The organism is Amycolatopsis sp. WAC 04197 (assembly GCF_003947475.1).
Classification (GTDB): Bacteria; Actinomycetota; Actinomycetes; order Mycobacteriales; family Pseudonocardiaceae; genus Amycolatopsis; species Amycolatopsis japonica.
Genome location: NZ_QHJK01000015.1, coordinates 229,256 through 283,444 on the forward strand (window position 1 = coordinate 229,256; position 54,189 = coordinate 283,444).

Annotated in this window: 59 protein-coding genes (2 of these 59 only partly in view); 22 read left to right on the top strand and 37 right to left on the bottom strand. The window is 69.1% G+C overall.

The annotated features are described in order from the left end of the window. The 4 genes in view from DMC64_RS39720 to DMC64_RS39735 are tightly spaced (at most 28 nt apart) and all read right to left on the bottom strand, a layout consistent with a single transcriptional unit that may run on beyond the window. Positions 1-468, bottom strand: partial view of a nucleotidyltransferase gene (locus DMC64_RS39720; protein ID WP_125737716.1) — the 5' portion only. Its footprint begins 342 nt before the window's first position; only the first 468 of its 810 coding nucleotides appear in the window; its start codon is at positions 466-468; its stop codon lies beyond the left edge, outside the window. After that, a complete protein-coding gene (locus DMC64_RS39725; protein ID WP_037344333.1) occupies positions 465-1,514 on the bottom strand; it encodes an NAD-dependent epimerase/dehydratase family protein in 1,050 nt (349 codons plus the stop codon). The genes DMC64_RS39720 and DMC64_RS39725 overlap by 4 nt, the downstream gene beginning before the upstream one ends. Before the next feature lie 28 nt (positions 1,515-1,542). After that, on the bottom strand, positions 1,543-2,577 hold the full coding sequence (locus DMC64_RS39730; protein WP_125737717.1) for an aromatic acid exporter family protein: 1,035 nt from the start codon (positions 2,575-2,577) through the stop codon (positions 1,543-1,545). Continuing rightward, positions 2,577-3,941 carry an aldehyde dehydrogenase gene (locus DMC64_RS39735; RefSeq protein ID WP_125737718.1) on the bottom strand — a complete coding sequence of 455 codons (1,365 nt, stop codon included), beginning with the start codon at positions 3,939-3,941 and terminating at the stop codon, positions 2,577-2,579. Before DMC64_RS39735 ends, DMC64_RS39730 begins: the two co-directional genes overlap by 1 nt. A 106-nt stretch (positions 3,942-4,047) precedes the next feature. Here DMC64_RS39735 and DMC64_RS39740 point away from each other — a divergent pair, with 106 nt between their 5' ends. From DMC64_RS39740 to DMC64_RS39750, 3 genes are read left to right on the top strand one after another with little or no spacing between them, the layout of a single operon-like run. After that, positions 4,048-6,153 (top strand): catalase, encoded by a 2,106-nt coding sequence (locus DMC64_RS39740; protein WP_125737719.1) that lies wholly within the window; start codon positions 4,048-4,050, stop codon positions 6,151-6,153. Positions 6,154-6,187: 34 nt separating this feature from the next. Continuing rightward, on the top strand, positions 6,188-7,675 hold the full coding sequence (locus tag DMC64_RS39745) for an HAD-IIIA family hydrolase (RefSeq protein ID WP_125737720.1): 1,488 nt from the start codon (positions 6,188-6,190) through the stop codon (positions 7,673-7,675). Continuing rightward, on the top strand, positions 7,672-8,697 hold the full coding sequence (locus tag DMC64_RS39750; RefSeq protein ID WP_125737721.1) for a glycosyltransferase family 9 protein: 1,026 nt from the start codon (positions 7,672-7,674) through the stop codon (positions 8,695-8,697). Before DMC64_RS39745 ends, DMC64_RS39750 begins: the two co-directional genes overlap by 4 nt. Here DMC64_RS39750 and DMC64_RS39755 read toward each other — a convergent pair. The 8 genes from DMC64_RS39755 to DMC64_RS39790 form a co-directional block, all read right to left on the bottom strand. Continuing rightward, entirely contained in the window at positions 8,660-9,514 is an 855-nt protein-coding gene (locus tag DMC64_RS39755; protein ID WP_037344327.1) for an SDR family oxidoreductase, read from the bottom strand. The two genes, DMC64_RS39750 and DMC64_RS39755, sit on opposite strands and share 38 nt — an antisense overlap. Positions 9,515-9,812: 298 nt before the next feature. Further along, positions 9,813-10,823: a TauD/TfdA family dioxygenase gene (locus DMC64_RS39760; protein WP_037344326.1), complete on the bottom strand. Its 1,011-nt coding sequence runs from the start codon at positions 10,821-10,823 to the stop codon at positions 9,813-9,815. Continuing rightward, the gene (locus tag DMC64_RS39765) at positions 10,820-12,229 is read right to left on the bottom strand and encodes a cation:proton antiporter (RefSeq protein ID WP_125737722.1); all 1,410 of its coding nucleotides are present in this window, start codon (positions 12,227-12,229) and stop codon (positions 10,820-10,822) included. Before DMC64_RS39765 ends, DMC64_RS39760 begins: the two co-directional genes overlap by 4 nt. Continuing rightward, positions 12,230-13,051, bottom strand: a complete 822-nt coding sequence (gene ddaH / locus DMC64_RS39770) for a dimethylargininase (protein ID WP_125737723.1) — start codon at positions 13,049-13,051, stop codon at positions 12,230-12,232. A gap of 79 nt (positions 13,052-13,130) precedes the next feature. Continuing rightward, positions 13,131-14,384 carry an ATP-grasp domain-containing protein gene (locus DMC64_RS39775; protein WP_125737724.1) on the bottom strand — a complete coding sequence of 418 codons (1,254 nt, stop codon included), beginning with the start codon at positions 14,382-14,384 and terminating at the stop codon, positions 13,131-13,133. Beyond that, positions 14,381-15,538, bottom strand: coding sequence for an FAD-binding oxidoreductase (locus DMC64_RS39780; protein WP_037344323.1), 1,158 nt, complete (start codon positions 15,536-15,538; stop codon positions 14,381-14,383). Before DMC64_RS39780 ends, DMC64_RS39775 begins: the two co-directional genes overlap by 4 nt. A gap of 91 nt (positions 15,539-15,629) precedes the next feature. Continuing rightward, positions 15,630-17,198: a carbamoyltransferase C-terminal domain-containing protein gene (locus DMC64_RS39785; protein ID WP_125737725.1), complete on the bottom strand. Its 1,569-nt coding sequence runs from the start codon at positions 17,196-17,198 to the stop codon at positions 15,630-15,632. Between the two features lie 87 nt (positions 17,199-17,285). Next, positions 17,286-18,752, bottom strand: a complete 1,467-nt coding sequence (locus DMC64_RS39790) for an NB-ARC domain-containing protein (RefSeq protein ID WP_037344319.1) — start codon at positions 18,750-18,752, stop codon at positions 17,286-17,288. A gap of 187 nt (positions 18,753-18,939) precedes the next feature. On the opposite strand from DMC64_RS39790, the gene DMC64_RS39795 reads away from it, so the two are divergent. Next, positions 18,940-19,632, top strand: coding sequence for a hypothetical protein (locus DMC64_RS39795; RefSeq protein ID WP_125737726.1), 693 nt, complete (start codon positions 18,940-18,942; stop codon positions 19,630-19,632). Then, positions 19,616-19,966 (top strand): MmcQ/YjbR family DNA-binding protein, encoded by a 351-nt coding sequence (locus DMC64_RS39800; protein WP_037344315.1) that lies wholly within the window; start codon positions 19,616-19,618, stop codon positions 19,964-19,966. The genes DMC64_RS39795 and DMC64_RS39800 overlap by 17 nt, the downstream gene beginning before the upstream one ends. Before the next feature lie 276 nt (positions 19,967-20,242). On the opposite strand, the gene DMC64_RS39805 is transcribed toward DMC64_RS39800, so the two are convergent. From DMC64_RS39805 to DMC64_RS39865, 13 genes are all read right to left on the bottom strand, one after another. Then, entirely contained in the window at positions 20,243-20,572 is a 330-nt protein-coding gene (locus DMC64_RS39805) for a hypothetical protein (protein ID WP_016333509.1), read from the bottom strand. Then, the gene (locus tag DMC64_RS39810) at positions 20,569-21,822 is read right to left on the bottom strand and encodes a glutamate synthase-related protein (protein WP_125737727.1); all 1,254 of its coding nucleotides are present in this window, start codon (positions 21,820-21,822) and stop codon (positions 20,569-20,571) included. The genes DMC64_RS39805 and DMC64_RS39810 overlap by 4 nt, the downstream gene beginning before the upstream one ends. Next, positions 21,819-22,814 (bottom strand): asparagine synthetase A, encoded by a 996-nt coding sequence (locus DMC64_RS39815; RefSeq protein ID WP_038515220.1) that lies wholly within the window; start codon positions 22,812-22,814, stop codon positions 21,819-21,821. The genes DMC64_RS39810 and DMC64_RS39815 overlap by 4 nt, the downstream gene beginning before the upstream one ends. Continuing rightward, a complete protein-coding gene (locus DMC64_RS39820) occupies positions 22,811-24,121 on the bottom strand; it encodes a methylaspartate mutase (protein ID WP_125737728.1) in 1,311 nt (436 codons plus the stop codon). The genes DMC64_RS39815 and DMC64_RS39820 overlap by 4 nt, the downstream gene beginning before the upstream one ends. Continuing rightward, positions 24,118-24,582, bottom strand: coding sequence for a cobalamin B12-binding domain-containing protein (locus tag DMC64_RS39825; protein ID WP_073842209.1), 465 nt, complete (start codon positions 24,580-24,582; stop codon positions 24,118-24,120). The genes DMC64_RS39820 and DMC64_RS39825 overlap by 4 nt, the downstream gene beginning before the upstream one ends. Next, positions 24,579-25,859, bottom strand: coding sequence for an ATP-grasp domain-containing protein (locus DMC64_RS39830; RefSeq protein ID WP_125737729.1), 1,281 nt, complete (start codon positions 25,857-25,859; stop codon positions 24,579-24,581). The genes DMC64_RS39825 and DMC64_RS39830 overlap by 4 nt, the downstream gene beginning before the upstream one ends. Beyond that, the gene (locus DMC64_RS39835) at positions 25,856-27,607 is read right to left on the bottom strand and encodes an ABC transporter substrate-binding protein (RefSeq protein ID WP_125737730.1); all 1,752 of its coding nucleotides are present in this window, start codon (positions 27,605-27,607) and stop codon (positions 25,856-25,858) included. Before DMC64_RS39835 ends, DMC64_RS39830 begins: the two co-directional genes overlap by 4 nt. A gap of 31 nt (positions 27,608-27,638) precedes the next feature. Next, entirely contained in the window at positions 27,639-28,898 is a 1,260-nt protein-coding gene (locus DMC64_RS39840) for an MFS transporter (RefSeq protein ID WP_125737731.1), read from the bottom strand. Between the two features lie 6 nt (positions 28,899-28,904). Then, a complete protein-coding gene (locus tag DMC64_RS39845; protein WP_125737732.1) occupies positions 28,905-30,524 on the bottom strand; it encodes a class I tRNA ligase family protein in 1,620 nt (539 codons plus the stop codon). A gap of 2 nt (positions 30,525-30,526) precedes the next feature. After that, the gene (locus tag DMC64_RS39850; protein ID WP_037344297.1) at positions 30,527-30,892 is read right to left on the bottom strand and encodes a cupin domain-containing protein; all 366 of its coding nucleotides are present in this window, start codon (positions 30,890-30,892) and stop codon (positions 30,527-30,529) included. A gap of 21 nt (positions 30,893-30,913) precedes the next feature. After that, positions 30,914-32,227: a lysine N(6)-hydroxylase/L-ornithine N(5)-oxygenase family protein gene (locus DMC64_RS39855; RefSeq protein ID WP_125687311.1), complete on the bottom strand. Its 1,314-nt coding sequence runs from the start codon at positions 32,225-32,227 to the stop codon at positions 30,914-30,916. Positions 32,228-32,286: 59 nt separating this feature from the next. After that, on the bottom strand, positions 32,287-33,543 hold the full coding sequence (locus DMC64_RS39860) for an ATP-grasp domain-containing protein (protein ID WP_125737733.1): 1,257 nt from the start codon (positions 33,541-33,543) through the stop codon (positions 32,287-32,289). A gap of 117 nt (positions 33,544-33,660) precedes the next feature. Next, positions 33,661-34,164: a helix-turn-helix domain-containing protein gene (locus DMC64_RS39865; RefSeq protein ID WP_125737734.1), complete on the bottom strand. Its 504-nt coding sequence runs from the start codon at positions 34,162-34,164 to the stop codon at positions 33,661-33,663. 92 nt (positions 34,165-34,256) lie between these two features. On the opposite strand from DMC64_RS39865, the gene DMC64_RS39870 reads away from it, so the two are divergent. Continuing rightward, on the top strand, positions 34,257-34,805 hold the full coding sequence (locus DMC64_RS39870) for a dihydrofolate reductase family protein (RefSeq protein WP_125737769.1): 549 nt from the start codon (positions 34,257-34,259) through the stop codon (positions 34,803-34,805). Here DMC64_RS39870 and DMC64_RS39875 read toward each other — a convergent pair. After that, complete coding sequence (locus DMC64_RS39875) at positions 34,802-35,152, bottom strand: hypothetical protein (protein WP_233629991.1); 351 nt, start codon at positions 35,150-35,152, stop codon at positions 34,802-34,804. The genes DMC64_RS39870 and DMC64_RS39875 overlap by 4 nt on opposite strands. 144 nt (positions 35,153-35,296) lie before the next feature. Further along, entirely contained in the window at positions 35,297-35,704 is a 408-nt protein-coding gene (locus tag DMC64_RS39880; RefSeq protein ID WP_037344292.1) for a VOC family protein, read from the bottom strand. 159 nt (positions 35,705-35,863) lie between these two features. On the opposite strand from DMC64_RS39880, the gene DMC64_RS39885 reads away from it, so the two are divergent. From DMC64_RS39885 to DMC64_RS39895, 3 genes are all read left to right on the top strand, one after another. After that, entirely contained in the window at positions 35,864-36,448 is a 585-nt protein-coding gene (locus tag DMC64_RS39885) for a GNAT family N-acetyltransferase (RefSeq protein ID WP_125737735.1), read from the top strand. A 146-nt stretch (positions 36,449-36,594) separates the two neighbouring features. After that, positions 36,595-37,074: a DUF2975 domain-containing protein gene (locus tag DMC64_RS39890; RefSeq protein ID WP_125737736.1), complete on the top strand. Its 480-nt coding sequence runs from the start codon at positions 36,595-36,597 to the stop codon at positions 37,072-37,074. Beyond that, complete coding sequence (locus tag DMC64_RS39895) at positions 37,074-37,286, top strand: helix-turn-helix transcriptional regulator (RefSeq protein ID WP_016333493.1); 213 nt, start codon at positions 37,074-37,076, stop codon at positions 37,284-37,286. Before DMC64_RS39890 ends, DMC64_RS39895 begins: the two co-directional genes overlap by 1 nt. On the opposite strand, the gene DMC64_RS39900 is transcribed toward DMC64_RS39895, so the two are convergent. Next, complete coding sequence (locus DMC64_RS39900) at positions 37,283-38,596, bottom strand: cytochrome P450 (RefSeq protein ID WP_125737737.1); 1,314 nt, start codon at positions 38,594-38,596, stop codon at positions 37,283-37,285. The genes DMC64_RS39895 and DMC64_RS39900 overlap by 4 nt on opposite strands. Before the next feature lie 71 nt (positions 38,597-38,667). Between DMC64_RS39900 and DMC64_RS39905 the strand changes: the two genes are divergently transcribed. After that, positions 38,668-39,288, top strand: a complete 621-nt coding sequence (locus DMC64_RS39905) for a UdgX family uracil-DNA binding protein (protein WP_125737738.1) — start codon at positions 38,668-38,670, stop codon at positions 39,286-39,288. Between the two features lies 1 nt (position 39,289). Here DMC64_RS39905 and DMC64_RS39910 read toward each other — a convergent pair whose 3' ends face one another. Together DMC64_RS39910 and DMC64_RS39915 are read right to left on the bottom strand one after the other, a co-directional pair. Then, on the bottom strand, positions 39,290-39,481 hold the full coding sequence (locus DMC64_RS39910; RefSeq protein WP_037344288.1) for a hypothetical protein: 192 nt from the start codon (positions 39,479-39,481) through the stop codon (positions 39,290-39,292). 119 nt (positions 39,482-39,600) lie between these two features. Next, positions 39,601-40,563 (bottom strand): TIGR03557 family F420-dependent LLM class oxidoreductase, encoded by a 963-nt coding sequence (locus DMC64_RS39915; RefSeq protein WP_125737739.1) that lies wholly within the window; start codon positions 40,561-40,563, stop codon positions 39,601-39,603. A gap of 111 nt (positions 40,564-40,674) precedes the next feature. Between DMC64_RS39915 and DMC64_RS39920 the strand changes: the two genes are divergently transcribed. The 3 genes from DMC64_RS39920 to DMC64_RS39930 all read left to right on the top strand — a co-directional run bounded on the left by DMC64_RS39920 (position 40,675) and on the right by DMC64_RS39930 (position 42,309). Continuing rightward, a complete protein-coding gene (locus DMC64_RS39920) occupies positions 40,675-41,007 on the top strand; it encodes a hypothetical protein (RefSeq protein WP_037344287.1) in 333 nt (110 codons plus the stop codon). Between the two features lie 64 nt (positions 41,008-41,071). Then, the gene (locus tag DMC64_RS39925; protein ID WP_125737740.1) at positions 41,072-41,524 is read left to right on the top strand and encodes an anti-sigma factor; all 453 of its coding nucleotides are present in this window, start codon (positions 41,072-41,074) and stop codon (positions 41,522-41,524) included. Further along, a complete protein-coding gene (locus DMC64_RS39930; protein WP_125737741.1) occupies positions 41,521-42,309 on the top strand; it encodes a SigB/SigF/SigG family RNA polymerase sigma factor in 789 nt (262 codons plus the stop codon). The genes DMC64_RS39925 and DMC64_RS39930 overlap by 4 nt, the downstream gene beginning before the upstream one ends. A gap of 302 nt (positions 42,310-42,611) precedes the next feature. On the opposite strand, the gene DMC64_RS39935 is transcribed toward DMC64_RS39930, so the two are convergent. The 3 genes from DMC64_RS39935 to DMC64_RS39945 form a co-directional block, all read right to left on the bottom strand. Beyond that, positions 42,612-42,941: a DUF3140 domain-containing protein gene (locus DMC64_RS39935; protein ID WP_037344285.1), complete on the bottom strand. Its 330-nt coding sequence runs from the start codon at positions 42,939-42,941 to the stop codon at positions 42,612-42,614. Between the two features lie 28 nt (positions 42,942-42,969). After that, entirely contained in the window at positions 42,970-43,434 is a 465-nt protein-coding gene (locus DMC64_RS39940; protein WP_037344284.1) for a hypothetical protein, read from the bottom strand. Between the two features lie 97 nt (positions 43,435-43,531). Continuing rightward, on the bottom strand, positions 43,532-43,993 hold the full coding sequence (locus DMC64_RS39945) for an SRPBCC family protein (protein ID WP_037344283.1): 462 nt from the start codon (positions 43,991-43,993) through the stop codon (positions 43,532-43,534). A 136-nt stretch (positions 43,994-44,129) separates the two neighbouring features. Between DMC64_RS39945 and DMC64_RS39950 the strand changes: the two genes are divergently transcribed. The 6 genes from DMC64_RS39950 to DMC64_RS39975 are packed head-to-tail and all read left to right on the top strand — an operon-like array spanning position 44,130 to position 48,743. Next, complete coding sequence (locus DMC64_RS39950; protein ID WP_125737742.1) at positions 44,130-44,543, top strand: phage holin family protein; 414 nt, start codon at positions 44,130-44,132, stop codon at positions 44,541-44,543. Further along, complete coding sequence (locus tag DMC64_RS39955) at positions 44,540-44,845, top strand: DUF3618 domain-containing protein (protein WP_038515260.1); 306 nt, start codon at positions 44,540-44,542, stop codon at positions 44,843-44,845. The genes DMC64_RS39950 and DMC64_RS39955 overlap by 4 nt, the downstream gene beginning before the upstream one ends. Next, the gene (locus DMC64_RS39960; RefSeq protein WP_007030245.1) at positions 44,842-45,108 is read left to right on the top strand and encodes a DUF4235 domain-containing protein; all 267 of its coding nucleotides are present in this window, start codon (positions 44,842-44,844) and stop codon (positions 45,106-45,108) included. The genes DMC64_RS39955 and DMC64_RS39960 overlap by 4 nt, the downstream gene beginning before the upstream one ends. A gap of 2 nt (positions 45,109-45,110) precedes the next feature. Continuing rightward, positions 45,111-46,406: an NAD(P)/FAD-dependent oxidoreductase gene (locus DMC64_RS39965; RefSeq protein ID WP_125737743.1), complete on the top strand. Its 1,296-nt coding sequence runs from the start codon at positions 45,111-45,113 to the stop codon at positions 46,404-46,406. Between the two features lie 13 nt (positions 46,407-46,419). Further along, on the top strand, positions 46,420-46,923 hold the full coding sequence (locus DMC64_RS39970) for a hypothetical protein (RefSeq protein WP_037344279.1): 504 nt from the start codon (positions 46,420-46,422) through the stop codon (positions 46,921-46,923). Positions 46,924-46,952: 29 nt separating this feature from the next. Continuing rightward, complete coding sequence (locus tag DMC64_RS39975) at positions 46,953-48,743, top strand: thiamine pyrophosphate-requiring protein (protein ID WP_125737744.1); 1,791 nt, start codon at positions 46,953-46,955, stop codon at positions 48,741-48,743. A 3-nt stretch (positions 48,744-48,746) separates the two neighbouring features. Here DMC64_RS39975 and DMC64_RS39980 read toward each other — a convergent pair whose 3' ends face one another. From DMC64_RS39980 to DMC64_RS39990, 3 genes are all read right to left on the bottom strand, one after another. Continuing rightward, positions 48,747-49,508: a glucose 1-dehydrogenase gene (locus DMC64_RS39980; protein ID WP_073847113.1), complete on the bottom strand. Its 762-nt coding sequence runs from the start codon at positions 49,506-49,508 to the stop codon at positions 48,747-48,749. 35 nt (positions 49,509-49,543) lie between these two features. Next, complete coding sequence (locus DMC64_RS39985) at positions 49,544-50,140, bottom strand: TetR/AcrR family transcriptional regulator (RefSeq protein ID WP_125737745.1); 597 nt, start codon at positions 50,138-50,140, stop codon at positions 49,544-49,546. Between the two features lie 79 nt (positions 50,141-50,219). Continuing rightward, positions 50,220-50,588 carry a helix-turn-helix domain-containing protein gene (locus DMC64_RS39990; RefSeq protein WP_125737746.1) on the bottom strand — a complete coding sequence of 123 codons (369 nt, stop codon included), beginning with the start codon at positions 50,586-50,588 and terminating at the stop codon, positions 50,220-50,222. Between the two features lie 78 nt (positions 50,589-50,666). Between DMC64_RS39990 and DMC64_RS39995 the strand changes: the two genes are divergently transcribed. Continuing rightward, on the top strand, positions 50,667-51,191 hold the full coding sequence (locus tag DMC64_RS39995; protein WP_037344270.1) for a GNAT family N-acetyltransferase: 525 nt from the start codon (positions 50,667-50,669) through the stop codon (positions 51,189-51,191). Here the strand turns inward: DMC64_RS39995 and DMC64_RS40000 are convergent. Next, positions 51,188-52,264, bottom strand: coding sequence for a TetR/AcrR family transcriptional regulator (locus DMC64_RS40000; protein ID WP_125737771.1), 1,077 nt, complete (start codon positions 52,262-52,264; stop codon positions 51,188-51,190). The two genes, DMC64_RS39995 and DMC64_RS40000, sit on opposite strands and share 4 nt — an antisense overlap. A 107-nt stretch (positions 52,265-52,371) precedes the next feature. Here DMC64_RS40000 and DMC64_RS40005 point away from each other — a divergent pair, with 107 nt between their 5' ends. Together DMC64_RS40005 and DMC64_RS40010 are read left to right on the top strand one after the other, a co-directional pair. Beyond that, complete coding sequence (locus tag DMC64_RS40005) at positions 52,372-53,562, top strand: cytochrome P450 (RefSeq protein ID WP_125737747.1); 1,191 nt, start codon at positions 52,372-52,374, stop codon at positions 53,560-53,562. A gap of 26 nt (positions 53,563-53,588) precedes the next feature. Beyond that, a protein-coding gene (locus DMC64_RS40010) for an LLM class F420-dependent oxidoreductase (protein ID WP_125737748.1) crosses the window boundary here: on the top strand, positions 53,589-54,189 show its 5' portion. It continues 257 nt past the right edge of the window; 601 of the gene's 858 nt are visible here — the first part of the coding sequence; the start codon lies at positions 53,589-53,591; its stop codon lies beyond the right edge, outside the window.

Here is a 54,189-nt window from a genome sequence, read left to right on the forward strand (position 1 = left end):
CACCCGGTGCCAATCGACCTGCTCGCGGAGATCGCGCGCGATCCGCAGCAGCGGCGCGAAATCGCACCGGTGCGGGCTGAGCACGAGGATCTTGTCGACGAGCAGATCGGTCCCGTTGAGCACGGGGGCGGCGGTCGCCCCGACCCGCATCAGCGAGGCGCGGTCGAGCATCTCGTCGGTGACCGGCCGATGGTTGGGCCGGAAGATCAGGTCGACGAGGCAGTCGCCGTCGTAGACCTTGGTGAGCCAGTCCTCCGGCGGGTGCTCCCGTCTCAGCCCCGCCGCTTCCAGCGCCTCCGCCGCCACCTCGATGTCCTCCTCCTTGAGGAAGAGGTCGACGTCGTGATCGGACGGCGGCCCGCCCCGCGCGTAGACGGCGAGGCCGCCCGCGACGGCGAACCGCACGGCGGTCTGGTCCAAAGTGGACACCACCCTGGTCAGCGTGTGCAGGAGTTCCTTCTCGTTCACGGTCGCTCCCCCACCCCGGTGGCCAGTTCGTGAGCCCTGCCGACGTCCGGTTTCAGCGGCTCGGTCGGGAATCCTTCGCCTTCACGCAGTCCCTTGAGAAAGGCTTCGATCGCGTCCTCCGACGAGTATCGCGGCGTCCAGCCCAGCTCTTCCCTGGCACGCGTGCAGTCCATCACCGGCAGATGCAGGACGGCGTCGAAAAGCCCTGGCGTCGCCGGGATCAGATGCAAAGACCAGGCCGCGGCCAGCGCTCGCCGGACGAACGGCGCCGGGACCTTCACCGGTTTGGCGCCGAAGATCCGCGCCAGCGCGCGGGTGTCCAGCACCGGATCGGCGGCGATGTTGAAGGCCCCCTTGACGTCCTGGAGCGCACAGCGGCGATAGGCGTCGGCCACGTCCTCGGTGTGCGCGGTCTGGATCCGCAGTTGCGGGATGTCGGGGAGCACCGGGATCAGCGACGGACGCACGAGCTTGCCCGGGACGAACGGCCCACCGAAGAGCCGGCGCTGCTCGGGCGCCGCGGCCTTCTGGAAGAGGAATCCCGGCCGTACCCGGACCACCCGCAGCCGCGGATGACTCCGGTCGAAGGCTTCGAGAACCCTTTCCACGTAAGCCTTTTCGCGGGTATACGCCGCCTTCGGCGACCCGTGCGTCGGCCACTCCTCGGTCACCGGATGGTCGTCGTCCCTCGGCGAATACGCCCCGATCGACGACGCGTACACCAGCGACGGCACCCGCATCGCCTGCGCGGTTTCGAACACCCGGATCGAACCCAGCACATTGGAACGCCAGGTGATCTCGGGCCGATGGGTCGGCTGGAAGAGCCAGGCCAGGTGGATCACCACGTCGGCGCCGTCGAACACGGCACGGAGGTCGTCGCGGGCGACGTCCGCGGTGACGAACTCGGTCTTCGGGCTCTCCCATCGGCTCGGCCGCCTCGCCACGCCGACGATCGAGCCGACTTCGGGGTCCGCGCCCAGCGCGCGGACCACCGCCGTGCCGACGTTGCCGGTGGCGCCGGTGACCACGATCCGCTTACCGCTCATGGGTACGGTTACCCACCGTCGTCTCGCCTTAATCGGCGCGGAGCCGCTGGACGAGACGCCGGGCGGGCAGCGCCATCGCCCCCAGCCCGATCGAGGTGGTGACCTCGTCCGTGGGCGTCACGAGCAGGTGGTCGATCTCGCCGAGCAGGTCGCGACATCGGTCGAGTTCGGCCGGATCACCCGAACGGGCCACCTCGGCGAGGGCTTCGAGCAGGTCGCCGACCACCCCGCGCGCGTGTTCGCCGGGATGCCGGAACGGCTGCTCGCTGTGGGCGGCCTCGCTCACGGCGTCGATCAGCTGGGCGAGCGGATGCCACAGGGAGACGAGGTTCGCCAAGGGTTCCTCGCGGGTCTCACGCCGTCCACGGAGGTTCAGATACCGGCCCTCCCGGGTCCAGCCGATCGCGTCCTCCGCCTCCGCGACCAGGCTGCGGACGTCCTCCATCCGGTCGTCCAGGCCGTCGGCCGCCTCGCCGCCGCGAACCAGGTCCGCGGTCCTGTCGAGGACGTCGGCGATCGCCGACGCCAGCCGGGAGGTCGCCGCCCGCAGGCGTTCGCCGTGCAGCGGCGGCAGGATCACCGCGTTGAGCACGGCGCCGATCCCCGCCCCCAGCGCGGTTTCCAGCAACCGGTCGGCGAGCAGGACGGGTTCGGTCGCGCTGCCGTAGGAGATCAGCAGCATGCCGGTGATCCCGACCCATACCCCCGAATCGCCGAACCCCCGCCACGAGCCGATCAGCAGGCCGACGAAGATGACCAGCCCGAGCGCCACCGTCACCGACGGAATGACCTGACCGGCGCCCGCGGCGAGCAGCACCCCCACGCTGACGGCGCCGACCTGCTGTGCCCAGCCGCGCAGCGACCGGTAGACGGTGGCCTGCACCAGGAACACCGCCGCGTACGGCGCCAGGAAGGGCTGCGGCAGCCGCAGGACCGCCGTCGCGACGATCCACGCGATCACCGCCGCGGCCGTGGCCTTCGCGGTCTGGACGAGGCTCCGGCGTTCCTCCCCCGGCACCCGGAACGCCCGCGCGACCCAGGCGAACGGCGTCTTCCCGCCCATCACGGACCCGGCGGACCCAGGTGGACGACCTTGGTCTGCGTCATCTCGTCGAGCAGTTCCGGCCCGTAGCCGTAGCCGCTGCCGCTGGCGCCCCGCGGCTGGGCGGCCCCGCCGGGTGCGCCGCCGAAGACGTTGTTGATCTTCACGGTCCCGGCCGGGAGTTCGCGCCAGGCGCGCTGCGCGTGGGCCATCGAGGAGGTGAGCACGGTGGCCGCGAGACCGTACTCACCTGCGGCTGCCTGCTCGAGTGCCTGGTCGAAGTCAGCCGCCACGGTCACCGGTGCGACCGGGCCGAACGTCTCTTCGGTCAGGACCCGCATCCCCGGGGTGCATCCGGCGAGGACGGTCGCCGGGTAATGGGCACCGGGACCGTCGGGGACGAACCCTCCGGTGAGAGGGTCGGCGCCCTGCGCGATCGCTTCCGCGACCTGGGCGTGCACCCCGTCCCGGTGGCGCCGGTCGACGAGCGGGGCCACTTTCCGGTGGCCGGCCTCGGCGACCAGCGCGGTGAGGAAGGCGTCCGCGACGTCCTGGTGCACATGGATCCGTTCGACCGAGACGCAGATCTGCCCGGAGTTGGCGAACGCCCCGAGCGCCGCCTGCTCCGCCGCCCAGACCGGGTCCACGCCGGCGTCGACGACGAGCGGGTCGTTCCCGCCGTTCTCCAGCAAGACCTTGGCGCCGGTCCGCGCCGCGCTGACCGCGATCGAACGGCCCGCGGCCGTGCCACCGACGTGGGCGACGACGTTGACGTCCGGATGAGCCGCGAGTTCGGCGCCGACGCTCCCGTCGCCCTGGACGGTCTGGAGAACGTCGTCGGGAAAGGCCTCCGCCAGCACGTTCCCCAGCCAGGCGCCGGTGTGCGGGCAGCGTTCGCTCGGCTTGTGCACCACCGTGTTCCCCGTGACCAGGGCCGCGCCCAACAGCCCGCAGGCCACCGCGACGGGGTCGTTCCACGGTGTCAGCGCGACGACCACGCCCCGGGGCTCCGGCACCATCAGGTCGGTGGCCGACGGATCGCCCAACAGGGACCGGCCGCGGTGCACAGGCCCCAGTTCGGCGTACTGCTCCAAGGTCCCCGCTCCGGCCAGGACACCCTCTTCGGCCTCGTCCCGGGGTTTGCCCGTCTCGCTCTCGATGAGGACGGCGAGTTCTCCGGCTCGCGCCCGGAGGGACCTCGCCGCGTCCTTCAGCGCGATCCCGCGTTCGGCCGCCGGTGTGGCGGCCCAGCCCGGGGCTCGCCGCCTCGCCGCGGCGATCGCCGTCCGGACGCCTTCGGTCGTCGCCGCTTTGACACTGCCGACGAGACTGCCGTCGGCGGGATCGCGGATCTCCAGTACGGCAGGCCGTTCCACCGTCGTCATTCGCACCTCCTCGAAGTTTCCTGCGCGCCGGTTACCCGGTGTCGTTTTGCCGAAACGGCGCCGGGGTAGCCGCGAGGGAACCCACCACCGCGAAGGGGCGAGACCTGTGGCACAGCATCGAGAGGACGCGAAGAACGAGCAGCTGGACGGAAGCCGGGTGGATCCGGAAAAGTCCGTGCTGACCACCCAGCAGGGCGTCCGGGTCGACCACACGGACGACTCGTTGACCGCGGGCAGCCGGGGGCCGACGCTGCTCGAAGACTTCCACGCCCGCGAGAAGATCACCCATTTCGACCACGAGCGCATCCCCGAACGGGTCGTGCACGCGCGTGGCGCGGGCGCCTACGGCTTCTTCGAGGCCTACGACGACGCGCTGGCCGACTACACGGTCGCCGAATTCCTCACCAGTGGCGAGAAGATCCCCGTGTTCGTGCGGTTCTCCACCGTCGCCGGTTCCCGCGGTTCGGCCGACACCGTCCGCGACGTCCGCGGTTTCGCGACGAAGTTCTACACCCGCCAAGGCAACTACGATCTCGTGGGCAACAACATGCCGGTGTTCTTCATCCAGGACGGCATCAAGTTCCCCGATTTCGTGCACGCGGTGAAACCCGAACCGCACAACGAGATCCCGCAGGCCCAGTCGGCGCACGACACCTTCTGGGACTTCGTCTCGCTCCAGCCGGAGAGCCTGCACATGGTGCTCTGGCTGATGTCCGATCGCGCGCTGCCGCGCAGCTACCGGATGATGCAGGGGTTCGGCGTGCACACGTTCCGGCTCGTCGACGCCGAGGGCAAGGGCACCTTCGTGAAGTTCCACTGGAAGCCCGTCCTCGGCACGCATTCCCTGGTGTGGGACGAATGCCAGAAGATCGCGGGCAAGGATCCCGACTTCAACCGGCGTGACCTGTGGGACGCGATCGAGTCCGGCCAGTACCCGGAATGGGAGCTGGGCGTGCAACTGGTGGACGAGGACTCCGAGCACGACTTCGACTTCGATCTGCTGGACGCCACGAAGATCATCCCCGAGGAGCAGGTGCCCGTGCGGCCGGTCGGGCGGATGGTCCTGGACCGCAACCCCGAGGACTTCTTCGCCGAGACCGAACAGATCGCCTTCCACACCGCGAACATCGTCCCCGGTATCGACTTCACCAACGATCCGCTGCTGCAGGCCCGGAACTTCTCATACCTCGACACGCAGCTGATCCGGCTCGGCGGCCCCAACTTCTCGCAGCTCCCGGTGAACCGGCCGATCGCGCCGGTGCACACGAACCAGCGCGACGGGTACGGCCAGCAGAACGTCCACAAGGGACGGACGAGCTATTACCCGAACTCGCGCGGCGGCGGCTGCCCGGCGATCGCCGACTCCGGCGTCTTCCGGCACTACACCGAAGCCGTCGCGGGCCACAAGATCCGGGACCGCAGCGAGAGTTTCAAGGACTTCTACAGCCAGGCGACGCTGTTCTGGAACAGCATGTCGCCGATCGAACGCGAGCACATCATCGCGGCGTTCCGGTTCGAACTCGGCAAGGTCGAGGACCGGGAGGTCCGGGCGCGGACGGTCGCCGAGCTCAACAACGTCGACCACGATCTGGCCGCCGAAGTCGCCGAGGGGATCGGGGTGAGCGTGCCCGCCGCTCCCGCCACCCCGCACCACGACCGCACCTCTCCCGCACTTTCCCAGTTGAACCAGCCTTCCGGCACCGCGAGCAGCCGGAAGGTCGCGGTGCTCGCCGCCGACGGGGTGGACACGATCGGCGTCGGCCGCCTGGTCGAGGCGCTGACGGCGGAGGGCGCGATCGCCGAGGTGCTGGCTCCCACCGAGGCCGAACTCCGGCCGGGCGGGGAAGGGGATCCGCTGCGGCCGGACAGGCAGCTCAACACCATGGCTTCGGTGCTTTACGACGCCGTCGTCGTCCCGTGCGGCCCGGGCGCGATCAACGTCCTCGAACGCGACGGCTACGCGGTGCATTTCGTCGCCGAGGCCTACAAACACGGCAAGCCGGTGGCCGCCTTCGGCTCGGGTCTGGACCTGCTGCGCCGGGCCGGGGTGACCTCGAAACTGGCCGACGACACCGAAACCCTGATCGACCAGGGCGTGGTGACCACCACGGCGGCCGAGGCGACCCTCCCCGACGGCTTCTTCGCCTCCTTCACCGCGCAACTCGGCGAACATCGCTCGTGGCTGCGGAAGACCGACGCGATCCCCGCGTGAGTTTGCCGTCGTGGCTCCCGGGTACCGGAAGAGGGTGACCGACCTCGACTACACGATCGTGATCCCGACGACCGGCCGGGACAATCTCCGCACGCTCCTGGCCGGGATCGAAGCCGCCGGAGAGCCACGGCCGGCGCGGATCGTCGTCGCCGACGACCGTCCCGGCGGCGGCGACCTGCGGCTTCCCCCGTCCACCGTGGACGTCGAAGTCGTCCGGTCCGGCGGGCGCGGGCCGGCGGCGGCCCGCAACGCCGGCTGGCGGCACGCGAAGTCCGAATGGATCGCCTTCCTCGACGACGACGTGCTGATCGGCTCGGACTGGCCGCGGAAACTCGCCGAGGATCTTCTGTCCCTCGGCCCGGAGACAGCGGCGTCGCAGGCCCGCCTCGTCGTCCCGCTGCCGCCTGACCGCCGCCCGACCGACGACGAACGCGGGACGGCCGGGCTGGAGACGGCCAGGTGGATCACCGCCGACATGGCCTACCGCCGCTCCGTGCTCGCCGAGGTCGGCGGCTTCGACGAACGTTTCCCCCGTGCCTACCGGGAAGACTCGGATCTGGCGTTGAGGGTCGCCAAGGCAGGCCATCTCATCGCGCGCGGCGAACGCGTCACCGTCCATCCGCCCAAACGATCGGGTCCGCTGGCCAGCCTGCGCGCCCAGCGGGGCAACGCCGACGACGCGCTCATGCGGCACGAACACGGTGTCCTGTGGCGGCAGCAGACCGGGGCCGGGCACGGACGGCTCGAACGGCACGCGGTGGCCACCGTGAGCGCGGCCGGCGCCGTGGCGTTGTTCGCGCTGGGACGCCGCAAGGCCGCCGCCGCGGCGGCCGGACTGTGGGCGGGACTGACCGCCGAGTTCGCGGCGCGCCGGATCGCCCCGGGACCGCTCACCCCCGGCGAGGTGGGGCGCATGCTGCTGACCAGCGTGCTCATCCCGCCCGCGGCCTGCTATCACCGGCTGCGCGGGGAGCTGAAACACCGGCTGTCGCGGCGGCCGCAGGCCCTGCTGTTCGACCGGGACGACACCCTCATCGTCGACGTGCCCTACCTCGACGACCCCGACGGTGTCCGTCCCGTTCCCGGCGCCGGGGAACTCCTGCACCGTGTGCGCGCGGCGGGGATCAGGATCGGTGTGGTCAGCAATCAGTCCGGGGTGGCCAAAGGACTGATCACGCCGGACCGGCTGGCCGCGGTGAACGCCCGCGTCGAGGAGATGCTCGGTCCGTTCGGCACCTGGCAGGTCTGCGTACACGACGACGGTGACGGCTGCGCCTGCCGGAAACCCGCGCCCGGGCTGGTGCGGCAGGCCGCGGAGGCACTGGGCGTGGACGTCCGGCGCTGTGTGGTCATCGGCGACACCGGAGCCGACGTCGACGCCGCCCTCGCGGCCGGGGCGCGCGGAATCCTCATCCCGACCGCGCGCACCCGGCCGGAGGAGATCGATCGCGCCCGCCGCCGGGCGACCGTCGCGCGCGATCTCGCCGAAGCCGTCCACCTGGCCGTCGCGGGTTCCCGATGAACGTCCTGGTCGCGAGGATGGACAACCTCGGCGACGTCCTGCTGGCCGGTCCCTGTGTCCGCGCGGTCGCGGCCGGTGCCGAACGGGTGGTCCTGCTGGGCGGTCCCCGTGGTCGCGCGGCGGGCGAACTGCTGCCCGGCGTGGACGAGGTCGTCACCTGGTGCGCGCCGTGGATCGACCCCGAGCCGCCGCCGGTCACCCGGGAAGACATCGAAGCGCTGGTCCGGCGTCTGCGCGAATACTCCTTCGACGCGGCGCTCGTGCTGACGTCGTTCCATCAGTCCCCGCTCCCGCTGGCCCTGCTGCTGAGGATGGCGGGCGTGCCGTGGATCGGCGCGATCAGCGAGGACTACCCCGGCTCGCTGCTGGATCTGCGGCACCGGGTGCCCGGTGATCCACCAGAACCGGTGCGGATGCTCTCCCTGGCCGAAGCGGCGGGCTTCTCGTTGCCGCCCGGCGACGACGGCGGGCTCGCGATCCGGGGGCCGCTGCCGCCGGTGGAACGGCTGGTCGGCGACGAGGATTACGTGGTCGTCCACCCCGCCGCGTCGGTTCCGGCGAGGCAACCGTCCGCCGACCGCTCGGCCGCGATCGTGCGGGCACTGCAGGCCGCCGGACGGCGTGTCGTCGTGACCGGCTCGCCGTCGGAAAGCACTCTGACCAGGCAGGTCGCCGGGGACGCGCTCGATCTGGGCGGCCGTACGACTTTGTCCGAACTGGCGGCCGTACTGGCCGCGGCCGACGTGGTGGTGGCTCCCAACACCGGCCCCGCCCACCTCGCGGCCGCCGTCGGCACCCCGGTGGTCTCGTTGTTCGCCCCTGTCGTGCCGTCGTCGCGGTGGGCGCCGTACGGGGTGCCGTCCGAAGTGCTCGGCGACCAGCACGCGGCGTGCCGGGACAGCCGGGCCCGGGTCTGCCCCGTGCCCGGCCATCCGTGCCTGGACCGCGTCGCGCCCGAAGCCGTCGCCGACGCCGTGGCGCGCCTCAGCCGGGCGTGGTCTCGCCGCCCAGCGCGGCGATGACCTCACCGCTGTAATACGACGAAAGCCGGTTGGACGCCAGGAAGACGTACGACGGCGCGAGGTCGTCCGGATGAGCGGCGCGCTCGAACGGGACCTGGAGGCCGAACTTCTCCACCTTCTCCGGCGGGAACGTCGACGGGATCAGCGGTGTCCACACCGGACCGGGCGCGACACAGTTGATCCGGACGCCGCGATCGGCCAGTGCCTGCGCCATCGCGTACGTCCAGGCGTGCACGGCACCCTTGGTCGCCGAGTAGTCGATCAGCGATTTGTTGCCCCGCAAACCGTTCACCGAGCCGGTGTTGATGATGACCGAGCCCTCGCCCAGATGGGGCAAGGCGGCGTTCGTCACCCGGAAGAAGCTGTGGATGTTCACGTCGAAGGTGTGCGTCCACTGCTCGTCGGTGAGCTCCTCCGGGGAGTCGACCGGCCACTGCGTGGCGACGTTGTTGACCAGGATGTCCAGCCCGCCGAGCTCCTTCACGGTCCGGTCGACGATCTCGCGGCACTGCGCCGCTTCGGCGAGATCACCCGGAAGGAGGAGGCACTCGCGCCCTTCGGCGCGGACGCGTTCCTCTGTGTACTTCGCGTCCTCGTGCTCGTTGAGATACGCGATCGCCACGTCGGCGCCTTCTTTCGCGAAGGCGATGGCGACCGCGCGGCCGATCCCGGAGTCGCCGCCGGTGATCAAGGCACGCTTGCCGGCCAGCAGCTCGCGGCCCTCGTAGTCCTCCATGGAGTCACGAGGCGGCGGATCCATCTTCGACGTCACGCCCGGCGGTTCCTGCTGCTGCGGCGGCCGGAGTTTCTCTGCCATCGGGTTCCCTCCCGTCGGGTGCTTTCGGGGAGGGTTACCCGGATGGCCGCTCGGCTGAACATGCCCGCGTGCGGTGGCCGGAGGCGTCGCGTGGGGTGTCGCGAAAGCCACTTTCAGGACGTCTGATGTCCCGAAAGTGGCTTTCGCGACACGCTCCCCGGCAGGCCGTCCGTGAAGGCCTCCTTCCCTCGGCTCAGCCGAGAAAACGCGACCTTCACACCTTCCCCAAGTACGTGAAGGCCCCCTTCACCGCGTCTAACGCAACGAAGGGGGCCTTCACGTACCACGAGCCCAAGCCTCAGTGCACCCGCCGATCCCCCGCAATCCCGCGGTACCGGATCGTCCACAAGCTCCGCCGGATGTAAGTGCGCTGCAGCCATCGATCCCGCCCGTTGTGCCGCGCGAAGAACTGCGACCGCGCGTGCAGACCCTTCCGGTTGTTGATCAGCAGCGCCGTCCCCGGCTCGAGCTTGACCTGGTGCGCGACCTCGCGACAGACCCGCTGCAGCTCCTCCAGCGCCTGCTCGGCCTCAACGGTCTCTCCCACCACCCCGTTGGCCGACACCGCCACTTCGGGCGATTCCGCCGGCCCGGAGATCACCGGCACGAGGTCGGAGAGCACGTCGGCCCCCTTGGCCACGTCACGCACGTAGCTGCCGGGCGCGTTGAGCCGGAACAGCGGGCGGCGCAGGACGTCGAGCACCTCCGGCGCCAGCGCGGCCGAGATGTCCCTGCCGTCGGCGTAGTAGGTGACGGCTTCCTTGTTGCCGTCCTGGCGGACGCAGTTCAGCACCAGGAAGTCCGGATTGGACACGTCGTAGCGGCCGACCTCGTCGTGCACGATGTCGTTGTGGAAGTTCAGGAACACGTGCGAGCTCTGGTTCGTCTGGCTGCGCGCCCCCGCCGACACCGGGACGACGTCGTGCACGAGCCGCCCGCTCTTCTCGGTGGTGAACCCGACGGGCTCGCCGAGCAGCTGGCTCAGTCCCAAAAGGACGGTCTCGGCGACGAACGTCTTCTTGTCCTTGCTGGGTTCCCCGTCGATGGGCGTCTCCGGCAGTTCCGGGTCCACCGGCAGGTTGCGCACGAGCGCGACGCCGGGGGTGTCGACGTGCCTGCCGAAGTCCAGGATCGCCTGCAGCTGGTCGATCGGCAGCTTCGAGAACGTGACACGGAGCATCGCCAGCGAACGGTCGATGTCGTCGACGGGGTTCGGGAAGGACCGCAGGTCGCTCCCGATCGTGTCCCGGACCTCGTCGTCGAGGACGACCTCGGCGAAGGTGCTGACTAGGGTTTCCTTGCTGGTCATGGTGTCCTATCCACTTTCCGCCGCCGCTGGACCGGCGGTCTCGTCTTGAACTTGGAGATGAGGGTGAGCGCGGGGGCGGTCGCGATCGTCGACACCAGCGTCATGATCACGAGCATCGCGAACACCGCCGGGCTGATCACCTTCAGCTGGAGGCCGACGTTGAGCACCACCAGTTCCGTCAGCCCGCGGCAGTTCATCAGCGCCCCGAGGGAGAGCGATTCGCGCCAGCCGACGCCGGTCAGCCGCGCCGCCGTCGTGCTGCCCGCCCATTTGCCGAACACCGCCACCGCCGTGATGAGCACGGTCCAGAGCCACAGCGAGCCGGAGCCGAGCAGGCTGAACTCGGTGTGCAGCCCCGTGTAGGCGAAGAAGAGCGGCAGCAGCAACGTCAGGGTCACGCTGCCGAGCTTCCCGGCGGCGCGGGCGACGACCGGATCCTTCCTCGGCGCGATCACCCCGAACAGGAAGGCGCCGAAGATCGCGTGGATGCCGATCTCGTTGGTGGCCAGCGCCGACAGCATGATCCCGCCGAGCAGGATCGCGAGCACCGCGGACTCCGGCACCCGCGCGAGCACCCTGGCCAGCAGCGGCTTGACGACGTAGACCATCGCCAAGACGAACACCAGGGTGAGCCCGACGGTCAGGAAGACCTCCGACGGCGTCCCGCCCTGGCTGACGGCGACCACCACGGCCAGCAGGCACCAGGCGGCGACGTCGTCGACGGCGGCGCAGGTGAGCGCGAGCGCGCCCAGCGGCGTCTTCGCGATGCCCCGGTCGGTCAGGATCCTTGCCAGCACGGGGAACGCCGTCACGCTCATGGAGACCGCGATGAACAGGCCGAAGGCGAGGAAGCCGACGTCGCCGCCGAAGGCCGGGTACATGCCGAGCGCGAGCACGATGCCGCAGACCATCGGCAGCGCGATGCTGACCTGGCTGACGGTCACCGCGGTGAACCCGCGCCGCCGTACCGCGTCGAGGTCGATCTCGGAGCCGACCAGGTACATGAAGAAGATCAAACCCAGCTGCGACAGGATGTTGATCGCCGAGACCACCCCGCCGGGGAACAGCCAGCCGAACGCGGCGGGCCAGACGATCCCGAACAGCGACGGTCCCAGGAGGATGCCGGCGACGATCTCGCCGATCACCGCGGGCTGGCCGAGCCGCCGGGCCAGGACACCCGCCAGATGGCAGGCGCCCAGGATCACCGGGAGCGCGACCAGCAGGCGCGCGTACGTGTCGGGCCCGCCGCCCGCGGCCTTCGCCCCGGTGCTCGCGACAGGCGCGTAGGCCGATCCCAGGCCGAGCACCACGACGACGACCGCCGCCGGAACCGCGATCAACGCGGCCCCGACGAGGATCCGGCGCAGCGCGGTACGCCCGCTCCGCTCCTGTACAGCCGATTCCATCTATTCTCCTCGAGCGGCACGCAGTTCCAGGGTGCAGCATTTGACACTGCCGCCCGCCTTGAGCAATTCGGACAGGTCGGCGCCGATCGGTTCGAAGCCGTGCTCCCGCAGTTGCGCGGTCAGCTCGGTGGCCGCCTGCGGGAGCACGACGTGCTTGCCGTCGGAGACCGCGTTGAGCCCGAACACGGCCGCGTCGGCTTCGGACGCCAGGATCGCGTCGGGGTACAGCTCTTTCAGCAGCAGACGGCTTTCTTCGGAGAACGCCCCCGGGTAGTACATGACCGTGTCGTCGTCGAGGACGGCGAGCGCGGTGTCGAGGTGGTAGAAGCGCGGGTCGATCAGCGTCAGCTTGGTCACCGGACGGCCGAAGAACTCGCGGGATTCGTTGTGCGCCTCCGGATTCGTGCGGAACCCGGTCCCGGCGAGGATCGTCTTCCCGGCGACGAGGTAGTCGCCCTCCCCTTCGTTGACCCACTGCGCCTGCCGCACGTAGCGGTATCCGTTGTCGCGGAACCACTTGAGATACGCGTCGGACTCCCCTGCCCGCTGCACGTGGTGGAACCGCGCGACGAGCACCTGCCCGTCGACCACCGTGGCACCGTTGGCCGCGAACACCATGTCGGGCAGGCCGGGCAGCGGATCGAGCAGCTCGACCCGATGCCCCAGGTCGGCGTACAGGTCACGCAGCCACTCCCACTGCGCGATGGCCAGCTCGGTGTCCGTCGGTTTCTTCGGGTCCATCCAGGGATTGATCGAGTACTCGACGTCGAAGTACGTCGGTCTGACCATCAGGTAGTGCCGTTGGGTGGCAGTCCGTGACACGCTTCCTCCACGCGGTTTTGGGCGTCTTTCGCCACCGGGCCCTGGGTGAGGGCCCGGTTTCGTCGAACAGGATCCGTTGCTACTTCTGGGTTTCGGAGAGTTTGACCTCGATCTTCCCGGCCAGGTCGTTCGCGTTGCGCATGGCTTCGTCGAAGGACGCGCCGAGCGCGCCGATGCCGCCGAAGATGTTGTTGCCGAGCGGCGGACGCTTGATCAGGTCACCCGGCTTGGCGAAGATCTTGAGGTAGTACAGGGCTTCCGATTCGTTCACCGCGGGCGGGACGTCGATCGAGGCGATCACGCCGCCGGGGCAGATCAGGCACATCGCGGCGGTGTGCAGCCCGGTCGGGCTGAAGTGGTGGACATCCGGCCGGACACCGCGGGAGACGTCCATGAGTCCCCTGATCGGGTCGTATCCGGCGGAAAGCCTTGCCATATGGTCGAGTCCTCCGCCGCCCGGGCGCACGGCGATCTCCAGCAGGAACGGTTTGCCCTGGTGGAACCGGACTTCGGCGTGCAGCGCGCCGCGGGTGAGGCCCTGGGCCCGCACGCCGGCGGCCACCACCGCGTGCACCTCGGCCACCTGCTCGGCGGTGAGCGACGTCGGCGCGTGGTGCACGTCGTCGTCGAAGGTCTCGCCTTCCGAGGTGACTCTGTCCACAATGGAACCGAGGTAGACCTCGTCGTCCCAGGCGACGGCTTCGATGAGATGCTCGTGACCGTCCAGAAAGGACTCGACGAGCAGGCCGTGCGGGCCGAGGTCCAGCCCTTCGGCCTCCATGTTGTACCAGGTCATCCCGTCGATGCCTTCGCGTGCCTGCGCGTAGCGTTCCCGCATCTTCTCTTCGTCGTCGACCCGGAAGACGAAGTTGCTGGCCGCGCCGAGGGTCGGCTTGAGGATCACCGGATAGCCGAAGTCCTCGGCCGCCTGCAAGGCCGCGTCGAGGTCTTCGACGAACCGGAAGTCCGGATGCGCGGCCCCGCCCTTTTCGTGCGCCTGCCGCATGATCAGCTTGTTCCGGCTGGTGCGCGCCGCGTCCACGCCGATCCCGGGCAGGCCGAGCGCCTCGGCGACCGCGGCGACCAGGACGACGCCGGACTCGGAGAAGGTGAGCACACCGTCGAAGGATTCTTCCGCGTGCCAGGCCTTCGCGTGCCGGATCAGGTCGTCGATGTGGTTGCTGCCGGCGACGCGGTAGCGCTCGGACGGCCAGAGATCCTCGGTGCCGACGCCGTTGAGCACGTACAGCACCCCGCCGAAGTCCTCGATCTGCTGGTACCGGGGCAGGTAGTAGTAGGAGTTCTGGCTGGCTTCCAGCGCGAGCAGTTTCACGACACACCTCGTAGGGCAGGACGGATCGGGTGGACACCGCCCGCTCGCACGAGCGGCCGGTCGAGCGGTTCGAGTCCGGTCTGGACCGGGTCGGCGCCGGTCAGGCGCGCGGCCAGGGACCGGGCGATCAGCGGGGCGAACTTGAACGACGAGCCGCCGCACGCCGCGTAGGACAGGACCCGGTCGCCGAGGACGGCGAGCATCGGGCCGAGGGTGGAGCGCCGGGCCAGGTAGTGGCAGTCCCGGGTGTCGACCAGCCAATCCCGGCGGAAACCGGGGATCAGCGCGGCGAACGTGTCGATCAGGTGCTCCCGCCACCACGAAGGCACGGTGGCGCCGCCGAGCTCGTCGACGACCCGGCACGCGCTCGCGGCGCTGAGCTTCAACGGCGTCCCTGCGACGGGCGGTACGAGCCACGCGCCACCCGCCGAGCCGAGCGACGTGATCGCCGGGGTGGCCGCCCACGCGGCGGCGTCGGCGGGCGGGACGTCGCAGTAGAGCATCGTCTGCCGGTGCAGCACGAGTTCCCTGGACAGCGCGGGAGCCAGCAGCTCCCGGGACCACGGGCCGGCCGCCACCAGGACGGCGTCGCCGCGGAGGATCCCGCCGTCGGCCAGCCGGACCTCGGCCCGGTCGGCGTCGATCCCGATCACCTTGCGGTGCGGGTGGAGTTCCGCGTTCGCGTGCCACCGCAGGCGGGTGGCGCACGCCGTCAGCACCCGATCGGCGAGCAGGACCCCCGCGTGCGCTTCGAAGACCGCGCCCGTTCCCGGCACGAACCCGGCGTGCGGGAACTCCGCGGCGAGTTCGTCCGCGCCGAGCACTTCGGCCTTGGATCCCGCCGTGGCCAGCAGATCCCGCGCGGCCGCCGCCTCGTCCGCCGTCATCGCGGTGAGCGCGCCGACCTGTTCGTAGAACGACGTGGACAGCGAATGCTCCAGTCCGAGCCACGCGTGATGCGCGGCGACCGCGGCCGCCGTGGCCGCGAGGTCACCGGGATGCAACGCGCGCAGCACACGGTGCCGGTCGAACGAGGTCGCGCCGGAGAACGGGATGTCCGCCTGGTCGGCGAGCACCACTTCGTGCCCGGCCGACACGCATTCCAGCGCCGTCAGCAGCGCGATGACGCCACCGCCCGCGAGCACGACTCGCATGGTCTTCCCCGTTCGTTCGGGCGCCACGAGGTACCCGGATGCCACTGCTGGGACGGTGGCATCCGGGCCTTACCCCCGTTGGGCAAGGATTTCAGGAGGCGCGCGGGGTCACGAACGTGTCGTTGATGACGTAGCCGTCGAGGCCGTACGTCTCCCCGTACTCGATGAGATCGCTGGTGCGGTTGAGGAAACCGCGCCCGTTGTTGTTCAGCGAGGTGTTGCACAGCACGCTGAACCCGGTCTGCTCGCGGAACGCCTCGAGCAGGTCGGTGATGCCGGCGTTGCGCTCCCGCGTCACCGTCTGGGTGCGGGCCGTCCCGTCGACGTGCGTGATGGCCTTCAGCTCGTCGGAGGTGACGTGGTTGAAGTACAGCATGTACGGGTCCTGCACCGAGCCGACGAACCACTTCGGAGCGTCGGATTCCAGCGCGATCGGGGCGATCGGGCGATAGTCCTCGCGGCGTTTGATCTTGTTGAGCCGCACGGTGGTGTCCACGGTGAACGGCGCGGCGAGGATCGACCGGTTGCCCAGTGCCCGCGGGCCCATCTCGTACCGGCCGCGTGCCCAGCCGATGATGTTGCCGTCCTTGAGGTACTTCGCGACCTCGCTCGCCACGAGCGGCCGCGTCTCGTACTTGGCGGGATCCGGGACGACGTCCTCGACGAAGTTCTCCCCCGCGTAGACGTCCCACTCGATGGTCGCCTGTCCGGTGTAGAACCATTGCGCGTCGATGGCCGTGCCCAGCGCGGAACCGCTGTCGTTGGGGCACGGCGGCACGAACACCGAGGAGAACAGGCCGCTCTCCCGCCACAGCCGGTTCCAGTCACAGTTCAGACCGCAGCCACCGGAGATCAGCAGCGGCAGGCCTTCGGTGAGGTTCTTCTCCGCGTAGTCGTAGAACCGGTTGAAGATCGCCTGCGAGTGCTTCGCCGCCGCGTTGCGGTATTCCTGCGACCACACACCCGCGTTGTACAGATGGGACCAGGACATCTCCTCTTTGGACAGACCGAGGATGATGCCGTCGCGGTCGAGGATGAAGTCGATGGTCTTCTGCTCGTCCGGCGTGAGCGGGCCCGGCTCGGCGAACCCGGTCAGCGCCATCTGCTTGCCGGCGTCGTTGAACCGGAACTTCCCCTTGCCCAGCGGGAAACCCGGGTCCGCCAGCGCGAAGAGATACGCGTACTTCGCGCCGGGGTCGGTCAGGACGTGCTGCAGGTGGGTGGCCTCGCCGCGCTCGTCGATCCGGTAGAAGTCACCGATGTTCCCTTCCCACACCAGGGAGTAGTACGCCTGGCCGGGTGCCGCGGGGGCCATCCCGAGGGAGGTGTAGATATGCGAGCGCTCGTGGGTGGAGGAGAAGTACCGCACGTCCTTGCCGAAGAACTTGCCCGCCTCGTCGGAGATCGCGCCCTCGCCGACACCGAAGTATCCGGTGCGGGACGGCGGTTCCACCGAGAACTCCCCCTTGACCCAGCCGCCGAGCGCGACCACGTCGGGCTGCTTGTCGAGCATGCCCGCCGCACGCGCCATCAGCTCGCCGGTGATCCGGTCGTAGCGCGGGTAGTTGTCCTTTTCCGACTCCAGCGCGAACAGCAGCTTGCCGTCCTCGATCGCCACGATCCCGCCATCGTGGCCCTCCTTCATCGACAGAATCAGCATTGTGTCACCGAATTTCGCTCGCCTTCATTCGTCGACTCATTCAAGCCGCGCGGCTCGTTGACCGGAAGCTCGGCGCGGGGAGAACAATCAACCTTCGGACGAGCCACCCGGCAGGGTGCGCACGGCCTCGTGGCGCAGCGATTCGAACGCGTTCTTCCGTGCCCGGTGACCGGCCATCGGGACGGCGGCGGCGAACGGGCCCGGCTCCCGTTGCCGTTCGGAGGCGAACGCGCTGACCAACCGGGAGACCGCGTACCGGCCGGCGACGTTGGCGCGCTGGAGGAGTCCGGCGTCCACCACGGACTCGAGGAGCTCGTCGGCCGTCTCGATCATGATGCCCATCGCCGCGGCGACGCCGATCGACGTCGTCCAGCCCGCCCCGGTCTGCCCGAAGTGGTGGATGGCCTCCCGTTCGGTGGGCGAAAGCTGTTCGTACGCCGCGATGAACCGGTCCCGCACGTTGACGTCACCGACGCAGAGGCTGTCCATGAGCCGTTCGCGATCGGCGAGCTGACCCGCCGTGTACGCGATCGCCCACTCCGGACGGGCGGCGATCTTGCGGCCGACGATGTTGATCGCCAGCGGGAGGTCCCCGCACAGTTCGGCGATCATGTCGGTGGCGTCGTGTTCCGCCCGCACCCGGGCCGGTCCGGCGATCCGGCCGATCAAAGCCAGGGATTCCTTGCGGGAAAACGTATCCAGCTCGACACGGTTCGTGTCCTCCAGCCCGAGCAGCCGGGCGCGGCTGGTCACCACGACCTGGCTGTGCGGGGCCTGGCCCAGCAGTGGCCGCACCTGACCCTCGTCCCGGACCCCGGCCAGGAGCACGAACAACCTGCGCTCCGCCAGCAGGGACCGGTACAGCCCGATCCGCTGCATCGGATCGTCGGGCACGAGATGCGCCGGCACGCCGAGCGCGCGCAGGAATCCGCGCACGATCCCGTTGGCCGACCGGCCGCCGGTTCCGCTGCCGCCCAGATCGGCGTAGAGCTGCCCGTCCGGGAAATCCGCCGCCACCTCTTCCGCCAGCCGCAAGGCGAAAGCCGTCTTCCCCACCCCGATCGGCCCACTGACGAGCAACGGCACCTTCACCGGGCCGCTCGCGCCGATCATCTCCGCGGCGTCGGCCAGATCCCCTTCCCTGCCGACGAAAGTCCTCGATCCCATCGGCAGCTGGGCCGGACGGGCGAGCCGGATGACGCCGGATGCCAACGCGTGCACGCCATCCGGCGGTGCTTCGGCCTGCTGCGGCACGGACGCGCGTTCCTCGCGCACCTCCGCGCCGCCACCCGTCTGTCCCGCGACGCTCCGCCAACGCCGTTCCCACGCCGCGCGATCCCCACCGCACGCGGAGACGAACGCCAACGTCACGGCGAGAGTGGGCAACCGGTGGCCACTCGCCGCACTGGACAGCACGGAAGGTGCGAACAGTGCCGTCCTGGCGAGTTCCCGGTAACTCGGGTTTCCCGCCCGGTTCCTCAAAACGCGCAGATCGTGAGCGAATGCGGCGATCGGACCAGTGGAGCCGTCCAACGGTCGCTCGGGTCTGCCCATGCCAACTCCTCCCCTGGATGGGGTAACGCAATCGCACTGCGTGACCGTCATCCTTGCAGCCTTCCTGGCCACAACCCTAAAGGACCAATGAACGATGCAGCAGATACAAATAGGTGACTCAATGTACAAAGTCCAATAGTTGGACGCGGAAATTCACCCCCTTGGTGGCACCGGATAGGGTTCGCCCATGTCTGACCCCCTGCCGCCACTCGCCGAACTCCGGCGAGCCGCCGAAGTGTTCAACGGCTTCGCGAATGTGGACGCCTCATGGCTTCGACTCGTGGAAGAAACGCAGTCCGCGATCGACCTGTCACAGCCCGCACATCGCACAATTCTTCTTCGCTGGCTCAACTCGTGGGGATGCCGGATCCGGTACCCGCGGGAAGGCGAGCCCGCCCCCTTCGACGATGGGGTCCTGGCCTGGTGGGAGACCTGGAGCGCCACCCTGCCCACCGCCGACCTCGCCGACCTGACCGACGAGGGGATCGACACCGCCGCGAAGGCGTACGCGGACCTCGCGGGTGTCGCCGTCTCAGTGGGACGGGCGAGGCGTACGCTGGGCCCGACCGCCGCGGCCAAGGCACTGTATGCGTTGCGGCCCAACACGATCATGCCGTGGGACGCCGCCATCGCGGCGGCCCTCCACGGCGCGCGTGACGGCGCCGCGTTCGGGAGACATCTGCGACTCGGCCGCGCGTGGGCCGCCGCGGTGATCGCGGAGGCGGGAGACGGCGGGGCGGAGATCCCCGCCCTGATGGGCAGGCCCGTGTCACTGGCGAAGATCCTCGACGAGTACCTCTACGTCGTCTTCACCATGGGCGCCAAGGGTGACTGGGGAACGGACAGCGGAGAATGGTGGAAATATGGTAACCGGGGATGACGTCAGAGAGATCGTTTCGGGGCTGCCCCGCGCCTATGAGGCGCTGGTCCGGGACCGGGCGAAGTTCCGCGTGGGGCGAATCGTCTTCCTTTCGCTCTCACCCGACGAAACCGTGATGGGATTCGGCTATCCCAAAGAAGAGCGGGAAGCGCTGGTGGCGGGCGAGCCGGACAAGTTCATGATGCCGATTCCGTCCGATATGCGCTATCAGTGGGTCCGCGCCCGGCTGTCCGCGCTTGATTACGAAGAGTTACGAGAGCTGATCGTCGACTCGTGGCGAATGTGCGTCCCGAAGAAGGTCTGGGCCGAATACCTGGAAAAGAACCCGAGCTGAACTACTCCTTTCGGCGTGCGCCGTTCAGCCCCCTCGATTGCCCTTTTCGGTCCCGTGAATTGCCTTTCGGGTGACCGAAAGGCGTAACTCGCGTGATCAGGGACGTGACTCGCGTGCTTGGGGACGGAACTCACGTGTCTGGAGGCTCCACGCGGTGTGCGGCTTCCGATCACGCGAGTTACGCCTTCAATCACGCGAGTTTCGCGCCCGAGCACGCGTGAAGGCCCCCTTCCCTCGGCTGCGCCGTGGGAAGGGGGCCTTCACGCGCGAAAGGGGCTACTCCGCGACCTCTTCGATCGCCGAGGTGCCGCGGGAGCCGGGGTTCCCGTATCGCTCCCAGACCTCGTTCAGGCGGATCCGCCCGTCCGGTAGGAACTCCGGGGTGTTCGTGCTGTGCCCCGAGATCACCTGACCACTGGCCAGCACCATCGTGTAGGCCATGTCGATCGTCCCGTCTTCGCCGCATTTCCCGGTCAGCGAGCCGAGCCGCACGCCGCCGCCGCTCAGCTCGGCCCACACCAGATCGTCCTTCTGCCGGTACAGGGTGACCGGCGCGTCCGGGTCGGTGCTGACCTTGCGGAACCGTTTCCCGTCGTAGTTGATCATCCGTCCTGCTCCGTCCGTGCCGGTGAACCAGGGAACCAGAGGTCGTCCGTGGTGAGATCCGCGAGGTCGTACTTCCCGAGCGCGCTGGCGAGCAACCGCAGCTCGAGTTCCAGGCACCGCACCAGCCGCACGAGCCCGTCGGTCGCGTCCTCGTCGACGGCGAGCAGCGCCGCCCGGCCGAGGCCGACCGCGGAAGCGCCCATCGCCAGGCACTTCAGCGCGCGGGCGCCTTCCCAGATCCGCCCCGAAACCAGCAGCGACGCGTCGTGTTTGCCGACCCGCCGCAGGCATTCCACCAGCGGCAGCCCCACCTGGTCGAGGAAGACCGACGGCGCCCAGCCGGTGCCGCCCTCCGCGCCGTCCACGGTGACGGCGTCCGCTCCCGCCGCCCACGCGACCCGCGCCGCCTCGCCGACGTCGCGACCGGGGTGCAGTTTCACCCAGGCGCGGGCCCGCGGGTAGTTGTTGCGCATCAGGTGGATCTGCTGGCGCAGGATCTCCCCGGTGAACGTGCCGGGACTGCTGGACCGCAGCACCATGGCCTGGTCCCTGCCGAACGCTTCGTCCACTGTGTACTGTTCGGCGATCTCGCCGGCGGCCGTGCGCGAGAGCACGGTCATCCCGCCGAGCCCCGGTTTGGCACCCTGACCGACCTTGAGCTCGAACGCCAGCCGCCCGGTCTCCAGCAGTTTCGTCGCGGACGGGTCGCTGTAGACGAGGTTCCACACCTCCGCGTCCGCGTCCTCGGTGCTCTGCTGGACGACGACACCGCCCAGCCCGTCCGGTACGGCGTCGGCGTACGCGCGGATCCGCCCGAGCAGGCCGTCCTCGACGCTCTCACCCATCCGGCCGTAACCGTGCATCGGCACGACGTTCTCGCCGATCACCATCGGCATCCCGAGCCTGCCGGCCTGCTCGCTCGCGGCGATCCCGAGCCCGCTGCCCGCGACCTGCGTGGACCCGAACGCGCACAGGAACACCGGCGACGGCGCGGTGAACCCGCCGAGCACGGTCGACAAACCGACGTCGCCGTACACCGGTTCGCGCGCGAGGTCGAACATCTTCTCCAGGCGCCGCGGGACGAACACCGGCGGCACGATCCGCGCGCGGTCGAGTTCGTCCGGCGGGGTGTCGACGTCCGCGCCGAACAGCGACCGGCCGTATCCCGCGACGTCGGGGAAGATCGCCGCGCTGCCTTCTCTCGCCCTGGCCCGGATCGCGTCCTCCGGGAGCTGCCGCGCGGTGATCACGGCGTCGCGATCCCGGGCAGCTTCGGATACGCGTTCGCCTGCCAGATCGCGTCCAGCCCGGCGATGTAGCGCGTCACTCGCTCCAGCCCCATCCCGAAGCCGGCGCTCGGCGGCAGCCCCTCGCGCGCGAGGTCGAGGTACCAGGCGTACTTCGCCGGGTTCTCCCCCGTCTCCCGCATCCGCTCGATCAGCCGCCGGTACTCGTGCGTGCGTTCGCCGCCGCTGCAGAGCTCGCCGAACCCGTCGGAGGCGATGAGGTCGAAGTTCCGCAGCACGCCGGGTTCGGTGCTGGACTCGCCGTCGGTGAACCCGCGCGACCCCTTGGGGTAGTCGACGATGAAGAACGGCCGGTTCGTCTGCTCGGAGATGATCCGCTCGCCCTGCCAGTCGATCTCGGCGTCGGCGCTCTGCCCGTGCCGCAGGCCCTGCAGCCGCGACACCGCCTCGCGATGCGTCATCCGCTCGAAGTCCTCTTCCAGCAGCGCCGTGAACGCCTCCTGGTCCCGGCCCAGCGTGGCGAGGTCCACTTTGGACTCCCGCAGCGTGTGGGCGACGATGTGCCGCAGCAGGCCCTGCGCGACGTCGAGGACCTCCTCGCGGCTCGCACGGGCGACCTCGACGTCGATCTGGGTGAACTCGACCAGATGCCGTCCGGTGGTCGAGGTCTCCAGCGGCTCCAGCCGCACGTTCGGGGCGACGTAGAAGATCTTGTCGAACGCGAGCAGCGAGGCCTGCTTGTACAGGATGACGCTGGTCATCATCTTGTACTTGTGCCCGTAGTAGTCCACGTCGACCTGTTTGGCGCCACGGCATCCCGGGTCGGTGACCGGCCCGATCAACGGCGGCTGCAGTTCCACGAACCCGTTCATGCCGAGGTACTCGCGGGTGCCGGCGGTGATGCTGTTCTGGATGCGCAGGGCCGCCTGCGTCACCGGCGACGTCAGATGTTCGCGGGTGCCCGGCGGCAGCGCCGCGTCCGGTGTTCCGGTCATGTCCTACTCCCCTGTGTCAGTCGGTTCACGGTCTCGATTCCGGGTAACCCGTACTTCTCGTCGAACGACCGCTCGACGTACCGGAGCGCGTCCAGCAGATCGTTCGAGGTCATCCGCCGGTCGCCGGGCAGGTCGACGAGATCGCCCAGCGGCATCGCGCCGATCCGCTGCCACTCCAGGCGGCCGCCGTCGGCCAGCCGCCCGCGGGCGCGGCCGGCGTTGTCCGGGTGCAGGCAGAACGGGACGTCCAGCTGGCCGCGCGCGAACGCGGTGACCAGCGCCCTGCCGAGGTCGTTGTCGAGCGAAAGAACGTTGTCCACCAACGCTTTCGCCTGCGCGTGGATCCCGGTGTCGCCGAGCCTGCCGATCCGGGAGACGCCCCGCGCGGCCTCGGCGGCGTGCTCGAGCGCCGTCACGTTCTCCGCCACGGTCGGCAGCCGGTGCGCTTCGGCGGTGGTCTTGACGATCAGCCTGCTCGCGCCGGTGCGGGCCGCCAGCCGCGCGGACTCCGCGATCAGCTCCAGCGCGCCACCCGGTGTCCTCGGGTAGACGCCCATGTAGCCGTAGATCACCACGTGCGTCCGCGCGTGCGGCACGTATTCCCTGATCAGCGCCTGCAGCGCGGCGACGGCCTCCTCGTCCTGCCCGGCGTGGGTCTGCTGCGCGTAGCTGAAGGACAGGCAGCGGATCCCGTGCCGCCAGAAGAACATCCCCTCCAGCACGCTCAGCGCGACCAGCAGCGCGGGCGGGCACAGCTGGCCCATCATGCAGCCGCCGAAGGTCTCCAGATGCGGCTCCAGTTCGGGCCCCCGGGCCTCGGCCAGCGTCTCGCAGGACCGCCGCCAGTTGTCGACAGCCGCCGAAAGCGGCATCCGGCTGTACGGCAGGCAATACGACACCGGACCGCCCTCGGTCGCGTGCAGCCCGAAGTCCAGCAGCGCCCGCACGATCCGGCGGGGATCCGCCGAACCGTGCCGCACCTGCACCGGGAAATCCCCGGTCACCACGCCGTCGAGCAACGCCGCCGTCGTCACGGGATCGTGGTCGACGAGCGGATACCCGTTGAGGTCGGCACCCGCCGCCAACGCCGCACGCGCCGCCTCGTGGTCGCCGACCCTGGTGTAGCTGTCGATCGTGATCGTGCCGACCGTCGCGGCCCGCGCCGACCGGGTCGCCAGCAGCCCCCTGGTCATCCGCCCCGGATCGGCGAACCCCATCCGGGGCTGGACGACCAGCTCCCCCTGCGCGTGGTGGCGTGCGACCACCTCGCCGAACGAATGTCCCCGCCGCGGGGCGAGCACGTTCATCCCGCGCCCAGCGGGACACCGGGGGCGCGGACGGACAAGGTGCGGAGGAACGTGCGGAACGGGGTCAGCCCGGCGGAGTCCTCGAACACCGCGTCGAAGCCGGCCTCCAGCAGCCGGGCGGCGTTGCTGCCGCCCGTGACGTCGAGCTTCCCGCCGATGACGACCGGCGTCGTGACCAGCTCCGGCCGGGCGCGGAAGGCTTCCATCAGCCGGACGCCGTCCTGACGGCCGTGCCCGTTGAGGCTGCTGATCACCAGCAGATCCGGCCGCCGAGTGACGCATTCGCGCACGATGGTCGCGTCCGGGACGCAGGCGCCGAGGTTGGTGACCCGGCAGCCCAGTTCCTCCAGCAACAGCTCCAGGTACACCAGGTTCCAGGTGTGCGCGTCGGACGAGAGCCCGGTGACGATCACGTCGAGACCGGCGTCCGGGAGCGTGGGCTGGACGGCTTCGATGGTCATGGTGCGGCGTTCTCCCTCTCTCCTCGGTCCGGCCGCACGTCGATCTCGATCAGCGCGACCGCCTCTTCGGCCAGGCGCGACGCCTCCGCCGGGCTGTCCGCGGTCACCATCAGATCGCCGACGCGGTCCCACGAACTGCGCAGCCCGTCGAACCGGTCGCCCGCCGAAACACTGACGTCGCACAGGAACACGCCTTCGGACTGCGCCGCCTTCTCCACCCCGCGCACGTCCTCGATGAACCCGGGCCCGATCGACAGGAACCGGACTGCGGCGCCGCCTTCGGCCTTGCGCGGCAACAGGTCCACGACCGGCTCGTCCTTCATCACCGAGAAGTAGGCGCGGTTGAGCTCCACCGGATAGGCGCGCTGGATCAGCTCGATGATGCCGTCGCCCGCGAACCGGCCGGCGCATTCGACCAGGTACGGGACACCGTCCGAGACGATCCACTCGCAGTGGACGATCCCGGTGCGGAACCCGGTCGCGGCGGTGAGCCGCCGCGTCTCCTCGGTCAGCGTCGCGGTGAGCTCGTCCGGGATGTCGGCGGGGACGACATGCGCGAGTTCGATCGGCCGCGGACCGGGGAAGAGCCGTTTGCCGGTGACGTTGGCGAACAATGGCTCGCCGTCGCGCAACAGCATCTCGACGCTGAACTCGTCTCCCTCGACGAAGCTCTCGGCGAGCATCTTCAGCTCCATCGCGCGGTCCGGGACGAAGATCCCCTCGTCCTGCACGACGCAGTTCGTCCACGCCTGCTCGGCCTCGGCCGGGTCGGTGAGCACCTGCGTCCCCACCGACGCCTGCCGGTTCGACGGCTTCAGCACGGTCTTCCCCGGATGCCGCGCCATGAACTCACGGACCTGCTCCGGGCTTTCGACCCGCGCCGACGCCGGGTTCGCGATCCCCGCCGCCCGGCTGACCAGGCGCAGCACCGCCTTGTCCCGCAGGATCTGCGCCGCGCCGAAGCCCGCGCCCGGCAGGCCGTAGCGTTCGGCGAGCCGGGCCGCGAACGGGGTCGCGTACTCGGTCAGCGGGACCACCGCGGCCGGGTCGAGGTCGTGGTGGACGTGGTAGAACTCGTCCGCCTTGCCGGGCAGGTGGAACTCCCACTCGATGAGCTCGCGCACCAGCGCCGAACCGGCCACCGTCTTCCGCGCGTCGCGTTTGCGGACCACGTCGGGCTCTTCGACGAAGATGACCGAACCGTCCGGCTGGAAGTCCTTGATGGAGGACCCCAGCGCCGCGGCCACGAACCCGACCAGCACCACCGGGCGCGTCATGACCCCTCCTCGACGTAGTACCAGTTCTCGGGGTTGATCAGCCCGTACGGGTTGATCGGCGAGAATCCGCGCAGATTCCCCGCGACCTCGAACAGCCGCCGCGGGAACGTCGGCATGAAGATCACCGGCGCCTGCTCGGCGATGTACTCCTGGTACTCGTACAGCGCTTCGAGCGAGTCGGTGGTGACCGTCTTCGCGATGAGCTCGTCCGCCTTGGCGTCGCGCCAGTTGCTGAAGTTGCAGGCGGCGCCGCTCTGGAAGAGGTTCTCGCCGGTCGGGTAGTTGTAGACCCAGCCGCCGCCCCAGCAGGACAGCTGCCACATCCGCTTCTCGCCGGGACCGTCCTCCGCCACGAGGACCGACCCCATCACCTCTTCGAGGCGGATCTCGATGCCTGCCTTGGCCGCGTCGTCCCGGAACTGCGCCATGAGCCGTGCCAGCGACGGCCTGCCTTCCCAGTAGCGCAAGGAGAAGCTCAGTTCGGTGCCGGCGGGGATGCCCTCGCCCGCTTCACCGGGGCCGGTGCCGGGCCGGACGCACACCGCGGGCGACGTGCTGACGTCCCACCCGTTGTCGGCGAGCAGCTGCCGCGCCTTCTCCAGGTCGAACGGCCAGAATCCGCCGCGCTCGGCGATCTTCGGTGAGACCAGGTCGCTCTTGGGCAGCACCGGGATCGATCCCGTCTGGCTCCAGCCGTAACCCTGGTAGACCTCGCGGGCCCCGTACTCCTGGTCGAAGCAGCTCTGCAGGGCCTGCCGGACATACGGCTGCCTGATCATGTTCCCCGCGACGGTCGGGTTGCTGAAGTTGACCGCCATGAAGTTGATGTTGAACAGGATCTGCGGCTCCAGCTGGAACCCGTCGCCCAGCGGGTTCGGCCCGCCCTTCGTCGGGTCGCCGTCGGGCTGGACGCCCATCCCCGGCGGCAGGAAGCCGACCTGGACGTCGCCGGACCGCAACAACTCGTACTGCTGCTCGTCCGACGTCGTCGAGACCTGACGCAACTCGTCGAGATGCGCCGGATTGGGCCCGCTGTAGTGCTCGTTCGGGACGAAGGTGACGACACCTTCCTCGGTGTAGCTCTTGAGCCGCCACGGCCCGTTCACCACACTCCACACCGGACTGTCGGCCCAGCGCGTGCGATGCGAGTTGTCCTCCTCGACGACGTCGCCGTTCTCCGCCATGAGGAACTCGTAGACCGCTTCGGCCTGCTCGATGTCGTGCGTGGCGTCGGCCGGGCCGTCCGCGGTGCGGTCCCACGCCTTCGGCATCGGCGTGATCATGGTGAGCTGGTTCAGCAGCACCCAGTTCTTCGAGTATGCCTTGTCGAAGGTAAAGCTCACCTTGTCGTCGTCGACCTTCTCGAACGACACCAGGTTGTCCGGGAAGTAGCCCTCGGAGTAGGCGCCGAACCGCGGCCCCTTCACCTTCAGCATGTTCATCCAGAAGATGACGTTGTCCGCGCAGACCGTCTCGCCGTTGGACCACTTCCACGGTTTGATCCGGACCACGCAGGTGCGGCCGGTCTCGTCCCACACCGGCTCTTCACCGACACTGAGGTCCCAGTCGATCTCCGGCGCGCCGTCCCGGCCCAGCCAGTACAGCGGCCGGTACATCAGCATCTGGAACTCGTAGAGGCTCCGCACGCCGAAGCGCTCGCCCGGGGTGAAGGGGAAGATCACCGCGGGCGGGAACCCGGGCAGGCAGGCCCAGGTCGCCACGCCGCCCTTGATCGGCTTGTCCGTCATGACTTTCGCTTCCTCCGCAGTTCGGCCGCGCTCAGGCGGCGGTCGCCTCGAGAACCTCGGCCGGTCGCTTCTTCTCCTGCGCCGACAACGGTTTCGCCAGACTGAAGTAGGTGCCGATCACGATCGCGCCCTGCAGGATCGCCAGCCCCCAGAACGCGTAGGGCACGGTGGACGCGTCCGCCAGCGCGGACAGCCCGACCGTCGCCCCGACACCGAGCCCGAGGCCGAGCGCCTGGGTGCTGCCGAAGATCCGGCCGACCCGCTCCTCCGGGCTGGCCCGCATCAGCAGCGTGCGCGCCGCGATCCGGCCCTGCGCGAAACAGAAGCCGGCGAACGGGATCGCCGCCATCAGCGCGATGTAGTGCAGTGGCTGGATCGCCAGGCAGATCAGGTTGCCGAGGGTGCCGAGCACGGCCAGATGGATACCCTTGACCCGCTTGCTGACCTTGCCGTACGCCGCCGCGCCGACGATGAACCCGACGCCCGCCAGCGCGTCGACCACGCCGATCATCCACGCGCCCTGGTTGAACGTCTGCAGGATCAGCGTCGTCAGGATGACGTTGGCGACCATCAGGCCGATGTTGCCGTTGGCGTACAGCAGCGCGAGCCGCTTGATCGGCTGGCGCACCGGGGCTTCGGCCGGCGCCGAGGGATCGGTGGCGACGGCCTCCTCGACGACCGGCGCCTTGGCGGGTTTGCGGCCGATCGCGTAGACCAGCACGGCCGAGAGGACGAAGCTCAGCGAGTTGAACACGAACAACGGCGTGGCACCGAACCAGATCACCAGGAAGCCCGCCAGCGAAGAGGCCAGCAGCATGCCGGCGTTGCTCGCCATCTCGAAATGCGAGTTGAACTTCCCGAGCCGCTCGTCGCGGATCCGTTCCTTGATGAGCCCGTTGCTTGCGGGCATGAACAACGCCGCGGTGCAGGCGAGCATGAAGTTCGCTATGTAGGAACCGAGGTTCGCCGGACCGCCGATCCACAGCCACACCGGCAGCGCGAACGCGGTCATCGCGCTCACCAGGTCCGCCGCCACGCACAGCATCCGGCGGTCGACCTTGTCGACCAGCTTGCCGAACAGGACCGCGAGCGCGACCTGCGGGATGGACACCGCGATGAACAGCCAGCCGACCGCGAGGGTGGTCTGCTCGGCGTGGAAGACCAGGATCGCGGCGGCGGTGATCTGGAAGGCGTTGCCCGCCGTGGTGATGAACCCCGCCGGGACCAGCAGGCGTTCGGCGAGCCGGGAACTCCGGACCGCGTCGGTGGATGGGGTGCTGTCGAGTGACATGGTGGGTCAGACCTCGCTCGTCGGGGGGAATTCCAGTGAGGGCACGGGGAAGGCCGTGGTGTGCGTGACGTCGAAGGCGGCCGCGGTGATCCGGAGGGCGAACCCGCCCGCCGCGGCGGCGCGTTCGGCGAGGTCGATCAGGATCGGTGAGGCACAGCCGATCAACGCCCGCAGTTCGAGGAAGAGGTCGCCGAGCCGCGCGCGGAGCATCTCCTGGTCGAGGTTGCCCTTCAGGGTGCGTTCCGTCGCCGCCCGCAGGCGTTCGACGTGCTGCACGATCAGATCGGCGGCCCGGCTGAGGCTGAAGTCCTCCAGCTCGTAGTTCAGGGCGAACCGGGAGACCATCGCGGCGGCCCGTTCCGTGGCTTCGGTCGACACCGGGAGCGAGCCGTTCTCGCCGCCGACCTCGGCGGTGAGTTTGGCCAGGGTCTCGGCGAGCTCGTTCCAGGGCGTGACGAGCCGCTCCCCCGCGACCTTTTCCAGTGCGGCGCGGGAGAAATTGGTCCGCGCGAACTCGGGGGCGGTGAGGTTGAGGTGGAACCGCGCGATGTCGCGGGGCACCTCGGCCGCCAGGTCACGGGCCCAGACCACGTGTCCCTTGCTGGTGGAGAACTTCTCGTTCTCCAGCTCGTAGAACTCGTTGACCAGCAAGGTGTCCGGTAGGACGTAGCGGCCTTCGAGCGCGATCAGCTCGGCGACGTGGACGACGCCCCAGGTGAACAAGGGATCGAAGCCCATGAACACCACGACCCGCGCGTCGTTCTCCGCGAGCCAGGCGTCGTCGTCGGCGGCCTTCGGCTTCCCGTTGCGCCGCAACGCGTACTCGGTGCAGTACATCGAGGCGGGCATGCCCTCGACCCACGCGTTGAGGCGCTGCCCCGGCGTCTGCAGGAACGGCGCCGGCAGACCCCATTTCACCGGGTACGTGATCGCGAAATCGGGCAACGGCCCGGACAGCAGTTCCCGCATCAGCCCGAGCACGTGCGGCCGCCACGCGGGGCCGCGTTCCTCGTAGTAGGCCAGGAGTTGTTCGCGGTACTCCGAGACCGGGAAGACCATGATCTCGGTCTCGCGGTAGGTCACCTCGTCGGCCGGGTCGAGCACCGAGTACGGCTCGATCAGCGCGTCGAAGTCGATCGGATGCCCGCAGCCCTCGCAGAATCCGCCGCGGCTGTCGGCGAGGCACGTCGGGCAGCCACCGCCGACGAAACCCTCGACCAGGAACTCGCCCTTGCGCTCGCTGTAGGGCAACCGCACCTTGCGCAGACGCAGCTTTCCCTTGTCGTACAAGCGCTTGACGTAGTCGTAGACGAGTGCCTTGTAGCCGTCGTCGGTCGGCGAGAAGCCGTCGACCTCGACCCCCATCGCCTTGAACGTGCGCTGGATGTTCTCGGTCGACTGCTCCACCAGTTCGGGAGGCGTCAGCCCGACCCTGGCCGCGCTGGTGACGAGGTAGGTCTGGCTGTCGTCGGTGCAGGAGGCGAACACGGCCTCGCGGCCGGCCGCGCGCAGGTACCGGCGGTGCACGTCGGCACCGAGGTACGGGCCGGCGATATGCCCGATGTGCAGGTCACCGTTGGACGTCGGCGGGCCGCCGATGATCACGACCGGTCGCTTGTCGGTCATACTCACGCCTCCGCCTCATGCCGGGCGGCGAACTTCACCGTCATGTCGGAGTCCCACCAGATCGCGTACATCTCGAAGTCCTCGGCACCGTCGTTGAGGATGCGGTGCTCGGTGCCGGGCTTGTGGAACTCGATGTCGCCGGGACGGAAGGCGCGGCGCTCTCCCCCGGACTCGACCACCGCCTCGCCGCTGACGGCGATGAAGATCTCGTACTCGTGGTGGGAATGCGCACCCGTCGCGCCGTGCGCGGGCACCGTGACCCAGGCGCCTTCGAACGGCGCGTTCAGCGCCGCCCACGGCAGCAGCCGCTGGCCGTAGGCACCGTTCTCGAAGACCATCTTTTCCCGCTCGAGCGGACGGATCTCCATGACTTCCTCTTCCTTCGTGGGTCAGCGGGTGGCGACGATGGGGGCGGTTTCCGACGTCGGCTGCGGCGGCACCGAGGGGTTCTCACCGCGATGGGCGAGGATGTCCTGCAGGATGTCGTTGGCGCGCGGCGCGAGGACGCTCAGCAGCGAGTCCGCGATCCCGTGCGTCGCCTCGTTGACGCCCTGGAGGTAGACGGCCGCGGTGGCGGGCTGCTCGATCTCCAGCCGGTAGTCGCGGGTCACCTTGATCTCCGACAGCCCGATCGACTTCGCGATCTCCTGCACCATCCTCGGCATCTCCGGGGAGAAGCCGGTGCCGAGCAGCACGAGATCGGTGCGCAGTTCCTGGACCTCGCCGGTGCGCCGGTCCGTCAGTTCCAGCACGATCTCGTCGCCCTCGTCGCGGGCGTCGGTGATGTCGCTCATCGTGATCATCGTCAGCCGCGAACGGCCGGAGAGCCGGTCCAGGTAGATCGAGCGGTAGAGCGCGTCCATCGTGCCCGGGGCGAGCCCGGAGTAGTTCGTGTGGTGCATCTCCTTGAGCATCTGCTCGCGCGCTTCGGGCCGCGCCTCGAAGAACTTGTCCACATGGGACGGGAAGAACAGCTCGTTGTTGAACTTGCTGCTCTCGTAGTAGTTCAAGCCGATCGACCGCATCACCATGGTCGGCTTGCATTCGGGCAGGTCCTTCTGCACCGCGCTGAACAGTTCCGCCGCGCTCTGCCCGGCGCCGATCACCGCGACGCGGTACGGGAGGTCCTTGCGCAGTTTGGCGATCCTCGGCAGGTACTGCGTGCTGTGGATGACGCGGTCCTGGTTCACCGTCCGGAGCCGGTCGGGGATCCGCGCGTCGCGGCCGGCGCCGACCACCAGGTACCGGCTGCGGATGGTCTCGCCGTCGGCGACGTGGGTGTCCCAGCCGGTGAGCGTGCCGTCCGTCCACACGGGAGTGATTTCGAGGCACTCGCGGCCGCGCTGCAGATCCACCAGGGAAAGCGAGTCGGCCGTCCACTTGAGATAGTCGGCGAGTTCCACCCGGTACGGGACGAAGCTGCCCATGTTGACGAACTCGTTGAGCCGATTGGTGGCGTGCAGGTAGTTGAGGAACGAGAAGCGGCTGCGCGGATTGCGCAGGGTCACCAGATCCTTGAGGAACGAGACCTGCGAGAGGGCCTCGGGCAGGAGCATCCCCCGCTGCCAGGAGACCTCTTCGTCGCGTTCGAGCAGGACCGATTCGCGGGCCAGTCCGGGCGCGAGCTCTTCCAGCGCCACGGCCAAGGCCAGGTTCGACGGTCCTGCTCCGACTGCGAGCAGCTCGACATCACGGTTCGCCATTTGTTCGCTCCGCCATCTTTGTGAGTGCTGGGAAGGTGTTCTGTGGTTCCGGTGCGCGGTCAGCCACCGGCGGCCACCGAGGGCAGCAGGGGGTGCGCGGTCAGCCGGACCTGGGCCATGGCCTTGTCCAGCACCGCTTCGCAGTCGTCGGGATCGATGCCCGCGCAGATCACGTACGCGTGGCGCGAGATGAACTCCGCCGGCGGCAGCCGCAGGCGCGAACCCGGCTCGACGAGCCGGTCCGCGGCGAGGATCCCGTTGTTGCGCAAGGAATTCGGCACGGACACGGACTCGACGACACAGTCCTGTTTCGGATAGCCGAACCGGACGCCGACCCACCGGGGCTCGGCCTCGTGCGGGATGTGGGGGCGCATGCCGAGCGCGACGTCGACCGCGGCCGCGCCGGGGTCGATCCCGGTCGCGAACTTGGCGAGCAACGGGATCAGGTCGCCGCCGAGCCTGCCGTTGATCTCCACGATCACCGGCCCGCGTTCGGTGAGCTTGAGCTCGGTGTGGGTGATGCCGTACCGGAAGTCGATCGCGCCGTGCGCGCGGGCCAGCGTCGAGCGCAGAACCGGGTCGGCGAGCAGTTCGTCCGCGGAACTGACCAGATGGCCGAGCTCCTCGAAGTACGGATGCATCCCGACCGTCTTGCGCGCCACGAACATCGGCGTGTACTCGCCGTCGACGACGGCGCCGTCCACACTGATCTCCGGGCCGGTCAGGTACTCCTCGACCAGCGCCCCGCCCTTGTAGGCGGGAGAGCCGTTGAAGCTGGCGTCCTCCGCGGTCCGGAACGCCTTCCGCACCGCCTCGGCGTCTTCCGCGAGACTGACGCCGATGCTGGCCCCGCCGCCGCGCGGTTTGACGACGACCGGGTACCCGATCCGTTCCGCCACGCGGACCGCTTGGTCGTCGTCGTGCACGAACCCGAAATCGGGCTGCGCGACGCCGGCCGCGGTGAGCGTCCGTCGGCTGAACCACTTGTCACGGCAGCCTTCGATCGCGGAGACCCCCGCGCCCGGCACGCCGAGTTCGTCCGCGACATGCGCCGCCGCCACGATCAGCGCCTCGTCCCAGCACACCACGCCGAGCACCGGCGTGGTGGCGTGGAGCGCGCGGGCCGCGGCCAGCACGGCGTCCTGGTCCTGTGTGTCCAGCACGGTCGCACCGGTGATGTAGCGCTCCTGCCAGGTCGGTTCGGTCCCGTTGAACAACCACAAGGGATGCCGGTGCCCGGCCGACGCCAACAGGTACTCCCGGTACGGCCGCATCCCGCAGCCGATCACCAGGACAACACCCTCCGCTGAGCTCATTCCCTCTCCCCACCAGCCCGTCACTTCGTCGCGGGCTACTACATCCCGGGGGCGGGTTGACCGGAACCCTTGATTCGGGAAGAACAATCAACGGGATGCGTGGTGAGGGCGCGATTGCTACGAGGAATGCCCAGTCGGCTTTGGGAGGGCCGCTTCGTAAGCGGCGGCGAGGCGGTCCAGCACGCTGGGGCCTTCCTTGGCCGGGGCTCCGAGATGGACGACCCGCAGTTCCGCCATGAACTCGGCCCAGAGTTCCGGCCTGCCCTCGGCGAGCAGTTCGGCCCGAACCCTCAGGCGCTCGGTCGTCGGACGATGCCGGAGCCCCCAGGAACCGAGGTGCGCGAACACGGGGACCAGCTGGATCGACGCCTCGGTCAGGCTGTACGCGGCCCGTTTGCCGGGGCCGGCGTCCTCGCGGGTCAGCAGGCCGGCTTTGACCAGCCGCTTCAGTCTGTCGGACAGGATGTTGGAAGCGATCCCCTCTTCGGATCCGGCGAGCAGTTCCCGGAAATGGCGCCGGGTGCCGAACATGATGTCCCGCAGCACGAGCAGGCTCCAGCTGTCGCCGAACGCCTCGACCGCGGCGTTGATCGGACAGCCCGAACGGGCGGGTTCCGCCATCCCTTCACCTCCCGAAGAAGTGGTTGCAAACCACCATCGGTCACCTTATCGTGAAGCAACCGATTGCAGAACGCAACCAGTGGGAGGCCGTGATGCTCGAACCGCAGACCGCGGACGGGAAGGTTCTCTGGCACTTCACGATGTCGCTCGACGGTTTCGTCGCGGGCCCGGGCCACGGCATGGACTGGATGGCCGGCACCACCTTCCGGCCGGGTCTGATCGGCGAATACGCCGCGACCACCGGCGCCGTCCTCGGCGGCCGCGACGGCTGGGACGCCTACCCCGATCCCAGCGGGATCTATGGCGGCGCTTGGAAGGGCCCGCTGTTCGTTCTCACGCACCACCCCGAGGACGCCACGCCCACCCCCGGGGTCACGTTCCTGAACTGCGGCGTGGCCGAAGCCGTCCGGATCGGCCTGGACGCGGCGAACGGGAAGAACCTCGAAGTGTTCTCGCCGGACATCGGCCGCCAGTTGCTCGCGTTGGGGTTGATCGACGAGATCGACCTGCACATCGCGCCGGTGCTGCTCGGCGACGGCGTCCGGCTGTACGACAACCCCGGCGGCGCGCCGATCCGGCTGCACGGGCTCGGCACGGAAGATCCGCGTGCGGCGATCGACGTGCGGTTCCGGCCGGCCTAGTTCCGGTTGCCGTACGACTGCTCGCACGGGTAGCCGTCGCGGTCGGCGTCCCAGCTCGCCGGGCGCCCCGCGTTCACCCAGGCGTTGTACGCGTAGGTGTACGAGAACCCCTCGGCGAACAGGCGCTGGCATGACGTGAGCGAAGGCGCCCGGGTGACCGTCACCGGCGGCTCGACGACGACCACCGAAGTGGCGGGCGGCGCGACGACGGCGGTGGTCGTGGTGTTCGGCGGCGGGACGATCTCCCGCACCACGGTGACCGGCGTCCCGGCCGTCGTCGTCCCGCACCCGCTCAATGCCGCGACGGCACCCGCCGATACCAGCAGTGCCGCGACCATCCTGTTCATCTTCTCGCCTCCCGATGGAACCGCCGAATCCTCACGCGAGGAGAACGGCGGTTTCACCGGTGACATAACGGGTTTCGCGCGATCGGAGCCGCAAGTCCCCGGAAGTCGGGAGCTTCGGCACGGACCGGGCAGGGCCGGAAGACCCTAGGATTGAATGACGTTCACCATCCACGAGATGCCGAACTTGTCGGTGCAGGCACCGAATTCGTCACCCCACATCTGCTTTTCGAAGGGAACCGAAACGGTACCTTCGGCGGAGAGTTTCTCCCAGTATCCGCGCAATTCCTCACCGTCGTCGCCACTGAGGCTGACCGACACGTTGGTGCCCGGTCGGTGCTCCATTCCCGGCGGCGTGTCCGACGCCATGATCGTGTAGCCGCTCGGGGAATCGAGCTGGCTGTGCATGATCTGATCCTCCGCCGGCGTTCCCGCCATACCGGACTCACCGAACGTATTCAGCGTCAGTTCGCCGCCGAACACCGACTTGTAGAACTCCATGGCCTGCCGGGCGTCACCGGCGAAGCTGATGTAGGGATTGAGACGAGAAGCCACTGGAACGCTCCTTCTGGTCGGGTCACGAGCATCCTGACAGACGCCTCCCGACGCGACAACGGCTGGACTACGGCCGGGTGAATCCTTCGTGCAACGAAAATTCACCGCCGTTCACCGAATTCGTGAGCGATTTCCCGAATACCGCTTTAATGTCGGCACATGCCCGCGTTCCGGATCCACCCCGCGACGGCCGACCGCTTCGGCGACGTCGCGACCATCCTCAATCCGAACGGGAACGACCGCGCCTGCTGGTGTCTCGCCTACCGCGCGAAACCCGCGGACTACAGCCGGTTGCGCGGTGACGAACGCGCCGAACACGTCCGCGCCCTGTGCGCGGCGGACCCGGCGCCCGGCGTGCTCGCCTACGACGGCGCCACCCCGGTCGGCTGGTGCGGCGTCGGCCCGCGCGCGCACCTCCACCGGATGACGCGTTCCCGCACGATGCCGCCGATCGACGACGTCCCGGCGTGGACCGTCGTCTGTTTCGTCGTGCGGGCGGGCCATCGCCGGAAGGGCGTGGCGCACGCGCTGCTGGACGGCGCCGTCTCCTACGCGCGTTCGCACGGCGCCCCGGTCATCGAGGGCTATCCCGTCGATCCCGGCGAAGGGCGGATCAACTCGTCCGCGGCCCATGTGGGGACCATCGGCCTGTTCGCGGCTGCGGGGTTCGAGCTCGTCGAGGAGACCAAGGCGCGCTCGGACCGGAAGCCGCGCTGGCTCATGCGGCTGGACCTGCACTCTTGAGCCGGGCCTCCGCGGCTGAAGGGGCCCTTCACCGCATCAGACGCGGCGAAGGACGCCTTCAGCCCACCACAGGTCCGCCCTCACAGTCGACCGCTCCCCGATAGCTACCGATTGACTTTCGATAGATAACGCGCGAAAATCGATGTATGATCACAGGTCAACGGGCGGTCGCGCCCCTCCGGGTGTTCCTCGTGCTGCTCTTCGGGATCCTGGTCCTCTTCCAGACCATGTCCCTGCCGGGTCAGTTCGCGCACATGGCACGGCAAGATCCGGAAATGGCGTATCTGCGCTGGCCCGCGACGGCGATCTCCGTCTTCTGGGTGCTGTGCGTCCAGGTCGTGGTCGTCGCCACCTGGCAACTGCTCTCCCTGGTCAAAAAGGACCGCATATTCACCGAAGCGTCCTTGAGATGGGTGGACGCCATCGTCTGGGCGATCCTCGCGGGCTGGGTCGTGCTGGCGGGCGTGTTCCTCTACGTCGGCTTCAACGCCGACGACCCCGGCCTGCCGCTGCTGTTGTTCCTGGCGTTGATCGGCGTCGCCGTGCTGGGCCTGCTCATGATCGTGCTGCGCACCCTGCTGCGGCAGGCCACCACCCTGCGCTCCGACCTCGAACAGGTGATCTGATGCCGATCGTCGTCCGCATCGACGTCGAACTGGCCAAGCGCAAGCTGAGCGTCGGCGAGTTCGCCGAACTCGTCGGGCTCACCCCGGCGAACGTCGCGGTGCTGAAGAACGGCCGCGCCAAGGCCGTCCGGTTCAGCACGCTCGAAGCGATGTGCCGGGTGCTCGAATGCCAGCCCGGAGACCTGCTCGAGTGGGTCCCAGACGAGCCTTAAGCCGCCGAGAACTTCAGGTGGAAGTTGTCCAGCGTCGCGGGCAACGGCCGCTCCGGCCCGAGGACGGCACCGGAGGCCGGCTCGAAGCGGCGATCCTTGATCAGCCACGCCAGCATCGTGCTCGCGCAGAACAGCACCAGATCCCGGCCGGGGCAGATGGCGGGACCGGCGCTGAACGGCACCAGCGCGGGATTCGCCGCCGCGCTGCCGTCCAGCCAGATCCCGGGTTCGAACCGGTCGGCGTAGGCCAGCGATTCGGGATCGCGGTGGAAGAACGGGGTGAAGATCAGCACCGTGGTTCCCGCGGGCCCCCACGCCGTCTCGGCCGTGCTCTCGCGCAGCAGCGCGGGAGTGGTCGGCCACAGCCGGACCGATTCGAGGGCGCAGGCGCGCAGGTACGGGAACTGGCCGGGCACGGTCAGGTCGGCGTCCGCGACCTCCTCGTCGGCGCGTTCACGGGCGGCCGGATGGGTGGCCAGCAGCGCGAGCGCGCGGAAGGTGACGATCCCGGCGGCGTCGAAGGCGAAGAGCCAGTGGGCGACCTGGTCGGCGACGACCTCCATCGTCCGCTCGCCCGCCGGGCCCGCCGCCGCGATGGCTTCGGCGAGGCTCCCCGGCTCCGCCCGTTCCAGATGGCCGATGAGCCGCGTGCGGAACAGATCGTGGAGCCGGTCGCGTCGCGGGTGCGCGTACGCCCAGTTCGCGTCCTTCCGCAGCCGGGCGAGCATGTCGGTGAGACCGTCGTCGCCCGCCGCGGACTCGCCGAGCGTGACCCGGCGGACGATCCGCCACCAGGCCACGTTGAAGGTGTCCCAGTCCAGCGTGCCGCCGTCCCAGAGCGACGCCGCCTCCTCGCCGATCGCCGCGGCGAAGGGAGCGGCCAGGTCGTGCAACGGCTTGCCCGGTTCAAGGACCTCTTCGTTGAACTCGCGGCGCGGCGCCCGCTCCACCGCGTCGGAGATGAGGACGCCGTGGGGCTGGAAATGTCCCAGCGCCGCCCGCTTCTCCTTGGTCGACGGGCTGAACGGGACGGGCGCGGCGGCGAGCACGTCACCGACGTCGTCCCCCGACAGCGCCAGATCGATCGTCCGGCCGGGCACCCGCAGACGCAGCGGTCCCGGACCGTACTGGGACCGGAGCCGGCACAACAGCCGCACGGCGGGACGGTCCAGCTGGAGTTTCTGCGCCGCGGCGAGCCCCAGTGGCCGCCGTTTGATCACCCCGCCGGCGAGCGTGGGCAGCACGACCCGCAGCGCGACACGCACGGTGTCCTGGACGGAAGCGATGGCTGGTTCGGTCGTAGTCGCCATGACGAAGGGCTACCCGGCGCGGCGCGCGCGTAATCGGTTTGTCCCACGGCCGGGCGGGGCATCCGGCCTCCATGGCGACCAAGGCACCCGGGGCGGATCCGCCGGAAACCGCCGACCTGGGCGAACTGCGTTCGGCGGCGTCCGGCTGCCGCGGCTGCGACCTGTACCGCGACGCCACCCAGACCGTCTTCGGCGAAGGCCCCCGCGCGGCGGAGATCATGGTGGTCGGCGAACAACCCGGGGACCAGGAGGATCGGCAGGGCGCCCCGTTCGTGGGGCCCGCTGGGCGGTTGCTCGACCGGGCCCTCGACGAAGCGGGTTTCGACCGCCGGAAGATCTACGTCACCAACGCGGTCAAGCACTTCAAGTTCAAACGCGACGAACGCGGCAAGCGGCGGATCCACAAGACGCCGTCGAAGACCGAGATCGTCGCCTGCCGCCCGTGGCTGCACGCCGAACTGGCGGCGGTCCGCCCGGATCTGTTGATCTTCCTCGGCGCGACGGCGGCGAAGGCACTGCTGGGCGACGACTTCCGCATCACGCGCAGCCGCGGCGAGCGGATCGACCTCGCCGAATTCGCCACCACCGCGGTCGCCACGGTGCATCCGTCCGCGGTCCTGCGCGCGCCGGATCGCGACGAGGCCTATCAGGCCTTCGTCGCGGATCTCGTGGCGGCGCGCGGCGACCGCTGAATCAAGCCACTTCGGAGCTGCTGCCGCGGTCGTGCAGGCCGAGCATGTCCAGCAGGGTCGCGCAGTCTTCGGGGCTCTTGGCCCGCGAAGCCACGGCCAGGGCCGCCCTACGACGGATGGCCTCCTGCTCCGGTGTGTCCTGGCCTTCCGGCAGCAGGTCCGGCACCGGATGAAGCCCGAGTTCGTTGTGCATCGGTTTCCCCCTTGGCTGAAGGATGACGTGACTGCTTGGTACCCGCGTTCGCGGGTTTGAACACAGGTGTCCCCGTTCGGGTGCGCAGAGACACAGAGAGACTGCTCCGTCCGTGTGAATCAGCGCCGCAGCGCCGGGAGCAGCGTCTCTTCGGCGAACCGCAGGAAGCCTTCCTGCTGGTCGCCGCCGATCTGGATCAACGCCACATCGGTGAAGCCGGCGGCCTCGAATTCGCCCACCCGCTTCACGATCGCGTCCACGTCGGGACCGCACGGGATCGCCGCGGCGACGTCGTCCGGCGTGACGAATTGCGTGGCACCGGCGAATCCCGCGGGCCCCGGCAGTTCGGCGTTGACCTTCCACCCACCGCCGAACCAGCGGAACTGCTCGTGCGCCCGCTGGATCGCGGCGTCGCGATCCTCGCCCCAGGACACCGGCAGCTGCGCGATCTTCCTGGTGGGCGGGCCGAGTTTGGTGGCGTCCCACTCGCGGCTCAGGGATTCGTCCGGCTCCACCGCGATCATCGCGTCGGCGATCGGCGCGAACCGGGTCGCCGACTGCGACCCGGACACCGCGACCGCGATCGGCACGCGCTGCTCCGGCAGGTCCCAGAGTTTCGCCGAGTCCACCCGGAAGTGGTCACCCTTGTAGTTGAAGTAGCCGCCGTCGAAGAGCCCGCCGATGATCTGGACCGCTTCGGCCAGCATCTCGTGACGGACGTTCGCCGGCGGCCAGCCGCGGCCGACGACGTGCTCGTTGAGGTTCTCCCCCGCGCCGAGCCCGAGGGTGAACCGGCCGTCCGACAACGCCTGGACGGTCGCCGCCTTCTGCGCCACCACCGCCGGGTGATAGCGCATGGTCGGGCACGTCACGAAGGTCATCAGTTCGACCCGTTCGGTGCTCTGGGTGACCGCTCCCAGCACGCTCCACGCGTACGGCGAATGCCCCTGCTCGTCGAGCCACGGCGAATAGTGGTCGCTCATCACCTCGAAGTCGAACCCCGCCTTCTCACCTCCGGCGGCGTATCCCACCAGGTCCTTCGGGCCGGCCTGTTCGGTCATGAGTGTGTAGCCGATGCGCATCGAAGCCTCCTTCGCGTCGACCTCCGCGTACCCGCCCGTTCCCGGGATCAACCGGACGTTTATCCGGCGAATCGATCGGGGTACCTGATCCGCAGAAGGAGAGGAGCCGCGATGCCGCAGCAGGCTTGGAGCGACAAACGAGAACGTCAGTACGAGCACATCAAGGAATCGGCGAAGGACCGGGGCGCGAGCACCGACCGGGCCGAGGAGATCGCCGCGCGGACGGTCAACAAGAACCGCGCGCAGGCGGGCGAGGCACGCGAGGCCAGCCGGACGTCCCTGGAGGACATGTCACCGCAGCGGCGTGGTGGCAAGCGGTCCGGCAACCGGCTGGGCCCGAACGGACCGACGAAGGACCAGCTCTACAACGAGGCGAAGCAGCGCAACGTCGAGGGCAGGTCGAAGATGTCCAAAAAGGAGCTTCAACGAGCTCTGGGCCGTTGAGCACGCGTCACGCGGCGGATCCCCGTCGCGGTCATCCCACGGCCATGGACGGATGGATTCAGTAATGGACGCATACGGGCGGGGCGGCCTGACCCCGCAGACCAGGGCCCAGTCGGACGGTCTGTCCGACCGGGTCGAACTCCGCCTGCCCGCCGAGGCGGAGCAGATCCCTCTCGTCCGCACGCTCACCCACGGTGTGGTGGCGCGCGCGGACTTCGGCTTGGACGCCATTTCAGACGCGAAGATGGCCGTCGACGAAGCCTGTTCCCAGCTTGTCCAGCCCGCGGAACTGGGAGCCGTTCTTTGTTGTGTCTTCCACGAGATACCGGAAGGAATCGCCGTCTCCATCTCGACGCGGACGAGCAAGCCCTATCTGCCGAGCGAGACGACCTTCGGCTGGCACGTCTTGACGACCTTGACCGGGTCGGTGACCGCCCGATGCGAACCGATCCCCGGCGAACTGGGGGGCACGACGACGATCGAGCTCGTCCTGACCCCGGGAACGAGCGACGGGTGAGTGGGGAGCGCAAGACACTCACCCGGCAGGCGGACGACTACGCCCACTGCGAGCCCCTCTTCGAGGAGTTGTCGTCGCTGCCGGAGGACTCTCCGCGCCGCCAAGAGCTGCGTGCCCGCCTCGTCACCGAGCTCCTGCCGCTCGCCGAGCACATCGCCACCAGGTTCTCCGGCCGGGGCGAACCCCGCGAGGACCTGGTGCAGGTGGCGCGGATCGGCCTGATCAACGCGGTCGACCGGTTCGACCCCGGCCGTGGGCACGACTTCCTCTCGTTCGCCGTGCCCACGGTGATGGGCGAGGTCCGGCGTCACTTCCGGGACACCGGCTGGTCGGTCCGGGTACCGCGGCGGCTCAAGGAACTCCACGTCTCGCTCAGCCAGGGCACGGCGGCGCTGTCGCAGCGGCTCGGCCGCGCGCCGACGCCGACGGAACTCGCCGAATACCTGGGGCTCGAAGTCAACGACGTCCGCGAAGGGCTGCTGGCCGGCCAGGCGTACCAGACGTTGTCGGTCGACAAACCGGTCCACGACAACGCGACCGAGGCCCTCTCGCTCGCCGACACGATCGGCGAGGAGGACCACGAGATGGCGTTGGTGGAGACCCACGAGGCGCTGCAACCGATGCTGCGGGAACTCCCGAAGCGCGAACGCGCGATCCTCGTCATGCGGTTCTTCGGTGGCTACACCCAGACGCAGATCGCCGAACGCATCGGCATCTCGCAGATGCACGTTTCCCGGCTCCTGTCGCAGACGCTGGAACAGCTGCGCGGGAAGCTCTCGGAGTAGCACCGAACGGCGATCACGCGTGATTGGAGACCGAACACGCGTGATTGGGGGCGGAACTCTCTGTTCCGCCCCTAATCACGTGTGTTCCGGCTCTGATCACGCGTGTTCCGCTCCTGACGATTCGGACTGGCTCTCCGAACGGGGCAGATGTCAGAAGACTTGACCGACTATTGTCCACAAAGGACACCAATTGGCGAATTAATGTCCGTTTGGTGTATATCTGCCCGGTTATGATCGGGGTCGTGAGTGTTTTTGGTCGTTAGAACGACACAAAACACTCACGACCCTTCACGGTGAAGGACCTACGCGGGTTTCAGCGGATCATGCCCCACCGACATCAGCTTGTGCCGCCAGTGCGCCTGGCCCGCGACCGGTTCCAGGTCGTCGCGCCGCTCGTCCGCCACCCGCCGGACGACCGAGCGCATCACCCGCTCGTCCTCGGCGGTGAGGTCGGTCCGGCGCTTGCCGAGGATGCCCAGCACATGCCGACCGGTCGGCGTCCCCGCCTGGTCGGGCAGTGCTTCGTCCTCGTCGTCGGCCGACCGCGTGCGCAGCCAGTCGGCCAGTTCCCGCGAGGTCATGTTGACCACACGATGGAATTCTTCCCACAGTTCGTCATCGATCTCGTGCACGGCGAAACCTCCTGCCAGCACTGGACTTCTACGGCGTCGTGTACGGCGCCTGGTGTTCGATCGACGGGCTCGCCGCCGGGTAACGGCCGTCCTGCCCTGGCACCGGCGTCACGGTCGTGCCCTGCTGTTCGGGCTCGACGCGCTGCCGGGGACGGTTGATGACCGCTTCGGCCTCCTGCTCACCACGGATCCGCGAGAGCACGCTGAGCGTGATCGCGTGGGCGATGGCCAGTACCAGCAGCAGGACACCGAGCCTGCCCACCACACCGGGCAGGTCGCTGCCCCCGATGTCGATGGTCGACAGCAGCGCCAAGACGCCCAACGTCGCGAGGTGGAACAACACCGTCACGAGCCAGGTCATCGACGCGCCCGCGGCGGGATCCCCGTGGGAACCCCGCAGGTAGCGCTTACCGCTCTGGTAGATGATCAGACCGTCGAGCATGACCAGCGCCACCCCGATGACGAGGAAGGCCACGTATGCGTTGGTAGTCATGCCGGAACGCTCCCTTCGTAATGGACCTCACCCCCTGAGATACCCGGGACCTCCCCCTGGAAAACGCCGTCTTCCAGGGGGAGGTCCCGGGTGATGGTCAGCTGCCGGGGCGGTCCACGTCACCGCGCCACGCGCCGGATTCGCGGCCGCGGCTCTCGATGAATTCCTTGAACCGCTTCATGTCGCCCTTGATCCGGCGGTCGAGTACGCCGAGTTTGTCGGCGACGTTCTCGGCGAAGCCTTCCGGGTCGATCTCCATCTGCGCCGTGACACGGGTCTTGTTGTCGTCGAGGCGATGGAAGGTGATGACGCCCGCGTGGTCGGGACCGGAGTCCGAGGTCCACGCGACACGTTCGTCGGGATGTTGCTCGGTGATCGTCGCGTCGAATTCCCGGCTCACCCCACCGAATTTGGTCACCCAGTGGGTGTGGGTCGCGTCGATCTGGCGGATCTCTTCGACACCTTCCATGAACTGCGGGAAGCTCTCGAACTGAGTCCACTGGTTGTACGCGGTCTTCACCGGGACTTCGACGTCCACCATTTCGGTGATCGTGCTCATGCATCCTCCTGTCGGTTGGGTGCTTTTCGAGCCGGCACTCCCCGGCTACCCGGCGCTCAGTGGAGCGAAACACGCTGTGATTGACCCTCCGGGCGGCCGGGTACCCGGCGGGCAGAACGCTCCGAGGAGGTGCCCCATGATCGAAGAGACCCACCGGAAGCCGCCCGAGGAAAGGTCGGTCGGCGAACTGGTTTCCGATCTCGGTGACGAGGTCAAACACCTGGTCCGCGACGAGATGCGGCTCGCCGTGTTCGAGTTGCGGGGCAAGGGCAAGAAGATGGGCGTTGGCGCCGGATTGTTCGGCGCGGCGGGCATTTTCGCGCTTTTCGGCCTGGCGACGCTGATCACCGCCGTGGTGCTGGCCCTCGCCCTGGTCATGCCCGCGTGGCTGGCGGCCGTGGTGACGGGCGCGGCGCTCCTGCTGATCGGCGGTCTTTCCGCGCTCGTCGGCAAGAAGGAGGTCACGAGCGCGACCCCGCCGGTGCCGGAGGAAGCCATCGAGGGTGTCCGCGACGATGTCGACACCGTCAAGCAAGGAGTCCGCTCATGAGCGATTTCCCCAAGAACGCCGAAGAAGCCCGCGCCGATCGTGACGTGACGCGCGAAGAACTCACCGAGACCCTCGACGCGCTGGGCAAGAAGATGGACGTCAAGGCGAGGGTGAACGACAACCTCGACGCGAAGGTCGATCAAGCCAGCGCGAAGATCTCCGACAAGGTTTCCGAGCCCGCGGCCGACAAGTTCCGCCAGGGCACCGAAATCGTCCGTGCCAATCCCCTGCCGATCTTCGCCGGTGTGCTCGCGTTGCTCGTCACGATCCGGCTGATCCTGCGAAAGAGGTCTTCGTCGTGAACAAGGTTCTCTACAAACCGCTGAACATGGTCGTGAGCGCCGCGGGTGGTGTCCTCGCCGGGATCGCGTTCAAACAGATCTGGAAACGCGTGAGCGGTGAGGAAGACGCGCCGAACGCCACCGACCGGGACTTCACCTGGACCCAGGTGATCGTCGCGGCCGCCGCGCAGGGCGCGATCTTCGGTGCGGTGAAGGCCGCCACGGAGCGGGCGGGCGCGGTCGGCTACCGCAAGGCGACCGGCGACTGGCCCACGGAGGACTGACGATGCGCGTCGTGATCATCGGAGGCGGCTTCGCCGGGTACAACGCGGCGAAGACCCTGCTCAAATCGGTCGGCGACGACACCGAGATCGTGGTGCTGAACCCGACCGACTACTTCCTCTATCTCCCCTTGCTCCCCGAAGTCGCCGCCGGGATCCTGGAACCGCGGCGGATCTCGGTGTCCATTCCGGGCACGCTGCGCGGGGTGCGCCTCGTGCTCGGCACGGCGACCTCCGTCGACTTCGACGGCCGCACCGTGGCCTACACCGACCCCGAAGACCGCGAACACCACCTCGGCTACGACCGCCTGGTGCTCGCCGCGGGCAGTGTCAACAAACTGCTGCCGATCCCCGGCGTGCCGGAATACGCCCACGGTTTCCGTGGCCTGCCCGAAGCTTTGTACCTGCGGGACCACGTCACCCGGCAGATAGAGCTCGCCGCCTCCGCGAAGGATCCGGCCGAACGCGACGCGCGCTGTACGTTCGTCGTGGTCGGCGCTGGGTACACCGGGACCGAGGTCGCCGCGCAGGGGCCGGCGTTCACCGCCGCGCTCGCCGCGCGTCACCCCGAGCTGAAGGATCAGAAGATCCGGTGGCTGCTGCTGGATCTGGCCGACCGGGTCCTGCCGGAACTCGACCGGCGGCTCGGCACCACCGCGGACGAGGTGTTGCGCGCACGCGGCGTCGAGGTGCTGATGAAGACGTCGATCGAGGACGCCGGGCAGAACGGGGTCACCCTGACCTCCGGGGAATCCGTGCCGACCCACACCCTGGTGTGGTGCGTCGGTGTCCGGCCGGATCCGCTCATCGAGGATCTGGGGCTGAAGACCGCCAAGGGCAGGCTGGTGGTGACGGCGCAGCTGAACGTTCCCGGGCGGCGCGACGTCTACGCGTGCGGGGACGCGGCGGCCGTACCCGACCTGACCAGGCCCGGCGAGTACACGCCGATGACGGCCCAGCACGCCGAACGGCAGGGCAAGCTCGCGGGCAAGAACGTGGCGGCGTCACTCGGGTACGGGTCGCACGGCACGTACCGGCACCACGACCTCGGCTTCGTCGTCGACCTAGGCGCCCACCAGGCGGCCGCGAACCCCTTGCACATCCCGCTTTCCGGGCTCGCCGCGAAGGCGGTCACCCGTGGCTACCACCTGCTGGCCATGCCGGGCAACCGGCTGCGGACCGCCACCGACTGGGCCCTGGACGCGGTGACGAAACGGCAGACAGTCCAATTAGGACTCGTACGCTCGGGTTCGGTGCCGCTCGACACGGATTCCCCCGAACTGCCCCGCACGAACTGCTAGAGGAGACGCCCCCATGACCGCCGAATCCGATCCCGTCCGCGCCGAAGGCCCCTCCGTGGTCACCGAAGGCGGCAACGAAGCGGCCAAGCTGCTGGTCCTCGACCCCGCGGGCGAGGGGAAGCACGGTGAACTCCCGGCCACGTGGCGGCCGCTCGCGGCCCAGCGTCAGGTCATCTGGTGCAGGCTGCCCGTCGACGGCGCGCTCAGCCAGGCCGAAGACGTCCTCGGCGACGCGGAACCCGGCGGCCCGCCGATCGACGTGGTGGCCGCCGGCGATTCGGCCGCGGAGGCGCTGCGGCTGGCCGAACGCCATCCCGGCGCCGCGTCCCATGTCCTGCTGGTCGACCCGGTACCGGACGAGTCCTCCGAACTGGCCGAACGGGTGCGCTCCGGCGGGACCGCGGTGGACGTGCTCCCCCACAGCACCGGCGAGCCGTACAACCGGATCCCGCCGCCACTGCCGCTCGGGCATCCCGACGTCGTCGCGGGGGTCACCAAGATCCTCGAGGACGTTTAGCCGCCGGGGCGGGGCGGTATCCGGCGCCCATGAGCGAAACCGTTGCGGACCATGTTCTGACCAGGCTGCGCGAATGGGACGTGGAGCAGGTCTTCGCCTATCCCGGCGACGGCATCAACGGGTTGGTGACCGCGTTCGGCGCGGCGGAGAACAAGCCCCGGTTCGTGCAGACGCGCCACGAGGAGATGGCGGCGTTCGCGGCCGTCGGATACGCGAAGCTGAGCGGACGGCCCGGTGTCTGCATGGCGACGTCCGGGCCGGGGGCGATCCACCTGCTCAACGGTCTCTACGACGCCAAACTCGACCACGTGCCGGTGGTGGCGATCGTCGGGCAGACCGCGCGCAGCGCGATGGGCGGCAGCTATCAGCAGGAGGTGGACCTGCAGGCGCTGTTCAAGGACGTCGCGAGCGAATACCTCGTTGAGGTGAACGTCCCCGAACAGCTGCCGAACGCCCTCGACCGCGCCCTCCGCACGGCCATCGCCCAGCGCGCGCCCACGGCGCTGATCATCCCGGCGGATCTGCAGGAGGAGACCTATCAGCCGCCGCAGCACGAGTTCAAGCACGTGCCGTCCTCCCCGCCCGATCACCCGCGGGCCAGCGTCATCCCGCCGTCGGACGAGGTCGCCCGCGCGGCCGAGGTGCTGAACGCGGGCGAGAAGGTCGCGATCCTGGTCGGCCAAGGTGCGCGCAACGCCGTCACCGAAGTGCGCGAGGTCGCAGAGCTCACCGGTGCCGGGGTGGCGAAAGCGTTGCTGGGCAAGGATGTCCTGCCCGACGACCTGCCGTATGTCACCGGCTCCATCGGGCTGCTCGGCACGCGGCCGACGTACGAGATGATGCGGGACTGCGACACGCTCCTGATCGTCGGCTCGAACATGCCGTACGCGCAGTTCCTGCCGGAATTCGGCCAGGCGCGGGCGGTCCAGATCGACATCGATCCCCGCTTCCTCGGGCTGCGCTACCCGACCGAGGTCAACCTGCTCGGTGACGCGAAAGGGACCTTGCAGCAGCTGATCCCGTTGCTGCGAGGGAAGACCGAGCGCGGCTGGCGCGAGCGGATCGAGAAGAACGTCGGCGAATGGCAGGAGACGCTGACCCGGCAGGCGATGCTGGAGGCGGAACCGGTCAACCCGATGCGGATCGTGCACGAGCTGTCCGAGCGGATCCCCGAGGACGCCATCGTCACCGCCGACTCCGGTTCCGCCACCAACTGGTACGCCAGGAACCTCCGGATGCGCGGCCGCATGCGGGGCACGCTTTCCGGCACCCTCGCGACGATGGGTTCCGGCGTCCCCTACGCGATCGGCGCGAAGTTCGCCCATCCCGACCGGCCGGTGATCGCGCTGGTCGGCGACGGCGCGATGCAGATGAACGGGATGGCGGAACTGCTGACCATCGCCCGGTACCGCGAACTGTGGACGGATCCGCGGTGCGTCATCTGCGTGTTCCACAACGGTGATCTGAACCAGGTCACCTGGGAACTGCGCGCCATGGGCGGCGCGCCGAAGTTCGAGCCCTCGCAGACCCTGCCGGAAGTGTCCTATTCGGACTTCGCGCTGGAGATCGGCCTGGGCGGGATCGCCGTCGACGATCCCGCCCGGCTCGGCGAAGCGTGGGACGTCGCGCTGTCGACCGACGTGCCGACCGTGCTCGACGTCCGCTGCGACCCCGAGGTGCCGCCGATTCCGCCGCACGCGACCTTCGAGCAGGTGAAGTCGATGACCGAAGCCGTCCTCAAGGGCGAACCCGACGCCTGGCACCTGCTGACTCAGGGCATCAAGACGAAGATGCAGGAACTGCTGCCCTCGCGCCGCTGAGGTTCACGCGCTGGCGCCGCCGTCGAGGACGATGTCGTGCCCCACGACGTACGCGGACTCGTCGGAAGCCAGCCAGAGGACCGCCGCGGCGATCTCCTCGACCGCGCCGATCCGGCCGAGCGGGATGACCGCGCCGAGCCGGGCGGCGCGGTCGGCCTCGGACTCACCGGGCCGGAACGACATACCGGTGTCGGTGGCGCCGGGACTGACCGCGTTGATCCGGATGCCCTCGGCGATGTGGTCGCGGGCCGCGGTCCGGGTCAGCACGTCCACGGCGGCCTTCGACGCGGCGTACGCGGCCATTCCAGGCAGGCGGTGGTGCGAGCCGACGTTGGACGACATGTTGACGATGGCTCCCCCGCCGCCCTTCCGCATCTGGGCGATCTCGTGCTTCATGGACAGCCAGGTGCCCGTGAGGTTCGTCCGCACGACGGCGTCGAAGCCGTCCTCGTCGAGATCCGCCGTCGGCGCCGGGCTGCCGAGGACACCGGCGTTGTTGAACGCGATGTCGAGTTTGCCGTGCCTCCGCACGGTCTCGGCCACGAGACGCTCGACTTCGGAGCCGACACTCACGTCCGCGGTCACCGCGTCGGCCGTTCCGCCGTCCGCCTCGATCTCCTTCACGGTCTGACGCAGCTTCTCGCCGTCTCGCCCGGAAACGACCACCTGAGCGCCTTCGCGCGCGAAGGCCGCCGCCGTGGCGCGCCCGATGCCGGATCCTCCTCCGGTGACCAGGACGACCTTGCCGTTGAAACGCTTCCCCACAGTAGTTACCACTTTCTGGTCCGATCGTTCCATTATCAGTGTTTGCGAGCGGCTTCGAGAACCGCGATGGCCTGCCTCGCCGCCGCCTTGACCCGCGCCGCGGGGTCCGGCCCCTTGCTCAGCACCCGCATGCCCTGCAGGACGGTGAGCAGGAAGCCGGCCAGCTCTTCCGGGTCGGCGGTGGCGTCGAGTTCGCCCTGCGCCTTCGCGCGGCTCAACGCCATCCGCACCGCCAGTTCGAGCGCGTCCCAGCTGCGCTCGACCACCCGCACGACCTCGGGATCCTTCGGCATCATCTCCATGGCGGCGTTGACCACGAAGCAGCCTTTGCGGCCCGATTCGCCCAGGATTTCGGCGAGATAGCGGTCGATGAGCCGTCGCACTCCCGCCAGCGCGGGCCCTGGCCCCGCGAAGTCCTCGACGAACCGCTCGTTGCCCCGGGCGATGTAGCGATTCAAGGCCGTCAGGTACAGCTCGTGCTTGGTGCCGAAGGTCGCGTACAGGCTCGCCTTGCCGATGCCGAGCTCGGCGACCAGGTCACTGACGGAGGTGGCTTCGTAGCCTTGCCGCCAGAACAGCTCCAGTGCGGCTTCGCAGGCCGCGTCGACGTCGAATTCCTTCACCCGGGACATGACAGGAGCTTAACCACATCTGGACCGGTCGGTCAAATAAGCGAGTCTGCGCTTGGACGGGACGCGTTGCGAAAGCCGCTCAACTACCGGCGTCGTAAGCCGACCGAGCCTCTTCCACCTTCGGCAGGTTCTCCGTCGACCAGTCCGCGAGGGTCGCGAACAGCGGCGCCAGGCTCCGCCCGAGGTCGCTGATCTCGTACTCGACCCGGGGCGGCACCTCGGCGTGATAGGTCCGGGTGATCAGACCGTCGCGTTCCAGTTGCCGCAGCCGTTGCGTCAGCACCTTCGGCGTGATCGTGCCGATGCGCCGCTCGAGTTCGACGAACCGCTGCCTGCCGAACTCGTTGAGCGCCCACAGGATCGGCGTGGTCCAGCGGCTGAAGACGAGGTCGACCACCGGGGCGATCGGGCAGGCCTGTTCGGGTGTGGTCGAGGCGTCGGCGTGCATGACGTCAAGGTACGCGGGTTGCCGAGTTGTCATGATCCGGACACCCCATGACCCCACCTGTGCGCGTAACGTTCTGTTATGGACTTGACCACCGAAAGGCTCGTCGTCCGTGAGTGGTCCGAGGACGACGCCGAAGCCGCGCTGGCGATCTACGGCACCACCGACGTGACCCGTTGGCTCACCCCGGCGATGGACCGGGTGACCGACGCGGCGGCCATGCGTTCGGTTCTGCAGGCCTGGCAGCAGGCGCAGCCGAATCTCGTGCCGCCGCGCGGAAGATGGGCGGTGCAGCGCAAGGAAGACGGCATGGTCGTCGGCGGGCTCGGCATTCATCTGCTGCCACCGTACGAAGAGGACCTGGAGATCAGCTGGCAGCTGCATCCGGACGCCTGGGGCGAGGGTTACGCCTCCGAGGCCGCCCGTGCGCTGATCGGCTGGGCGTTCACCCAGGACACGGACGAACTCTTCGCCGTCGCCCGCCCGAACAACACGCGTGCCATCGCGACCGCGAAACGGCTCGGCATGGTCTGGGTCGGGGAAACCGACAAATACTACGGGCTTCGCCTGCAGGTGTACCGGATCCGCCACACGGACACGGTCTAGGAACTGTCCACACGGGACACTTCACCCGAGACGGCATGCCCCGCGCCGCGGCCATCCGCGATGGCGACGATCCTGCCCCGCTCGACCCGGATCGCGGCCTCGGTCTCGTCGCTGACCGCGAGCACCCCCGCCGCGGCCGCCAGTGTCCCGGTCGCGTCGCACACCACGCGCACGCCCGGCCACGCCGATCCCGGGAAGGCCTGCCGCAGGCCGCCGCACAGTTCCGCGACGATCAGCCGGGTCAGCGGCACCAGCTCGTCGGGATCACTCGTCACGGCGACGACCGTGACCTCGCCGCCCGAGGCGCGGACGGCTTCTTCCGCGGCGGCCAGCCGATGAGTGCCCAGCACGACGACGACGCCGTCGCCGGGCACGAAGGATTCGGCGCGGACGAGGTCGACGGCCCCGGGCGGTGACCACGGCCGGTCGGCGGCCTGCGCCGTGGGCGCGATCACCGGCGGCGCCCACCAGTCGTTGAAGGCCAGCCCCGCCAGCCGTTCGCACGCGCTCACGACGTCGAAGGGCTCGACGAGCCCCGGAGCGGTGGCCGCCAGCTGGCCGGCGCCGTGCAGCGTGGTCAGCACGGTCTCCGCGAGCCGGACCCGGCGCGGGATCGGCGATGCCGCCGTCCGCTCCGGCGGGTCGAGCCGCTCCAGCGCGAGCCCGAGCAGCAGCCCGTTGAGCTTCACCAGCTGAGCGAACGGGCGCCGGACATGCTCGTCCGCGAGCACCTCGGGCATCAGGTCGCGGGCGAGACCGGCCTGATCGTCGTCCAGGGGAAGCACCGCCACCCGAGCCCTGGCCAGCGCGCCCAGTGCACCTTCGAGCGTCTCGCCGGGCACGGAGTGCGGCGCTCCGGCGGATCGTTCGGCCAGCTCGGCGAGGACGGCGAAGTACAGCGCGCGTTTCCCCGGGAAGTTCGAGTAGACCGCCCCTCGGGTGAGTTCCGCCCGTTCGGCGATGACGTCGATCTTGGCGTCGCGGAAGCCCTGCTCCGCGAACTCGTCGCGCGCGGCGGCCAGCACCTTCGCGCGATTGCGCTCCTGCGTCTCCGCCCTGCTCAGCCGGACCATCGGCCTCCCGTCAGCCAGCACGATTGCTCTCGGACCCGGATCAAGATACCTTGACCATTCAGATGATGAGAACATCTGAGTTGAACATCCGAACTGGGAGAGCCGTCTTGTCCGAAGTTCCCGAAATCCTCCTCACCGACCCCGAGGTCCTGCGCGACCCGTTCACCGCCTACGCCCCCGTCCGCGAGCGCTCCCCGATCGCCAAACTCTCCGCACCGGGGTTCTCGATGTGGGCGGTCCTGCGCCACGAAGAGGCGCGGAAGATGCTGAGCGACCCGCGTTTCGTCCTGAGCCCGAACAGCTATCAGCGCATGGACATCCCCGACCACTGCCGCCCGTACATGCGGACGATGCAGGAGGTCGAGGGCCCGGAACACCTCCGGCTCCGGCGGCTGGTCGCCCCCGCGTTCACCCCACGCAAGGCCGCCGCACTCCGCGAGGGGATCGAGCGGCTGGTGGACACCCTCCTCGACGAACTCGCCGGAGAGGACCGGATCGACCTGGTCACCGCGTTCGCGCGCCCGCTGCCGGTGGACGTGATCTGCGCACTGGTCGGCATCCCCGAAGCCGACCGTCCACGTTGGCGCGAATACGGCGCCCTGGTGTCGGCCGGCGACGGGGCGGGGCTCGCGAAAGCGGTCCCCGGGATCGTCGAGGGCGCACTCGCCGCCATCGCGAAGCGGAAGCTCGAACCGGCCGAGGACGTCCTCTCGCAACTGCTCAGGATCCAGGCCGAAGATGGTGACAGGCTGAGCGAAACCGAGCTGGTCGCGCTGGTTTGGCAACTCGTGCTGGGCGGTCAGGTGCCCGGCAATCTCATCGCCAACGCGGTCGAAACCCTGCTTTCCCACCCGGAACAGCTGGCCGAACTCCGTGACGATCCGACGCTCATGCCCGGTGCGGTCGACGAGGTGATGCGCTGGCAGAGCCCGCAGTTGCTGACCCTCCCCCGGTTCGCCACCACGGACGTCCGGATCGGCGACGTCCTCATCCCCGAAGGAGAACCTGTTACCGTCGCGATCGCCGCGGCCAACCGGGACCCGAGGGCGTTCCCCGACCCGGACGTCTTCGACATCCGGCGCGCGGCGGGACCGGCGTGGCATCTCGCCTTCGCCCACGGGCCGCACTTCTGCCTCGGCGCTTCACTGGCCAGGGTTCAGGTCGAGGTCGCACTCACCGCCCTGCTGCGCAGGTTCCCCGATCTCGCGCTCGCCGACGGGCTCCTGCGGATCCCGGACCCGGGCACCTGGCGGCTGAACGCCCTGCCGGTCACGTTGCATGCCACGGTTGCAAACTGAAACACGTTCTAATAACGTGACCGCCTGTGAGACACGGGATCGTGCTGTTCACCAGTGACCGGGGCATCAGTCCGGCGGCGGCCGCGCGGGCGGCCGAAGCCGTCGGCTTCGACGCCTTCCACGTGCCCGAACACACGCATATCCCGGTCAAACGGGAGGCTCCGCATCCGCGTACCGGCGACTCGTCACTCCCCGACGACCGCTACCTGCGCACGCTGGACCCGTGGGTCGCCCTGGCCACGGCGGCCTCGGTGACCACGCGGATCCGGCTCGCGACGGCGGTGGCCCTCCCGGTCGAGAGCGATCCGATCACGCTGGCGAAGACCATCGCCAGCCTCGATCACCTCTCGGCCGGGCGGGTCACGCTCGGCGTCGGCTTCGGCTGGAACGTCGACGAACTGGCCGATCACGGCGTCCCCGGCGGTAAACGGCGGACGGTCCTGCGCGAGTACCTGGAAGCGATGCGCGCGCTCTGGACGCAGGACGAAGCCTCGTACGCGGGCGAGTTCGTCTCGTTCGGCGCCAGCTGGGCGTGGCCGAAACCGGCCCAAGCGCATATCCCGGTGATCGTCGGTGCCGGCGCGACGGAGAAGACGTTCCGCTGGATCGCGAAATCCGCCGACGGGT

What these genes read in the sequence shown, in the direction of transcription:
- DMC64_RS39725 (WP_037344333.1), bottom strand. Translation starts at nt 1,514, where the DNA reads ATGAGCGGTAAGCGGATCGTGGTCACCGGCGCCACCGGCAACGTCGGC.
- DMC64_RS39730 (WP_125737717.1), bottom strand. Translation starts at nt 2,577, where the DNA reads ATGGGCGGGAAGACGCCGTTCGCCTGGGTCGCGCGGGCGTTCCGGGTG.
- DMC64_RS39735 (WP_125737718.1), bottom strand. Translation starts at nt 3,941, where the DNA reads ATGACGACGGTGGAACGGCCTGCCGTACTGGAGATCCGCGATCCCGCC.
- DMC64_RS39750 (WP_125737721.1), top strand. Translation starts at nt 7,672, where the DNA reads ATGAACGTCCTGGTCGCGAGGATGGACAACCTCGGCGACGTCCTGCTG.
- DMC64_RS39755 (WP_037344327.1), bottom strand. Translation starts at nt 9,514, where the DNA reads ATGGCAGAGAAACTCCGGCCGCCGCAGCAGCAGGAACCGCCGGGCGTG.
- DMC64_RS39760 (WP_037344326.1), bottom strand. Translation starts at nt 10,823, where the DNA reads ATGACCAGCAAGGAAACCCTAGTCAGCACCTTCGCCGAGGTCGTCCTC.
- DMC64_RS39765 (WP_125737722.1), bottom strand. Translation starts at nt 12,229, where the DNA reads ATGGAATCGGCTGTACAGGAGCGGAGCGGGCGTACCGCGCTGCGCCGG.
- DMC64_RS39780 (WP_037344323.1), bottom strand. Translation starts at nt 15,538, where the DNA reads ATGCGAGTCGTGCTCGCGGGCGGTGGCGTCATCGCGCTGCTGACGGCG.
- DMC64_RS39785 (WP_125737725.1), bottom strand. Translation starts at nt 17,198, where the DNA reads ATGCTGATTCTGTCGATGAAGGAGGGCCACGATGGCGGGATCGTGGCG.
- DMC64_RS39790 (WP_037344319.1), bottom strand. Translation starts at nt 18,752, where the DNA reads ATGGGCAGACCCGAGCGACCGTTGGACGGCTCCACTGGTCCGATCGCC.
- DMC64_RS39795 (WP_125737726.1), top strand. Translation starts at nt 18,940, where the DNA reads ATGTCTGACCCCCTGCCGCCACTCGCCGAACTCCGGCGAGCCGCCGAA.
- DMC64_RS39800 (WP_037344315.1), top strand. Translation starts at nt 19,616, where the DNA reads ATGGTAACCGGGGATGACGTCAGAGAGATCGTTTCGGGGCTGCCCCGC.
- DMC64_RS39805 (WP_016333509.1), bottom strand. Translation starts at nt 20,572, where the DNA reads ATGATCAACTACGACGGGAAACGGTTCCGCAAGGTCAGCACCGACCCG.
- DMC64_RS39815 (WP_038515220.1), bottom strand. Translation starts at nt 22,814, where the DNA reads ATGACCGGAACACCGGACGCGGCGCTGCCGCCGGGCACCCGCGAACAT.
- DMC64_RS39820 (WP_125737728.1), bottom strand. Translation starts at nt 24,121, where the DNA reads ATGAACGTGCTCGCCCCGCGGCGGGGACATTCGTTCGGCGAGGTGGTC.
- DMC64_RS39825 (WP_073842209.1), bottom strand. Translation starts at nt 24,582, where the DNA reads ATGACCATCGAAGCCGTCCAGCCCACGCTCCCGGACGCCGGTCTCGAC.
- DMC64_RS39830 (WP_125737729.1), bottom strand. Translation starts at nt 25,859, where the DNA reads ATGACGCGCCCGGTGGTGCTGGTCGGGTTCGTGGCCGCGGCGCTGGGG.
- DMC64_RS39835 (WP_125737730.1), bottom strand. Translation starts at nt 27,607, where the DNA reads ATGACGGACAAGCCGATCAAGGGCGGCGTGGCGACCTGGGCCTGCCTG.
- DMC64_RS39840 (WP_125737731.1), bottom strand. Translation starts at nt 28,898, where the DNA reads ATGTCACTCGACAGCACCCCATCCACCGACGCGGTCCGGAGTTCCCGG.
- DMC64_RS39845 (WP_125737732.1), bottom strand. Translation starts at nt 30,524, where the DNA reads ATGACCGACAAGCGACCGGTCGTGATCATCGGCGGCCCGCCGACGTCC.
- DMC64_RS39850 (WP_037344297.1), bottom strand. Translation starts at nt 30,892, where the DNA reads ATGGAGATCCGTCCGCTCGAGCGGGAAAAGATGGTCTTCGAGAACGGT.
- DMC64_RS39855 (WP_125687311.1), bottom strand. Translation starts at nt 32,227, where the DNA reads ATGGCGAACCGTGATGTCGAGCTGCTCGCAGTCGGAGCAGGACCGTCG.
- DMC64_RS39860 (WP_125737733.1), bottom strand. Translation starts at nt 33,543, where the DNA reads ATGAGCTCAGCGGAGGGTGTTGTCCTGGTGATCGGCTGCGGGATGCGG.
- DMC64_RS39865 (WP_125737734.1), bottom strand. Translation starts at nt 34,164, where the DNA reads ATGGCGGAACCCGCCCGTTCGGGCTGTCCGATCAACGCCGCGGTCGAG.
- DMC64_RS39870 (WP_125737769.1), top strand. Translation starts at nt 34,257, where the DNA reads ATGCTCGAACCGCAGACCGCGGACGGGAAGGTTCTCTGGCACTTCACG.
- DMC64_RS39875 (WP_233629991.1), bottom strand. Translation starts at nt 35,152, where the DNA reads ATGAACAGGATGGTCGCGGCACTGCTGGTATCGGCGGGTGCCGTCGCG.
- DMC64_RS39885 (WP_125737735.1), top strand. Translation starts at nt 35,864, where the DNA reads ATGCCCGCGTTCCGGATCCACCCCGCGACGGCCGACCGCTTCGGCGAC.
- DMC64_RS39890 (WP_125737736.1), top strand. Translation starts at nt 36,595, where the DNA reads ATGATCACAGGTCAACGGGCGGTCGCGCCCCTCCGGGTGTTCCTCGTG.
- DMC64_RS39895 (WP_016333493.1), top strand. Translation starts at nt 37,074, where the DNA reads ATGCCGATCGTCGTCCGCATCGACGTCGAACTGGCCAAGCGCAAGCTG.
- DMC64_RS39900 (WP_125737737.1), bottom strand. Translation starts at nt 38,596, where the DNA reads ATGGCGACTACGACCGAACCAGCCATCGCTTCCGTCCAGGACACCGTG.
- DMC64_RS39905 (WP_125737738.1), top strand. Translation starts at nt 38,668, where the DNA reads ATGGCGACCAAGGCACCCGGGGCGGATCCGCCGGAAACCGCCGACCTG.
- DMC64_RS39910 (WP_037344288.1), bottom strand. Translation starts at nt 39,481, where the DNA reads ATGCACAACGAACTCGGGCTTCATCCGGTGCCGGACCTGCTGCCGGAA.
- DMC64_RS39915 (WP_125737739.1), bottom strand. Translation starts at nt 40,563, where the DNA reads ATGCGCATCGGCTACACACTCATGACCGAACAGGCCGGCCCGAAGGAC.
- DMC64_RS39920 (WP_037344287.1), top strand. Translation starts at nt 40,675, where the DNA reads ATGCCGCAGCAGGCTTGGAGCGACAAACGAGAACGTCAGTACGAGCAC.
- DMC64_RS39925 (WP_125737740.1), top strand. Translation starts at nt 41,072, where the DNA reads ATGGACGCATACGGGCGGGGCGGCCTGACCCCGCAGACCAGGGCCCAG.
- DMC64_RS39940 (WP_037344284.1), bottom strand. Translation starts at nt 43,434, where the DNA reads ATGACTACCAACGCATACGTGGCCTTCCTCGTCATCGGGGTGGCGCTG.
- DMC64_RS39945 (WP_037344283.1), bottom strand. Translation starts at nt 43,993, where the DNA reads ATGAGCACGATCACCGAAATGGTGGACGTCGAAGTCCCGGTGAAGACC.
- DMC64_RS39950 (WP_125737742.1), top strand. Translation starts at nt 44,130, where the DNA reads ATGATCGAAGAGACCCACCGGAAGCCGCCCGAGGAAAGGTCGGTCGGC.
- DMC64_RS39955 (WP_038515260.1), top strand. Translation starts at nt 44,540, where the DNA reads ATGAGCGATTTCCCCAAGAACGCCGAAGAAGCCCGCGCCGATCGTGAC.
- DMC64_RS39965 (WP_125737743.1), top strand. Translation starts at nt 45,111, where the DNA reads ATGCGCGTCGTGATCATCGGAGGCGGCTTCGCCGGGTACAACGCGGCG.
- DMC64_RS39970 (WP_037344279.1), top strand. Translation starts at nt 46,420, where the DNA reads ATGACCGCCGAATCCGATCCCGTCCGCGCCGAAGGCCCCTCCGTGGTC.
- DMC64_RS39975 (WP_125737744.1), top strand. Translation starts at nt 46,953, where the DNA reads ATGAGCGAAACCGTTGCGGACCATGTTCTGACCAGGCTGCGCGAATGG.
- DMC64_RS39985 (WP_125737745.1), bottom strand. Translation starts at nt 50,140, where the DNA reads ATGTCCCGGGTGAAGGAATTCGACGTCGACGCGGCCTGCGAAGCCGCA.
- DMC64_RS39990 (WP_125737746.1), bottom strand. Translation starts at nt 50,588, where the DNA reads ATGCACGCCGACGCCTCGACCACACCCGAACAGGCCTGCCCGATCGCC.
- DMC64_RS39995 (WP_037344270.1), top strand. Translation starts at nt 50,667, where the DNA reads ATGGACTTGACCACCGAAAGGCTCGTCGTCCGTGAGTGGTCCGAGGAC.
- DMC64_RS40000 (WP_125737771.1), bottom strand. Translation starts at nt 52,264, where the DNA reads ATGGTCCGGCTGAGCAGGGCGGAGACGCAGGAGCGCAATCGCGCGAAG.